Raw genomic sequence first — 54,369 nt, 5'->3', positions numbered from 1 at the left:
CTCTTGTCGACCGGGTATGGGCAAACCCTTCTGATCAAGCTGGTGCTTGTCGGCGCGATCCTGATTCTGGCAGCCGCAAACAAACTTCGTTTTGTTCCCGCCATGCAGGCCGGAGACAGCAAAGCCGCGCAGCATCTGGCGCGCTCCATCAAAATTGAAACAGCGGTCATCCTGGTCGTGCTTGCGGCCACCGCAACACTCACCAGCGTTCTGACCCTTCCAAACTGAGGCCTTCCATGAACAGACGAGAATTTTTGATCACGACAAGCGTGGCGGCACTGGTTCCGCGTATCTCGATTGCGTCAACCCCTGCGGAGTTGATTGCGCAGCCGGTCAGCGCGCAAATCCTGCCCGACGGAGAACCGGCTACGCCAATGTTGGGTTTCAACGGCAGCACGCCCGGACCAGTGCTGCGGACACGTCAGGGCGAAGTCTTTGACATCTGGTTCCGGAACCAGATCGGCGAGGGATCGACGGTGCATTGGCATGGGCTGCGTATCGACAATGCAATGGATGGCGTTCCGGGCCTGACGCAAGACGTCGTCGAAGCGGATGCCGAGTTCGCCTATCGTTTCCGTGCGCCGGATGCAGGCACCTTCTGGTACCATTCGCACAACCGATCTTGGGAACAGGTTGCAAAGGGGCTCTATGGCCCGTTGATCGTGGACGAGTTGACGCCACCGGACGTGGATCACGATTTGATCGTGTTGATAGATGATTGGCGCATGACCGAAGCGGGCACGCTGGCCGATGGTTTCGAAAATATGCACGATCAGGCGCATCAGGGGCGGCTCGGCAACTATGCCCGTGCTCTTGTCGAACCGAGCACGCCCGTCCGTCGTGGTGATCGTGTGCGACTTCGTCTGATCAATGTCGCGACCGACAGGATTTTCCCGGTTGAGATTGAAGGTGTCGACGGCAAGATCGTTGCAAATGACGGAATGCCCCTTGTCAGTCCACAGGAGTTATCCAGTCTCATTCTCGCCCCGGCCCAACGCGCGGACATCATCGCGGATGTCACTTCCCCGGACCAAATCGCCTTCATGTTTCCCACGCAGGACGGCCCCTACTTGCTGGGTGAAATCCCCGTTGAGGACGCGAACACGGAGCGGCAACCATCGGAGATTTCTGCGTTGCCACCAAACGAGGTTACGCAGCCCGACTTAGACAATGCGGTTTCCCTGACGCTTACCATGGAAGGTGGGGCCATGAGCCGTCGCATGATGCAAGGTATGATGGGTGGCGATATCTGGGCGTTCAACGGGCAGTCCGGTCTGACGGATACCCCGTTTCATCTGTTCGAACGCGGGCAGACAGCGCGTATTCGTCTGGTGAACGACACCCGTTTCCCGCATGGCATCCATCTGCACGGGCATCATTTCTTTGAGGTCGGGGCTGACGACGGACTGGGCGCTATCCGGGACACAACACTTGTGGACGCGGGGGAGACCCGCGACATCGTCTGCGTGTTCGACAACCCCGGAAAATGGCTGTTGCATTGTCACATGCTGGGGCATCAGGCGGCGGGTATGAAAACATGGGTGGAAGTCGCATGAAACGCATTCTGATCATCGCTGCTTGTAGCGTCGCGACTGGCGCAATCGCCGGTCACGAACTGGATGACCGGGACTTGGCCAATGGGCGGGTCCTCTACGTCGAACAATGCGCGTCCTGCCATGGCGCAAATCTCGAAGGGCAGCCCGACTGGCGCACGCCCGACGAAAACGGCGTTCTGCCTGCACCACCCCATGATGAGACCGGGCACACATGGCACCACGATAACCAGCTTCTCTTCGAATACACTCGGCTTGGTGGAGAGGAAGCATTGGCTGCGCGCGGTGTCACCGGCTTCGCAAGCGGTATGCCGGGTTTTGGCGATGCTCTCACCGATGACGATATTTGGGACATCCTGACCTATATCAGATCAACCTGGCCGGACCGCGTTCAGCAAATTCAAGCCGGTCGCAACCCACCGCACAACTAAGGAAGGCGGTCTTCGCTACGTGGCGTGGGAGCATAGCGCCCGCGCCCGGTTTTTGTCAGCAATCCCCGATCAGACAGATCTCTGAGGGCCCGATAGCAGGCTTCTTTGGTCAACCCGATCTGGTTGGCGAATTGTGTGACCGAACCGGTCAGCTTGCCCAATTCTACCGCCAGCAATACGCGGTCGTTCGCTGATTTCAAAGCGTGCAGCGTCAATAGCTGGCGGTAATCCTGCACCTGCACCGCCAATCGCTTGGTGATCCCTTCCGAAAAAGCGGTGTCTTCGCGTAGTTGCTTCTGGATGGCTTGCTTCGAAATCCGAACAACTTCGGATGGAGCAGTACAAATCGCATCGCAGTGGTAGTGATCCGAATAAATGGATGCTTCGGCAAACATGTCGCCAGTCTGAGCGTTGTAGATCGTTACGGAGTTTCCAGATTCCGTCACGCGAGTTAGGCAGATGCCACCTGACGCCACAAAGAATATGCCCTTTGTGGTGTCGCCCTGCCGGAACACGTGGTCTCCAATGGAATAACGCATTTGAGACAGAGATTTTTCATCCAATGCGCCGAACGGGGTGGGTAACATGTGATTTCAATCATATTCGGATCTGCGTCTGGGGTGTAGCAAGCCACCAACCCCAAATGCAAGAACGGACATCCCATGATCAGATCGACACTTTGCGCCCTCGTTGCGCTCATAGCCCTTCCAGCCGCCGCCCAACATGCCCATCAGGGCTCGGACGGCCCTTTGGAAACAGGGCAGTCCGCCTTCGCCGCAATTTCGGAAATCGTACAAATCCTGTCAGACGACCCCGGTACCGACTGGACCAAGGTCAATATTCAGGCGCTGCGCGATCATCTGGTGGATATGGATTTGGTCACGACCCAAGCGACCGTGAACACTCAGACCGAAGGCAGGATAGTCGAGTTTCGCGTCACCGGCGAGCGGATTGTGGCCGATGCCGTCGCGCGCATGGCGACGGCACATTCACCGATGTTGGAATTGGCAACTGGATGGACGGTGACTGCTGAACCGTCCACGGACGGAGCGACCATGCGCATCGAGGTCCAGACCGAACAGGAGCTTGCCCGCGTCCTTGGCCTCGGGTTCTTCGGCGTTATGGCAATCGGGGCGCACCATCAGGCGCACCACATACAGATGGCTTCCGGTGAAGATCCGCATCACTGATGCGATCCAGCCAAGACGCAGTGATTGGAGCTTGCACAGCCAACGGGTATTTTGCCCGAGACTGTCACCATAAGATTGAGCAACTTTGGACGGCAGGTTGACGTAAAATAGCGAAGGTCGGTTTTGTCGCTCATTCAACTTTCAGAAAAACCGTCTGACCCGTTTAGCATAATCCTCAAACGCAGTGCCGTACTGATCCTTTAGCCAACGCTCTTCAGCAAATGGGGTGACCACCAATATCGCAATTACCGGAGCGCCAACCGCGAACACCCAGGGCGCAGCTGACAAGATCATCCACCCGCCGACGATAGCAATATCGGCCACATATTGCGGATTTCGAGAATACCGATACATGCCTTCGGTGCGCAGCGTGCCCTTGGCACCACCCGTCTGGGGCACTCCGAAGTGCGAGACCTCCAGCCAGACAATGACATTGCCGATCACTATTAGTGGAAGTCCGACCCCGAAGCGCAGCCAACCTTGAATGGCGGCGTTGCCCCAACCCAGTATCCCCAAGACGATGAGGATGCCGAACAGCGTGAAAGTCGGCACCCAGACGAACACTGGCGTAAGGGCGGTATACTGTTTCGGCGGCCATATGCGGCGCTTGGGAAAAACAATCGACCATAGGATTGCTGTGAGCGTCGCTGCTGCAACCCCGAAGCCGAGATAGATGATAGCTGTCTGCATCATGTTTCTACATGCCCGTGCTCGATCATCTGGCGGCGCTCCGCGAGAGCCTGGCGCACGATCTGATAGGCCGAGGACAGAAACAGTCCCGCCATGACGGTTGCGACGATCAAGTCCGGCCAGCCACTTGCCGTGCCCCAGACGCCTAACGCAGCAAACATGACCGCGACATTTCCAATAGCGTCGTTGCGCGAGCACAGCCAAACTGACCGAACGTTGGCGTCGCCGTCTTTGTATCTGACAAGCAAGAGAACACTCGCCAGATTGGTGAGCAGGGCAAGAAAGCCCACTGCACCCATGATCTCGGCGGTTGGGACACCAACGTAGAAGACGCGGTAGACGGTAGAGCCGAAGACCCACAACCCCATCAACAGAAGGCTGACCCCCTTGAACAAGGCGGCGTTCGTGCGCGCTCTGATTGAAGCCCCGATGACCGCCAGCGAAATGCCGTAGGTCAGGGCGTCGCCTGCGAAGTCGAGGGCATCCGCTTGCAGGGCTTGCGAGTTGGCCAGATGGCCCGCAGCCATCTCGACCACGAACATCGTTGCGTTCAGGGCAATGACGATCCAAAGCCGCCGTTTATAGTCGTCCGAGACGCCTTCGAATTTGGCATCGTGTCCACAGCATCCAGGCATTAGGTTGCCTCCTGCGTTTCAGGGATTGATTGATCTGGAACAAGGGCTGCTTCGCCGCCGGGAATATCCGGCACGTGGCCTTTGCGCATCCTCCTGACGCGGTGGTTCATCCAATGGCGAATGATGACACGATAGAGAAGCCCCTTCACGCCGGTCAGCTGACGGTGGGTTGCATAAAAGGCATCGGGGTCATCGAAGGTGCCGAAGTCGTGATTGATTCCGGTCTTTTGTATGTAGGTGCTGACCCCGCGCCATTCGACGTTTGGGTTCTGAAGGCAATCCGTGCCCGCACCATAGGCGCAGAGCGATTTACGCTCTGGAAAGGTATTTTGCAGGGCCGCCAGGACGGGTGCATCTAGGATGAAACCCTCCAAGTTCAGCCACGCCCCGCCGTGATAGATTTCGACCCATGAATGGATGATGTTGGCAGGCGCAAGCGGATAAACCAGCTCTGGCACGACCCCGCGCTGTAACCGCTTGTCGATGGTAAAGCCATGAAAGCGGCACGGCATTCCAAGGGCGCGCAGAAGCGCCATCAGCAAGGTGCCCTTCGTGTTGCACTGCCCATAGCCATCGGACAGCACCCTGGACGCCGGCAGCGCATCATCGGAGTTGTAACCGAACAGGATTTCGTTGCGGACAAAGTCATAGGCGGCACCGATACGGTCGGCGTTTGAAAGGTTCATCCAGCCACGATCAGCAACAAGGCGCTGAATAGGGCCAGCCTCGAAATCCAGAAGGGATGTTGGGGACAGGAATTGATCGGTCATCGTAGCCTCTTGAGTCTGTGTCCCACCCTATTTACAATCTCTAGTGACTAGAGGTTCAAGAGGTTTCTTCATGTTTTCTATCGGCGAGCTTTCAAGACGCACCAAGGTCAAGGTTCCAACCATCCGCTACTATGAGGAGATGGGCCTGTTGGTGGAGGCCGAGCGCACAAGCGGCAACCAAAGACGCTATGACAAAGCGGGATTGGAACGGCTCAGTTTCATCCGCCATGCACGCGATCTGGGCTTTTCGATTGAGGCAATCTTGTCCCTGATCGAGTTACAGGAACACCCGGATCGGTCATGCCAAGCCGCTACGAAAATTGCGGTGGCACAACTCGCGGATGTTCGCGAGAAGGTCAAAAAGCTGAAGGCGCTCGAAAGGGAGTTGGTTCGCATGGCCAAGGGATGCGACGGACATGGTGTGTCCGAGGACTGCTACGTTCTGGCTTCACTTGCTGACCATGAGCATTGCGAAAACGAGCACTGATCACCCGCAGCACGAGCCTCCCTCTTGGATTGGAGGACATTTGACCGTGCCGTAGGAGCAGTACACGCAGCAGTCCCCTTCTAGCGGTTTTAGAACAGTGTGGCAGGACTTACATTCATAGAACCACTGACATGCATCCGTCGGCATCGTCTCTTCGGTAGCGTGTCCGCATTCGGGGCAGGTAATCGTAGATTGAAAGTTCACTTCGCTCGTTTGCGTCGCCATAGCGCGTATCCTGTAAGTAGTAGAAATCCAGCAAGGATTGGCAGCAGCACGTCGTCTCTATAGACGTAACCGAGTGCTCCGCTGATCCCAAGAAGCGAAAACAGCCATGGTAGAAAAGGCGTCAGGCAGCAGACCGCGGCCAATCCCGAACCGCCCAGGCTCAGTGGAAGCAACCAGCCCCTCATCGATACTGCCTAAACAAGGCAAACATCGTCCTCGCCGCGTCTTCTTCCCAGAGAGGTGAACTGGCAGCGAGAGCGAAAGCCAGCGTCGTGAAGCCAAGCATAACGACAGTTGAGCGCCTGCGTTTTGCGCATACCCAACGCCGCCAAAGGCGGAACCATCCCCAAGCAAGTACAAGTCCCACGACAACCAATATCTCGGTGCGATACTCGACAAATGGCCCAAGCAAAACCAGCCACGTGCCACCCAGTCCTATGATTGAAAGGCCAATCGGCAACACGCAGCAGGATGCGCTTAGCAAAGCCAACAGACCAGCGCCGCCGATCAGCAGTCGGTTTGGCCCGTTGGTTTCATCTTGAAGAGTTTCAGGATTCGACATCATGGCTGATCTTATGCATCCTGTAGTAACTACAGAAGCAAGCGGAGTTTGATCACATGATTGCGATTGGTGAGGCATCCCGCCTTAGTGGCGTTTCAATAGAGACGATCCGCTACTATGAGCGTGAGGGGATAATATCAAAAGCAGTCCGCACTGCTTCTGGGCGACGAGCTTATTCGGACACAGAGATTTCGGAGCTTCGCTTCATCAAACGGTGCCGTAATCTTGGGTTCTCCATCCAAGACGCAGTTGCGCTTCGCAATCTCGCCGATGCACCGTCCGATGCATGTGAGACGGTCGAGCGACTTGGAAGCAAGCATCTCTCGGACGTTCAGGCGAAACTGGCGGAGCTTCGGAAACTTGAGAAGGCTCTGGTCGAGCTGGTCGCGAATTGCGCAAAGGGACAAAGCGACTGTCCGATGTTGGATGCTTTAAAAGCCCGCTAGTTGGAAAGTCGACGTTGGTTCAGTCGCAGCGCAATTTCACTTCGTCAGCGCGTTGGCGACCTTCGCCGCCGCTTTGTTGAAAGGCATCTTTCTCTACGTGAGGACAGGTGTCATTTCCTCACGTCGTCCAGAAGCTCTAAAGCGCGCGCGTAGTCTTCGCTGGCGACGCGCGCTTGCTCGAAGATCTCACGACGCTCCAGGTCCTGGCAACGGAAGTACCGCTCAACTTCGGTAAAATACGTCTCCGCATCACGCCTCAACAGGTCCGCATAGGCCCATACGTCATCGGCATTGGTCGGCATCCAGGGCGGAGCAGGCGGCAGACAACTGCCCGCGATCACCGCAGAACTCCAGCTCAGAACGATCATAATCGCCCATGTTTGTTTCAAAAGCGCCATATTATCTTGGCTCAGCCACTCCGTTGCAGTAAATTCGTTTCAACGCATGAAAGGCGCAATAACTCAAATTGCACCTATTGATTGCAAAGTTATAATATTGTATCGGTTGGGTAGTCCATGAGGGACTGCCGGGCCAATGCATAATTCTGCAAGGCTCGATCCTATGAATTTGATGCAAGACGCCCCCAATGTTGTCAGTGAAGACGGGCTGCGCACGCTGCTTGCCGAGGGTCATTCGGCGGATGTTGTGTGCCGGGTTACGCCCAAACGTACAGGTGCTCAGTGGTCCGGGATTTGGACCGTGCATTGCGTCTCGCCAGATGGTGAGACGCGTCGCCTGCTCGTTACCGCGCGCAACAATATGGCCGCCCGAGAATTCAAGACTATCAATGGCTTATCCAGCTTCCTTGCAGGACTTGGAGTTTCGGTCGTCTCGATCCCGATGCTCGAAGGCAAGATCGCTTCTCACAATTTGGACGACGCGGGCTAAGCCACTTGCTCTCCTTGCGGCATTCCTTGCAGCACCCGCCCATTCTGAAGGCTTCGTGCTTTCCATGCGGGCCGATGGCCAGCTCGAGACCAAAGCACCGCAATCAGGTTTCGCGCAGAGCTACGTCGACGGGATTAGAGCAAACCCACCAGAGCTGATCGTGTTCGCAGCGCCTCAGCCTGAAGATCCGCCTCCTGCACCCACCCGCGCGGTTCCCCGCCCCGAGATCCTCACAGCCCTTGAAAGCACCGCGCATCGCTATGGCGGACACCCCGCACTACGCCGCGCTGGCCTGTCCGTGACGGAGTGGCAGGTGCTCTTCCAAGCCAATATTGAGATTGAAAGCGCCTATCGCCCAAATGCGCGCAGCTCCGCAGGTGCTATCGGCCTCGGACAGCTGATGCCAGCTACGGCCGCGCAGCTTGGTGTGGATCCGCATGACTGGCAGGCCAATCTGGATGGCTCCGCCCGTTACCTTCTGATGATGATTGCACAATTCGGCACGCCCGAACTCGCGCTTGCCGCCTACAACGCGGGGCCTGACGCGGTCGCGCGCTATGGCGGCATCCCTCCCTACCGAGAAACCCAAAATCACGTGCGCCGCGTCATGGCCGTGCGTGATCGACTTACTGGAGCCTCCTGATGCACATTCAATTCCGCACGATCCTGTCACTGGCTCTGGCCAGTTTGATGATTGCCAACCCGGCCTTTGCGCAGAGCATTGACCTTTCGCCGGTGCAGAACCTTTTGCAGGGCATCGTCGATACGATCACCGGTCCTCTGGGTATAGTCATCGGCACCTTGGCCCTGATCGGTGTGTTCCTTTCCTGGCTCTTTGGCATTCTGGATTTCCGCCAAGCCCTCTGGGTGCTGGTTGCCATTGCGGGGATCGCTGCTGCACCAACCATCGTGACCGCGATCTGGGGCGCGTAAATTCGGCATGGCAACGCAAACCCGCCTCTTCCTCGGCCTGATCCGGCCGCCAAAGCTCATCGGCTTGCCGATCATGTATGCCATGGTTTGGCTCTTCGGGTTTGTGTTGCTGTTTCTCTGGGTTCAGAGCTGGCTGGTGATCATCATCGCCGCTCTGGCCTATCCTGCGCTGTGGAAAGCCGCTGACTGGGACCCGGCCTTTCTTGAAGTGATGGTCACTGCGCTGCAGGAAACGCCGCCGACGCCAAACCGCAAGATCCATTTGGGGGACAGCTATGCTCCGTGACCCGTCGGATGATCTTGCCATGCTGCCGGACTGGGCGCGCAAAGAGCGCCCGATGGCCAGCATGCTGCCCTATGTTAGCCTCGTGAATGACGTGACGATCCGCACGCGCGGCAATGCACTATTCCAGTGCATCCGCCTTGATGGCGTCAACAGCATGACCAGCGATGACGTGCATTTGGAAAAGATCCGAGCGCTCTTTGCGGCGATAATCGCGCAGATCGGGCCAGAGTACAGTTTTTACGTCCACAAGGTTTCAAAGGCGATTGATACCGCTTTGCCACCGGTTCGCGAGGAAGGGTTTGCGCAAGCGCTGGATACGCGTTGGCAAGCGGCCATGACGCGGTCGGGCCTTCGAGATAAAACACTCACGCTCACGGTGTTGAAACGTCCTCCCCTCGGCGCACGGCTGCGCCTGAAGCGTTCAGACTCGATCGCACAAATGAACGACCAGACAGCCAAGCCGTTGCGCAAGCTCGAGGAAGTCATCGGATTTCTGCTGTCGTCTTTTGCGGAAATGAACCCGCGCCTTCTTGGGGCCAAAAGCGGCGAGCTGCTGGGTTTCCTCGGGGCGCTCAATATTGGCCAGGAACGGTCGCTCTTCGCAAAATCCCGCTTTGGAATTATCGCTGAGGATGTGGCCAACACCCGCGTCAAGTTTCAGGGGCGCGGTTTTACGCTGGACGACGGGACGGCGGGCAAGCGGTTTGGCACCAGCTTTGCCATCAAGACCTATCCGGCCAAAACCAACTGCACCATGTTTGATGAGCTGAACCTGCCTGTCGACATGGTGGTCACGCATTCTTTCACGCCGATCAACAGCAATATCATGGCCAGCCGGATCAAGCGCCAACAGCGCCTGATGAAGGCCAGCGATGACGGCGCAATTTCTCTCGCCGAAGAACTGGTAGACGCGCTGGACGATCTGGAATCCAAGCGCCTCAGCTTCGGCGATCATCACATGACGGTGACGGTTTTCGCCAAGAGCGAGGAAAAGCTGGAGACCATCGCAGCCGAGGTGCGCAACATCGCGGCCAGTGAAGGTGTTAATCTGGTGAACGAGAGCTTTGCGGCGCGAACCCATTATTTCGCGCAGCATCCGGGCAATGGACAGATGCGCAGCCGCAAGGCCGCCATCACCAACACAAACTTTGCCGATCTCGCGGCGCTGCATCGCGGTCAACTGGGCAAACCTGGCCACCAAGTGCCTTGGGGCAAACCAATCTCCCTGTTCCCGACCCCTGAACGCTCGGGCTTCCTGTTCAACTACCACGAGGCGGGTCAGCCGGACAAAGAGCCGACAGGCGGGCACACCTTGATCCTCGGTCGCCCTGGCTCCGGCAAGTCGGTGTTGTCAGCATTCCTCATGACCCAAGCCCGGCGTTGCGACGCGCGCGTGTTCGTCTTCGACTATCGCGCGGGCATGGAAATGGCGGTGCGGGCCAATGGCGGACGCTACAGCGCGATCAAGGCAGGCGAAGCAACCGGTCTGAACCCGCTCCGCACAGAAATCGATGGGCGCGGACAAGCCTGGCTCTCCGATTGGCTAGCCACGCTTCTGCATCGAACCGACAAGCCCCTGAGCCCGGTTCAAATCAACAGCATCCAAGAAGTCGTGCGCCAGAACGCGGGAGCCAGTGATGCCGCCCTTCGCAATTGGCAAGATTTAGCCTCCCTCTTTGTGGCTGGGGCCGATGAAGGAGATCTGTTCGAGCGGATCCAGGAATGGACGGCTGATGGGCGTTATGGCTGGATTTTCGGGCAAAGCCTCGAGGACAGCTTTTCGTTTGAGGGCGATTTAGTGGGCTTTGACCTAACCGGCATTCTCGACAGCGAAAGCGAGAAAGAGCGCATGGCCGTGCTGTCCTATCTGTTTCGGCGGGTGGAGCGCGTGATCGAAGATCGAAAACCGACGCTGATCATCATTGATGAGGCCTGGAAGGCACTCGACAACCCGTATTTCGCAGACCGGCTCAGCAACTGGCTGGTTACGGCACGCAAACAGAACGCCGTCGTCGTGATGATGACCCAATACGCAAGCCAGCTTGAGAAGACCCGCACCGGCAAAACGATTGTCGAGGCCGTGCCGACGCAGCTCTTGCTTCCCAACATCCGTGCCTCGGCCAGCGATTACACCATGCTGGGCCTTACTGAAAAAGAGCTCAGCGTCCTGCTCGGCACAGGCAGCAATTCCCGATTGGCGTTGGTGCGTGACGATCAAGGCTCGGTTGTGATCGATGCTGATCTGAGCGCGCTCGGCCCCTATCTCACGATCCTTGGCGGAATGGAAAAAGGTGAAGCGCTGGTCGGCGAGGATTATCGCCAGAACCCCAACTTTTGGAGACAGATTGATGCGTAGATTGCTCGCCCTGACCCTCACCCTTTTGACCCTGACAGCCTGCGCGGAATACCGGCCGTCAGAAGCTGAATGCTTCAATTCGTTTGCCGAGGTCAGCCGCAGCAACTGCAATTTCGAGCTGCTTGGCCCGATTGGCGGTCTCAGTGAGTAAGCACCGCCTGCATATCTTTGCGGGCTTGGTCTGTTTCAACGCGCCATTGGCCTATGCCCAAGGCGTGCCGACCTTCGATGCAGGCATGTTCTTGCAGCGCGAGCGCGTGCTGCAGCAGGGCGACCAGGATCTGGCGCTGCAGCAGGATCGGCTGACCAATGAAGAAGAGCTTGAGGAGCTCGAGCAAGAGCAGCTTCAAGCGCTGGAAGACATCCTCGATGCCACGACGTTGGCCAGCGGAAATTCCGGCGCGCTGGTCGCGAGTTTGGAAGCTGGGTTATCGCCTGAGAGTGCGGCTGAAACACTCTATGGTTCAGTCGACCCAAACCCAGGCGCGGGCCAGATGTTCGGCGATGCGTCCGGCTCAATCGAACAGCTGATCATTCGCGCCGCGCAAGAAACACACCATATGTCTGGCGTGCGGGCAGCGGGCCTGTCTCCTAAGCAATGGCGCTGCCTGTTGCAGGCGCTGATCTGGCAAGAAAGCCGTTTCACCATCGGTGCGCGCTCCCCCGTGGGCGCGTTTGGCCTTACCCAGATCATGCCAGGCACAGCACAAGATCTCGGGATCTATCCCGCCTATTATGAAAACCCCTACATCCAGGTTAACGGCGGCGCGCGCTATCTAGCACAGATGCTGGCCATGTTTGACGGCAACATCATTCATGGGCTGGCCGCCTACAACGCGGGCCCCGGCAATGTCCAACGTTACGGCGGCGTGCCACCGTTTGCAGAGACCCAGCATTACATTCAGGTCATCCCTGAGCGCTACAATCTCTACCTTGCGCGCGTTGGCGGCGTCGATGCGCTTGGCACCATCGATCCCGTTTTGCTCGCCAATTCTACCATGAGCCTGACCTCTTTCGGTGCAGGCGTCTATGGCGATTACTCCTTGGTCTCCGTGCAAGCAGCCGCGCTTCGGGTGCAGGACATCATATCCCGCATTGGCGAGACAGATGACATTCACGCGGCCATGTCGCTCAACACCTATGCGCGGGCGGAACTCGCCCGCTTGATCGCCATCCGCACGCGCCTCAAGGCCGCCCATACCCGCCCGCTTAGCGCGGCCGAGCTGGCTATGGCGGCCGCACAGGCGCGCGAACAAGACTTCATGCAATTTGATCTGGAGGCACTCCGATGATCCGCTTTCTTTCTACCGTTGCCACTTGCGCGCTGTTGGTTGCGTCACCCGTATCTGCCCAAGGCGTGCCGACAGTCGACACGCGCAATATCGCGCAGGAAATTCGCCAGCTGCAGCAGATGCTGGAGGATTTTGGGATCCAGACCGATCAGCTCGACACACTTCTCGAACAACTCGACCTGGTGCAACAGCAGTTAGACACACTCAACGAGACCTACGCGGCCCTGACCGGGGCGACGGAAATCATCGAGATGGCCATGGGCGGTGATCTTGATGGGCTTCTCGATCAGGAATTCGGCGATCTTCTTGGCACCATACGGCAAATCCAAAGCGGTGACTTCAGCGGCCTCATCGGCAATGCAGCCCCTCAGATGGAAGGCCGCATGACGCAAGCCCTGGAGGACGCAGGCTTTGACCAAGACAGCCTGTCCGACATGGCCAACAACGGCAATCCTGGTGCGGAACGCATTGCCAGCCAGGCGGGCACCGGGGCGATGATGTCAGCGGCGGCGGAGAACAGCTATGAAGAGGCCGCGCAATCCCTCGAACGGGTCGAGCAACTGGTCTCGCTGATCCCGGATATGGAAACGCTCAAGGAAGCCGTCGATCACAACACCCGCGTCACAGCCGAGCTGGCCATTGCCATGACGCGCATGTGGGAACTAGAGGCCATTCAAACCGTCGGCGCGGGCCAGTCAGGCGTGGTCGATGCCGCCACGCTGGCCGAAGAGCGCCGCTACATGGACTTCACCCTGCCAGACCTGCGCGCGGACTGATCCCATGAACAGCGAGGCAGAAATCATCGAAGAGGAGCTCGTCTACGGCGCACGAAGACGCGAGCTCATGTGGCAGAAACTGGGGCTGACAGGCATGGCGTTTGGCATGGCAGGTTGCCTGGCCGCTGCCCTCGTTGCCTTGTTCGACGTGGACCCGCCGCCCATGATCGTGCCCTTTGATAGCGAAACCGGCATGGCCCTCCCCAATGCCGTGGTTGAAGCGGTCTCACTCACGGAACGCCCCGCTATCATCGAGGCACAGGTCTACCGCTATGTCATTGATCGAGAGACATACAATCAGCTCGACAATGATGTGCGGGTGCGGCGGGTCCTGGACCAGTCGGACGGTGCCGCCGCCGCTGGCCTGCGCGCGCTTTGGACCAGCGGCCATGAGGCCTTTCCGCCGGACAGCTACGGTGCAGATGCCCGGCTTGAGGTCGAGGTTCTGTCGATCACCCATATCAGCGCCAATCGCGCTCAAGTGCGCCTACGCAAACACCTCAACTCGCCGCGCGGCAGTCAAAACGGGCTTTTCACCGCAACGCTGATGTTTGAATTTCGGCCCGAGAATAGCCGGTCGATCGACGATGTCTGGCAGAACCCTTTCGGCTTCACCGTCACCGAATACGCGATCCGCTCGGATCGTCTGGAGTAACCCATGCGCCGCCTGTTCCTAATCCTCACTTTCTTCGTTCCGCTTGCGGGCATCGCCTATGCCGAGACGCAGCCGCGCCAAGGCCCCTATGACGCCCGCGTCCGGCTGGCCACCTATCAGGATGGGCAGGTCTATCGCATCAGCACCAGCCTGACCCATGTCACCAGCATCGAATTTGGCCAGGGCGAAACCATCCGCTCGATCATTGCGGGCGACACCGAAGGCTTCCTTTTGGACGGCGTGCCCGGTGGTCAGGCTTTTGCAATCAAGCCGGTCTCGCGCGGTGCGCATACCAACATCACCGTCTACACCAACCGGCGCAGCTATTATTTCAACGTCACTGAGGCGAGCTCGCCGACTTTCTATGTCATCCGCTTCACCTATCCCGATTCTGCCCCACGACAGTCTCGAGTTGCCGCAAGCGAGCCCGCAAACCATGCTTACGGGGTCAGCGCGCGATCCGAGATCACTCCACGAGAAATCTGGGACGACGGCACCTTCACCTATTTCCGCTTTGCCGCAAACGCGCCGCTGCCCGCGATCTTTCGCTGGTCGGCTGGCAATGAGCGCAGCGTGAATGCGCTCGCGCGGCCAGACGGTGTGATCCGTGTGTCAGGTGTCAGCGATCGATGGGTTCTCAGGCTCGGCGAGGACGAGATTTGCGTCCAAGAGATGAGCGAGGCAAACCACGATGAGTGAAACCGCCGAGCTTAAGAAGCGCCTAGAAGCACTTGAAGAAAAACCACAAAACCAAAAAGCGCGACCGTCATTTGTCGCCCTCGCCCTGGGCATTGGGGCAATCGCGGCTCTTGGCGGTTTTTTGCTATTGCTTTCTGGTGGATCTGAACCCGATAGCCTGGAAACCGCGTCCCCTGATGAGTTCCAAGCGGCGGGACCGGGCTTTGGTGCGCTTGAGCCCACGCCTGCACCGATAGAAACAACCCCGCCGCCGGAGCTGCAAGCAGACAGCGAAACAGAAGAGCTGCGCGCGCAAATGGACGCCATGCGGTCCGAACTCGAAGCCCTGCGCAACGCACCTGCACCTGAAGCCCCAGCCATCGACCTCGAGGCATTGGATACCTTGGGCGCAGAGATCGATGCCCTGCGAAGCGAGGCGGCAGCAACGCAAGCCGCTTTGCGCGAAGAGTTGGAAGAACGTGCCAGGCAAATCCAGCGACTGCAGAACGATCTAGAGCTTGCACGCCTGGAAACGCTGCGCACGCCCGCCCCAACCGGCCCCACGGCCGAAGAACTGCGCCTTCAGGAGCTGGAACGGCGGCGGCAAGCTGAGCTTGAAGAGCTGCAAGCCCGTATCGCCAGCCCAATCATCGCCTTTGGCGGCACCGGAGGCGGCAACAATGAAACTGCAGCGCAGCAGCGGCGACTTGATGGGGATACAGACTTTGTCCGCAGCGGCGCAGAACCCGCTGAGGTGACGCAGGCCCAGGTGATCGTGAACCCGTCAAACACGGTTGTTCAGGGCACGATGATCCAGGCCGTGCTGGAGACCGCGATAGACAGCTCGCTTGCCGGTCAGGTCCGGGCAATGGTGTCTGAAGATGTCCACGCCTATGACGGCTCTCGGATCCTGATCCCGCGCGGTGCGCGCCTTATCGGACGCTATCAGTCTGGCCTCGATATCGCACAGCAACGCGTGACGATCGCCTGGGACAGGATAATTCTCCCTAGCAACCAAACCGTTGAAATCAGCGCCTTTGGTGGCGACGAACAGGGTCGCTCCGGCACGACCGGTTTCGTCGACAGCCGCTTTGGCACGAGGTTCGGGTCAGCCGCATTGATATCGCTGATCGGAGCCTTGCCCGCTGTAGCAGCCCAGAACACCGAAGATGCGATCGCCTCTGATGTTCTCGAAGGCATTGGCGAAGACTTCCAAGACAGCGCGCAAAGCGTGATCGGCGAATATCTCTCGGTCTCGCCTGTGATCTACGTCGACCAAGGTGCCCGCGTCACAGTGATGGTCGACCGTGATCTGGAGATTTTCTGAGCATGGCGGCCAGCTATTTGCAAAGCTCGATGGACAAGATCCCCGAGGCGCGTGATCCAAAGCTGATCGAGCTTTGCATCAACCCTGACGGCACGCTGTGGGCCGAGTTTCAGGGTGATCACTTCATGCGGTCCGTCAATCGACGGCTCTCGCCCAATGAAATCAAAGACCTTGGCAATCAGATTGCTTCGGCCGCAAACACCACGCTTAGCCGGACCAAACCAATTGTGTCGGTCAGCATCACCTACCGTGACCGCCCAATCCGGGCGCAGGTCATCCAACCGCCCGCCGTTGATGGCGGCTATGCGATCTCCTTGAGGTTCTTCGCTGACCTGCCATTGGAGCAGATCAAGCTGTCCTACTTGTTCGGCAAAGAACGCAGCAACGAGGGCGCAAGACGCAAGCGCAATGCCGAGCTACGCGATGTTGTGGCGACCGGCGACATCGACGCCGCGATCAAGTTCTGTGTCACGCACAAGCTCAACATGATCGTGTCCGGTGGTACCTCAACCGGCAAGACTGTCACTGCACGCAAGATCCTTTCCTTCGTTCCCACAGGCGAGCGCATCATCACGATCGAAGAGGCCGCCGAGCTGCGGCCAACGCAGCCCAATGTCGTCACGCTGATGTCTGACCGCGATGAGGCCACGCGCAGCGCTGATGTCCTGCTGACCTCCACCCTTCGCATGCGGCCGGACCGCATCGTCCTGGGCGAAGTGCGCGGTAAAGAAGCCATGACCTTCCTTGAGGCCATCAACACTGGCCATGGTGGCTCGCTCACCACGCTGCACGCTGAAACCCCTCAGCTAGCGGTCCAACGCCTGGCCATTGCCGCCCTGAAAACCGATGTGCCCATGACCTACCAGGACATGAACGACTACATCACTCGCTCGATCGATGTGATCATCCAAGCCGGTCGCCGTGAAGGCGCGCGCGGTATCACTGAATTCTACCTGCCGGTTGATCCGGCCCATTCAAAGGAAACAGCCCATGTTTGAATACAAGATTGAACAGATCAACACCGCCAAGACAAAGCCACCGAAGATCGAAGCGCAGCTGACGGCCCTTGGTCAGGATGGTTGGGAGTTAGTCTCCGTCGTGCCGGATTTTGACGGCGAGCACATCCTGAAGGCCTTCCTGAAACGTCGCACCGGCGCGAGCGCCTAAACCTAACCGAGGGGGATCCCATGGGCGTCGTCACCTGGATGGTCGAGACAACCGACAACTTTCTGGACGACGTGGCCCAAACCACTTTTGGCAACGTCGCGGGTCAACTAGGCGGCATCATCGCCGTGGCCTCGACGCTCGCTGTCATAGGCGTCTTTCTCAACATGGTGTTTCAGTACAAATTCATGGATGGACGAACTGCCTTCTGGTTCGCCCTCAAGCTTATGCTCATCACCCTCTTTGCGATGAACTGGGTCCAATTCAACGCCGTGGCCAGCGCGCTCATTGATGGGCTTGACCAACTCGCGGGCGGGATGGTGGCGGGGCTTGGCGGTGGCGGCGCAGGCGCATCCTACTTTGCCGAGGCCTTTGACGATCTAATCGAAGAATTTGGCGATTACCTGAACGCAGCCGGAGACAACATGCATTGGATGGCCGGAGCCCTGATCGGCGCGATCGGCGCGTTCCTACTGGGCGTCATCGGCGCGCTCTGCGGGCTTATTCTGATCTTCGCAAAAATCATGCTAGCCTTCATGATCGGCATCGCCCCCATCATGATCGCGCTTTCGCTGTTCGAAGTCAGCAAGGACTATTTCCACCGTTGGCTGTCTAGCACTGTGTCCTACGCGCTCTACCCCCTCGTGATCGCGGGCGTGTTTTCTACGGTCGTCGGCATGTCCCGTTCCCTCATGACCGAACTCGGCGATCCCTCGGGCGCAAGCAACATCGGTGCGCTGGTACCGTTCTTCATGATGATGTTCCTCGCAGGCGGCATGATCATCGCTACGCCGCTGATCGTGCGCTCAATCTCGGGCAATTTCATGATGGCCGGACCGCCAAGCATTCCGGGTCCTGGCGGCTTCGCAAAGGGCTTGATGGGCACCAAGGGGTCACGGGCACGGGCAAGGTTTGGGACGAGGTCAAATGCGGAGATCGCCGGGGCTGGGATACGTCAGGCGGGCGCTGCGACTATTTCAGTGGTTCAGCGGATGGCAGAACGGGCGAAAAGGTTGGAATGAAACCGGCCCAATGCTGCCTTTGACCGAAGGGCTTCGCCGCTGCGGTGCGGCCCGTCAAACCGGACTTTGGCCGCAACTGCAAGCAGAGGTCATTGTTCAACCAATCGATGCTGACATTTGAGATGTCTACAGCGATTGCACCCGAGCTCTGCTGGTTAGTTTTAGCCGTTCCTCGCGAAAGGGTATCCGCGGAAAACTGGCGGATTTGGCTTAAAAAGTCATCTAAATAGCGATGAATCGTAATGACAGGCCCCAAGATGTTGTTACACTGGTCCGAACTCTGGTACCCGACCGATCATGCAAAAGTCCGATTTCAACGCTGCGTTTGAACATGCCTATGCGAACAGCAACCAAGACGAGTTCGAAGCCTGGTTTCGCGCTATGATGGAGTGCGTGCATAAAGGCGATTTTGAAATCATCAAGGCGGGTGGCCGACACGGAGACAAGAAAAGCGATGGTCGAATTATCTCCCAGGAGACGGTTTTTCAGTGCTATGCACCCGAGTCTCCTGCGACCTTCGCAAAGAAGGCACCAGGCAAAATCGAGGACTCGTTCCCTGAGATATTTCACTATTGGCCTGACCTGAAGGCCTGGGTCCTCGTCCATAACAACGCCGGAGGCATCGGCACCAAGGCAAGCGATGTCCTGGAGGAACTCCGCAAGCGCCATCATCCCGTCAAACTACAAGAAGGAAGCCGGAGGCTCTTGAAGGATTTGCATGATCAACTCAACATGCAGCAACTCATTGACATTTATCCTGGTGTCAGGCTGGACTTTGGCAACGTCGAAATGGAGGCTATTCGCCCCCTTCTTCGAAGGGTGGAAGCCGAACATGAAGCCCCGCTAGATCCTTTGGACTTTGGTGAGGACCCTGATCCTCAAAAGCTGCAATTCAATGCACTGAGCTCTGAAGCTCGGTTCAACATCCAGCGCGCGCGAAAAGGCGTCGCCATAGTCGATCGCTACATCAAAGGTCTGAGCATGCCGACCTCAGCGAGCAAAATCCAAGAATCCCTCATTTCTCAGTACGCATCCCTCAAAGACCTCGGCCACACTCCGGATGAAATCCTCTCGAAGCTGCTCAAGTTTGTCGGCGACGACGGTACCCCTATGATCACCGCAGCCGCCTATGTAATCATCACATATTACTTTGACTCATGTGATATCTTTGAAAATGTACCGAAGAGCAGTGTAGAATGCTGATGCCCACAAAACATATCAAGACCGAGAACTCGTTAGTCGGCGTCGGTGGTGATGTGTTGGCTGAGCTCGATACACCGAAGACAGTCTCGCGTCTTTTCTATGATCTACAGAAACTGAGAGAGCAGAGCGAACTCCCAACCCTTCAGTTCGATTGGTTTCTGCTGGCGCTCGACTTTCTCTATACCGTAGGTGCGATCAAACTAGATGCTGGTCTCATCAGGAAGCTCATCCAATGATCCTGGGACTCAGCAGCTCGCTTCCAAGTTTCAAAACACTCGAATTCAACACGGGTCTTAACATCCTCGTCGCGGAGCGGGCTGAGGTCTCCGGGGCGCGCGACACGCGCAATGGCACCGGTAAGACCAGTATGATCGAACTGATCCACTACCTGCTCGCCGAGAAACGAAACAAAGACGACGATTTTCACAAAGCCGAACTCGCAGATCACTCCTTTACCGGAACCTTCAAAGTGGACGGTGCAGAGATGTCGATCACCAAGAAAACAGGACTTGCCAGAGACTCTCTAGCACTGGACGGCGAAGACATCTCTGCAATCGATCTTCGAAAAAAGCTGGGGCTATCATGGTTTCAGTTAACGGACAGCATAACATCCCAAACCTATAGCCCTACGTTCGGGGCGCTTTTCGCGTACTCGGTTCGCAAGGAAAGGAATGGTGGCTTCGCCTCACCAACACTAAACAGTGCCAAGCAGCTCGGATGGGATATGCAGGTAAATCTAGCCTACTTGTTAGGTTTAGACTGGAGCCTTCCACAAAAGCTGCAGAGAACAAAAGACGAGAAAAAACAAGCGGATACCCTCGCAAAGATGCTCAAGAGTGGCTACCTCAGCAATGGCCAACTTGACCTGGGTAAGATGCAGACCCGCGTCGATTTACTTGATGGAGAGATCGAAGCGAAGCGCTCCGAAGTCTTGTCCGCGACAGTTGTCGATGGATATCGCTCCCATGAGGCTGAAGCCAACAGGCTCGCTCAGGCTATAAAGGAGCTCAATGAAGCTAACTTGCGGGACCTCGATCTTGTCGACGAGATCGATCGGGCTTTAAACGAAGTTGAAGAAGCTGACCTGACGGATATCGGACATCTCTATAAGGAGGTTGGTGTATTTTTTGATAAACAGGTGCAGAAGCGCTTCGAACAAGTGAAGTCGTTTCACGCTAAAGTCGCCGCAAACCGAAAAGCGCACCTATCCAACGAGCGCGAGCAGGCAAGGCAAAGGCTGGGAGATCGAAAGTCAGATATCATTCGTCTCCAAGCGGACCTCTCTGACCAGACAGAAGTGCTCAGGTCCGGCATAGCGATAGAAAGGCTGTCATTGTTGCAGTCTGAACTAACGCGTCTGGAAGCGGAGCGGGCCAATCTCAAAGAGCAGATTCCCAAACTCCGAGATGTCGCTGAAAACCAAAAGAAACTGAAGCGCGACATCGAAAGCCTACTTGATCTCATTGAAGCGGATATTCTGGCACGGGACAAACCGCGGAAGCTCGCCGTAAGCACCTTTGGAGAGATCTCTCAGTTTCTCTACAACGAACCAGGCCAGCTGGTCATGAACCGTTCAGCAAAAGAAGCGGGGCTCGTTATCGAGACCGACATAGCTGGTAAAAAGAGTGGCGGAAAGAACCACATGCAGGTGTTCTGCTTTGACTGGACCATCGCCGAAGTCGCGCAAAGTTACGGTCGATCACCGGGTTTCATTGTACACGATAGCCACATTTTTGACGGCGTGGATGGTCGGCAAATCGGATTGGCACTGAAACAGGCCCAGATGAAGTGCGACGAGCTTGGCTTCCAATACATTGTTGCCATGAATTCGGACGATCTTCAAAAGATCAAAGCCGAAGAGGAGATCGAAGGTGCCGAGATCTTCGACCCGGAGCCGTACATTCTGCCAACAAGACTATCCGACAGAGAAGATGGCGGACTATTTGGGTTGAGGTTTTGACCGACCACGACCTCATTCGCGATAGCTGGCCCCATTCACTGTATTCCAACTCGACGTAGTTCGATTAAGACTTGGCGGGAAGGCGCGACCCCGAAACGGTCAAGCCAATCAACGACGAATGTCTGACTCCGCGCGAAGACGCATGCCGTTTGGCAAACGCAGCGAAGGTCAGCTTTCCGCGTTTCATCCCCGAGCTGCCTCCTCCATAAATCTCTCCACCCGTTCAGCTCCTGCTTGATACTCGCCCAAACCAGGCTTTTCGCCTGACGCCGCACCCCGCTCTTCATTGGCCAAAGCATCGATCTCTTCACGTCGCTTCCCGTCAATTTCAGTGCCATCACCTGAAACCGCTCTTGGCACTTCCAACGCCCCGATCTTCGCCTCTAGTGCCTTGATCTGCCCTTGCAGCCCGCGCATCTGGTCCCCCGCTGAGGGATATGGCAATTCGCCGGTCTGTTTGTCGAATATCTGCTTAAAGAAGCGATCTTCATAGTATTTGATCCGCCTGGCGCGCACGGGCATTTGGGCGTCGACCACCAGAACGATGTCATCAAGATCCATACGCCGCGCCTCATCCTCGGGTAGGAGCGCGGTTTCTTCGGTCCGTTCAGACATGCTGCGTCCGGCGAAGGGATTGCGGCCGACAGAACGCGAGCGGGTCACAACGCGCTTAGTTGTTTTGCCGACGGCTTTGCTGAGCTCTTCGATGGTCTTTTCATCTGACGGGGTCAGATAGAGCTTGATACCCGCGTTGCCCTGTAGGGCACGCCGGGCATTTTCGCCGTAGATTTCATCTAGCGCCGGGATCGTCTGAGTGACGATCGCGAGGTTGGCGCGGTAGGAGCGCAGGGTCTCGATGCTGTCGAGCACGATCGGCATTTTGCCAAGGCGGTTAAACTCATCGAGCATGATCATCACCGGCCAAGGCTCGTCTTTGCTAGGTTCATGGTCCTGCAGCGATGCCAGCAAGTCCGAGAAAAACAAACGGATCAGTGGCGCGAGGGGTTTTACCATTAGCGGTTCGACCACGAGATAGACCGAAAACGGCGCCTTTCGGATGTCGCGGAAATCGAAGTCTGACGTTGCGGTCGCACGGTCGATCGCTGGGTTTGACCACTGCTTGAGGCCAGATGTCATCAAGAGCGATAAGTAGGAAGTTAGCGTGTCGTTGTTGGTCGAGGCCATGCGCATGAAAATCAGCTTGGCGGCTGGATTGACCACTTCGTCGGCGCGGCGGCGATATTCCTTCTGCTTGTCCCCGCCAGATGCAGTGATGCGGTAAATCTCACCCAGGGTCGGCCGCTTTCGCTCAAACGCCAAAAGCCCTGCCGCAACGAACAGATCGATACCGCCATCGAGGAGCCCTTGGACGCGGTCGTTATCTGCTTGCAGGAACAGCGAAGCCAGAAGTTGCAGCTCCATCTGCTGGCGGTCGACGTTTTCCAGCGCCGATATGCGCAGCAAAGGATTGTACCGGTGCGAGCGACCATCCTTCCAATCTGTTGGCGCGAACCGGAACACCTGGTCGCCCTGCGCGGCCCTGTGGCGCGCCGTAGCATCGAAGTTTTCGCCCTTCACGTCGAGCACGACGGCACTGCCCTGATAAGTCAGAAGGTTCGGAATGACGAAACCCGTAGTCTTCCCGCGTCCGGTCGGGGCCACGATCAAAGCATGGGGAAAAACCTTGGACATGACAAAGGGTTTGCGGCTCTTGGGCTTTCCCATTTTGCCGAGGACAAAGCCGTGGCCAGGCTTGCCGAAGAAACCGTTTCGCTTCATCTCGGACACTAGCTGCCAATGGGTTTCCCCAAATTTGGTCAGCGCATCGTTCATCAAGACCGCACTGAGCAAAACACCGGCACCAGTGCTGATCCCCACGACCAAGTGAACAATCTGCATGTCGGCCTGATGCGTCGTTCGGAGAACCCCATAGCTGCGTGCCAGCATCAAGAAATCGATATCCGTCCCGACCCCGAACCAGCGGAACGTCAGAAAGGCCGACGCCAGAACATACCCCAGCACTGCGCCGAGAAGAGCAAAGCTCATGACGCCGAGTGCGATCCGCGCCTTACCCATGCGTCACGCCCTTTTCGCCATCGCTATCGACATGCCGCTCGCGTTGAACATCAATTTCTTCATTGGTGATCTCGTCGAGGACATGCTCCATCGCCACACTGTTCGCCAGCGCGGCGTCGCTTTGCAGATAAGCCTTGGCCGCATAGAGCCGGTCCAGTCGATCTTCGATATGTTCCTCCAGAGTGGCCTCATCGCCAATCGCCAAGTCCGGGGTGCTTTCTTCACCGACCATTTCCTCCAACTCGGCGCGCAAGGTCTCGCGCTCCAGATCGCTCCGGAATGGATCTGCGGTTGGGTCGTCCCTCATTCGGCTCAGGATATCGGCCGTGGTCGGCGGCAAGCTGTCGACCACGCTTTCCTGCCGGTCGGCTTCCACCGCCCCACTGTCTTTGAGAACCTCAGCATCGGCCAACACACGGCCCAGATCACTGTGCATCTGGTCGAGGCGGTCAATCGCTTTTTCGAGCTCATCGGCGCGCGACAGATCAAAGCCTTCCTTTTCGGCAATCGCCTTCAAATCCTGTCCGAGCCATTGCCGCTCCAGCGCGGCATTGCCCGCGCCGATTTCGACGCGGCGCGTCACCTCTTGCGCGTCAATGCCGGTGCCTTTCAAAGCCTGCTCAAGACGTTCAGTAAGAGCTGTATCCCGCAATGCACCTTGGGCGTCAGCCTGAATGTTCGCGGCCGAATAGATCCCACTCTTGGACGCATCTTCGAGCAAGGTGTGGGACTGCGTTCCCATTGGGCTCAGATGCGACAGTGAACGATAAATGTCATTCAGCTCATGCTCGAGCGCCGCGCGCCGCTCCACCGGGGCGTCTGCAACAATGCGTTCGGCTTGGTTGATCTTGTCGTGAAAGGCATCCACGACCTCATCAAACGAATGCTGTTCTTCGGCCATGCCATATACCTTTCCATCTGCTTCAATCGGTTTGCCCTGCGCCAAAAGCGTCGCGGCTTTGTCCAAGGCAGCTGCAATGTCATGCTGGTTCTCGCGCGAGGCCTCGGCGGCCAGGCCGCGATAAAGCCGCGCGTTCTGGGCGACTTCAGCCAGGGCACGGTCAAGCTCTGGTCCCACGCGTTCGCGTTCGGTCAGTTTTTGGCCAGAGGTTTCCGCGCGGCGCTGGTCTACACCGCCTGGGCTCTTCGTCGTGATCCCACGCTCGAGTTTTCGTGTCGCCTCAAGGCGCAGACCATAGCGGTCCGACACCTCCACCATCGCCTCCCGAAAACTGTCGTAGTTGAAGTGGTGGCCTTCTTTCAGAAAGAAGAATTCACCATCCTTACTGCGCCGGTTCAGGACGATATGGGCGTGCGGGTGATCCCGGTCCTCGTGCACGGCCGCAATGTAGTCAAAGTGGCTGCCTTCGCCCTGAAAGAACCGCTCGCAAATCTCGCGCGTGATCTCGGCAACATCCTCGCCGCGCGTGGCAATCGGGAAGGCCATCAAGAGATGCGAGGTATGCCCCAGCTTGGGATGAAACCCCTCATTCCACTGCGCTGAAAACCGGCGCGTGACCTGCTCGATCTCTTTGGCTGACAGAACGCTTTGGCCGTCATAGGTGCCCCGGCTGTCGATGATAATGCTCGACTTGGTGGTCAGGTATTCCAACTGGTTGCGCAGCTGAGTTTTGTTGTGCGTGCCACCGTCGCGAATGGCTTTGAAGATCGCGGGTGAATGCCCCATGGCGGCGCGCGCCATTTGCTTTGCACGGGCGCGTGGAACGCTGCCGCGAATGCGGCTCCAGTCACGATCGAAGAAGGCCTCCTGCGCGGCGGCAACGGCGCTATTCCGGGCCATCGGCAAATCCCCCCAGTACGCGGGCAACCTCGCCGGACAATGCGCTGCGGCGACGCTGCGCCATGTCCTGAACCTGGTCTGCAATGTCGAAGATCAGCCCGGCCAAAGCGCGGACTTGGGCATGGGCAGAATTACCATAAGGCGGCGTCTTGCCCTGGCGCTTTGCCTCATTCAGGCGCTGCGCAATCTGGTTGATATTGTTGCCAGTACGATTGAGCGAGGCCGATAGCCCCTGCATCTGGTTCGCCAGTTCATCGTCGGGAACGAAAAGATCGTTTGAGGCATGGATCAGCCTCCGCAGCCCCTCGGCCCGGCTGGTGATATCATGCCGCGTCAGCACCGCATCGAAGCCCGCAAGCTCCCTTGGCGTGAGCCGGACATTCACCAGTTCAGAGCGCACGCGCGCATCGAGCTTGCGGCTTTGATCGGCCTTCAACGTGTAGAAGATGCTGCGGGTCGTCACGCCGAATTCGCGCGCCAGATCCTCGATCGGCACCCCCTCGGCACGCTTGCGCACGATGGCAAAACGCTGGTTTTGCGTCAGTCGCTTGTGCCGTGGTGCGCGCGGTCGGCCCATGTGAAGTAATCACCCCTATTTCTTGCCAGCATCATACAGGCAGCCCTGTTATGGCACTTCGCCATAATTGATTCAATATTATAATATTGCATCAACTGCCTGTATTCCGTTTGGAGCAGCCATCGGCTGCGACCGCCGGGCAAAGCCCGGCCCCATGCGCAAGGCATGGCACCACTAATCGTGGTTCCACGCCTCAGCATCGCCAAGCAATTGCAAAGCTATTGCGCGGGCCGCACCTTCGGCGCTGGAATAGGTTTGATGGTCGGGCAGCTCGTGCAGATCAAAAGGCTGTTGCGGGTCGTCCGGGGTCTCGACCCGGACATAGATCGCCCAGCCATCAATCAGTGCTGGATCATCACAATACTCCAGCCCGCCATCGGGCAGATTGCAGAACCCATGAAGATGCACGCTGGCGCGGCCCTCTCGGGCCGCCTGTTTGATATCAGAATACTTCATGGCGAACCTCTGCACTTTCACTGATGAAAAATTCGTCAGGGTTGCCGTTCAGGCGGGTGCCATCCCGACTGGTCAAGCCGATAGCTGACCCATTCCGTGTGAAGGTGATGAGGTATTGCCCGAGGTCATCACGCGTCACCACATACCCGCTGTTGATCCAGTGAACGCGGTCGCCCGCGTCCACTGCCGTTTTGATCTCTTCCAAGGTCATCGCAACGCCTCCTCAAGGATTGCGAGAGCCCCAAGACAATCGTCGATATAGGGCTGCTCCTCGCCGTCCAGATCGTTCAGCTCCAGCCGGTTCAACACCGCGTAAAGCGTGGCGCGGGCCTCACGGGCAGCGCTACGCAAGCTGACGGTATCTTCCAGACGTGCCGTCGCAAAATCATCGCTGTGATAGTCAGGGATCATGCTGCCACCTCCTTGCTCTGACTTGCTGCTTGCAAAACAAAGTCGGCAGCTTTCTGCGCCTCAGACGCCGCGCGAAAAATCGCCCGTTTATCTTCTTTGAGCGCTTTCAACCACCCTTCGACATATGCGGCGCTTTGGTCGAATTCCGGCGTGGCCCCAATCTGGGCACCGAGAAAACAAGCACCGATTTCTGCCACCAACTCTTCAAAGGCATAGGCCTCACGGTTCGCAAATTTCTTGATCCGCTCAAGTCGCTTTTCGCTGCCGGTCCAGTGGATCACCTCATGGGCCAACGTCCCATAATAGCCTGCCGCATCGTGAAACGTGGCAATCGGCGGCATGTGGATGTGATCTTTTGCGGGGCTGTAATAGGCGCGCGGGTTGTCGCTGGTGAGGATCTCCGCCCCTGTCCGGCTGAAAAACGCCTCAAGCTCCGGATCTTCTGCCGTACCAAGATCGCGCGGGGCCTCGGGACGGATGTAGTAGTCCTCCGGCAAACCTTCGATCTGATCAGCATTGAACACGCGGTATGCGCGCGCATAGGGCAACTCCTCCTCGATGCCCAATTCGTTCTCTCGAGTGAACGTCCCGTATTTGACCACGGTCGAGGACGTTTCGCCTTTGCGGACCTGACTTCCAAGCTCCTGCGCCTGCTTGTAGGTCATCCAGCGGCTGGACACATAGCCATGCTTCGCCGCCATAACCCAAAGCATCAGGATGTTAATCCCGCGATACTCCTCGCCATTGTGCCGTGTCGGCAGGGCAATGCCCGACGCGCTCCCTGTCCAAGGTTTGCGCCATGGCGGCGTGCCCGCCTCGATCTCTGCAATAATGGTGTCGGTGACATGGGCATAAACATCAAACTTCGGTGCCATTTGTGGCCTCCTCGATCAAAGTGACGCGGGTGAGGCTTCGCGCCCCCTTCCGCCGATGGGCTGCGCCTCGGCCACCTGATCTGACCGAATACGCATGTATTCGGCGGAACAGAGTGGGAGAGGGCAAAGCCCGACCCACGGCCCTGAACGGGGCTGTCAATCGGCCACATTTGCGAAGAAAATGTCTGCGCCAAAATCAGACGCCAATTTGCCCCGCGAGGAATGGCTCGCCCGCGAGACAGGGGAAATTGGTGGCTGATTTTGGGGATGGACTAAGGTTGACCGCAACGGTCAGGGATGTTGGGCGGACCAAACAAAAAAGAATGATGCCTGGATCGGGGTGAGCGGGCCAACGGCCCGTTGAGCCTCGGTGCAGTCGATTGGAATTAGTCGCCCGCGCAACAAAGCGCGGGCTCGTTTCCATATTCGGGAAGATAATTTTTCAGACCGTCGGTAAGAATGAAACGGCAGGTTGGAACCTTTCATGCGGAACCACCTGAAGCCGACATTGAAACTTCTTCGATATCGAATATTTCGTTGCGCTGCCGCATGTCCGCTCAGAGCCCATTGCAGAAGTGTCAAAATTTCGCTGCATGCGCGCGCAGCAGAGATTTTTCCGAAGCGGCGAAAGATTTTATGCTGCCTGGCGGCGGAAACAGCAGCCGTTCATGCAACGCGCAGCAAATCTGAAACCATGAATTCGAAAATTGCGGAACAATCCCGCCTTTTGCTTTTGCCTCTTTCGCTGACGCAAAAAACCTTGGTAAATTCGGCGCAGAGCGCGCGGTGTTCTTGCAAATTTCCCCAAAACCGCCGTTCATGAGCTGAACGTCCACAGGATTTCAAGCCCGCCTCTCGCTGCGATCATTTTCAGCCCGCAACCAGTTCAAAAATGCCTCCGCACCCTGAGACATCGGCCGATCCGTGAAAATGACAAAGTAGCCCGCGTTTTCAACTCTGATGTCGGACAATCTGACAAGTGTTTCGTCGTCGAACTCAGGCGCGACCAGATCATCCCAGAGGGCGATCCCCTGACCATCCACCACCGCCTGCACGCGGCTGTTGGAGTCCGGGATCGTCAAGCTGGATCGGCTGGGGGCGTAAGGTAGCCCTGCTGCTGCGTGCCAGGCCCTCCACCCCGCATCACCGGAGCTGTCACCCAAAAGCGGAAGCTGCTTGACCGCTTCGGCCAATCCAAGTTGCGTTACCTGATCTGCGACTGCGCGGTTGGCGGTTGGCACGGCAGGCAGAGATAAAAGAAGCTCGCATTTATGACCCTCCCAGCCGCCAATTCCCCAGAGGACGGCCATGTCCACGTGTACGCTCTTCAGCATGCTTACGGAATTGATCGGTTCGATCCGCAGGCTGATACCGGGATTGGCCTCGAAGAAGCGGGTAAGCCTTGGAGATAGCCAGCGTGAAGAGAAGTAGGTCAGTGCGCCAACGGTCACGGCACCTGAGACAGTGCCACGCAGGTCTTCGATTTCACGGTCGATCTGGCTCAGGGCCGTTTGGGACACATGCCACAATCTGCGCCCTTCTTCTGTCATTTCCAGTTTTGCGTGCGCGCGCTCGAATAGTCGAAACCCAAGCTCGGCTTCGAGCTTGTTGATTTGGTAACTGATCGAGCCTTTCGATTGATGCACCTCGTCCGCCGCCTTGGTCATCGACAGAGTACGGGCAACGGCATCAAAGATCTTGAGGGCATCATAAGAACGAAAGCGCATGAATATTGTCTAATTTTTTCGAACGACTTGTGCAAATCATTAGATTTGCGCTGAGCGCAGTTGGTCCAATATCACCAACTCAATGCGTGGCACCCATCTGTCCTTGTCGAAGATCACCCGCAGGCGTCTAACAACTCTGAACGGTGAACAATATGACAACTGACCTTTCCCACTTCCGCTTCGTCGCCAAAGCTCTCCGCAATCAGGGCGCGCGCCCTCGCGAATTGGCCCGCACCATGCCGGCCCATCCGCTGAGCTACATGGAACTGCCCTATGATCCCGAATACACGCTCTACAACTCGCGCCTGACGCCGGAAAAGCTGGACACAGCCACGGATGACGAGATGTATTGGGCCGTGCGCACCAATGTCATTTTCCGACACACCGGCGAATTGCCAATCGAGATTAGCGGGCCGGATTCTGAGGCCCTGCTGAACAAGGTTTTCACCCGGAGTGTCAGCAAGGTGAAGCCGGGGCGCTGCTCCTATCAGTTTGCCTGTTACCACGATGGCGGCATGATCACCGATGGTGTACTGCTGCGGCTGTCACAGGACAGGTTCTGGATGGCGCAGGCCGACGGCGACCTCTTCAGCTGGTACAAGGCGCATGCCGAGGGTCTGGACGTGAAAATCCACGACCCGAATGTCTGGGTCAGCCAGATTCAAGGCCCACGGTCACTGGACTTGCTGGCTGCCGTGCTGGACGGCCCCATGCCCGATTCTTTCCGCTATTTCGACTGCGCCGAGGTTTCCATCGCGGGGCAGACCTGCTGGATCAGCCGCTCGGGCTTCACCAATGAATTAGGCTGGGAAGTTTACATGCTGCCCGACACTGACATCCCCGCCATCGGTGACAAGATCATGGAGGCAGGTGCTGCCTTCGGCATTCTGCTGACCGGAACGCCAGTGTTCCGGGCACGGCGGATCGAGGCCGGGTTGCTCAATGCCGGGTCGGATTTCGGGGCGGACACGACGCCGTTCGAGGCGGGTCTTGGCGGGTTTGTCGAATTTGATGATCGCGGTTTTGTTGGCCGCAAAGCGCTGGAGTCCGTAGAAAAATCCTGCCGCACCTGGGGCATGCGGGTTACCGGCGGCGTCGCTCAGCTTGGGCGCGTCATGACCATTGATGGCAAAGACGCAGGCCTGGTCTGCTCCTCGGGCTATTCGCCGTATCAGGGCTGCGGTGTCTGCATCGTGCGCATGGACGACCCTGCGCGGGGTCCCGGCACGCAGGTCGATGTGCTCTGTGCTGATGGGTCCACCCAGAGCGGTGAGCTCTGCACCCTGCCGATGTATGACGCCGACCGCCTGATCCCACGCGGCAAGCTGGTGGACATCCCGACCAAACCCATTGCTGCAGAATGACTTGGCAACTAGGCTGCGTTCGCAAGGAACCCTGCGAGTGCAGCCGCGGCCACTGACGCGCGTTCAACATGAAGGAAATGTCCGCATTCATGGAAGATTTGAAGCTGAGCCTTTGGAATAGCTTGCGCCATGGCATTGATTTCAGCGGTTTTCACCAAGCGATCTTCCTGCGATGCAAGGATCAATGTCGGGACTTGAAGCGCGGGCAACTTTGCGCTCAGGTCCAGTTTTGAACATGCAGTGAAATCGTTCAGCAGACCGTTTCCTCCGGCAGACATCATCCTTTGCTGTGTGGTCTTCACGAAGTGTTCTGGCGTTGATTTGTGCCAGCAAGAGCGGGCGATGGCGGCGACGGTATCTTCGGTTTGGTTCTGCAACCCCTTCAGCAATTCGGGTGTGACTGGCATGCGCGCCGCCCCGGCGATCAGGCAGAGTGAGGAAATCCGCGCGCACGATTGCAACGCGGCTGACAAGACAACGCCGACACCCATTGAGTGCCCCACTAGGCAGACGTTTTCTAAACCAAGCGCTTCAATGAACCTGATCACAACTGCACCGTAGCTGTCGATTTCACTCAGGCTTTGACCACCCGAGCCACCATGGCCCGGAAGATCAATCGCAATCACGGGATGCGCGTGCAGCGCTTGCCCCCCTTGACCGGGCAGAACAGCCGTCATTGAGGGAAGGCCAAAAGGGGCAGTCGCCTCGGCCACACTCCGCCAAGATTGCGGCCAGTCGAGTTTGGACCCTCCGGCACCGTGCACCAGAACAAGTGTGGGCCGCTCCGGCGTCACTGCAATTCCGTTGGTGCTAAAGCAGATTTTTTGCCCGCCGATGCTGACTTTTTGGTTGGCGTATGTCTCAAAGCGAAGGTGAGGCGTCATAACGATCACACCAGCTTGTGCATGGCTTCCAGATCTGTGGACCCGATCTCGTCTACAATTTTGCTGCGCAGTTTTCGCATCGCGCCCAGCCATTTGTCGTAGTTGGCAGACTTGAATTGGATGAATTGCGCGACATCCGCGTGCGGCAAAATCAGGAAGCTTTCCTGCGCAACACCCTCAACCACGGTTTGAGCAAGTGCTTCTGGCGTGATCACACCCGGCAGATCGCTTGATGCGCCTTTATCGGCATACCCCAGCATCGGGGTTGCCACATATTGCGGACAAATGACCGAAACCTTGATCCCGTCACCGCCATGGGTGATCGCGACGGATTCAGCGAACCCAATGGCCGCATGTTTGGTTGCAGAATAGGCCGCATCACCGATTTGGCTCAGCAACCCGGCAGCCGAAGACATCTGCAGCAGATAGCCGCTCCCGCGTTCTATCATGCCCGGCAGAACCGCGCGGGCGGCATAGACATGCGCCATCACATGAACGTCCCAGCAAAGGCCCCAGGTGTCATTGCTGGCCGAGGCTGAATGTGATGGCTCACCTAAACACACACCCGCGTTTGAGCAGAACATATCCACCGGGCCAAAGTGCTGCTCTGCCTGCTGAACCAACGCCTGCACATCGGCCTCCTTGGTGACGTCGCATGCCACAGCCAAACCATCAATCACGGCCGCGGTTGCACGAGCCGCACCTTCGTCCAGATCGGCGACAACAACCTTTGCACCCTCCTTGGCGAACCGAGTGGCTAAGGCCGCACCAATGCCGCGTGCACCGCCGGTGATAATGATCGTCTTATTCTTAAGATCCATGGGACTTTCCTATCGCAAATTTTTACAGAAGAGATGGCAGCCACAGCGCCATCGAGGGAAATGCAATCACAAGGCCAATCATCACGAACATGGCGAAAACGAACGGGATCGCCCCTTTGATTACGTCTTTGATTGGTCCGCTTTGGCGGATGGATTGCACAACATAGAGGTTCAGCCCAATGGGCGGTGTGATCAAAGCGGTTTCCAGCAGCAACATCAGCACCACACCGAACCAGATCGGATCGTACCCAAGGGCGACGATCACCGGCACGACAATGGGGGTCGTTGTGATCAACATGGACAGGCTCTCCATGAAACACCCCATCACCAGATAGATGGCGATAATGATCAACAACACCTGAAACGGGGACAGGCCCAGGCCTTCGATAAAGCTTTGGAATGCGGCCGCGAGGCCGATGACGGCAAGCACGAAGTTCAAGAAGGCCGCTGCCAGAATGATCAGCATGATCATCGCTGTTGTCCGCATGGTGCCTTCGAATGATTTCAGAAGCATATCCCGTGTCAGCTTGCCGTTTTTCCACGACAGCAAGAGTGCCGCAAGAACGCCCAGAGAGGCACTTTCCGTCGGCGTTGCCCAACCCGCATAAATGGAGCCGATGACCACAATGAAAATGAACAAAGGTTGCAACAGATTTGGCAGGCTCGCGAAACGCTCAGACCACGAGATATGGATCTTTTCGCCGCCCCAGCCTTTGTTGGCGAGGCAGAGAAGGACGATGGTAAGACTGTAGAGCCCCGCCAAGACCAGCCCCGGTAGGATACCCGCAAGGTAAAGCTTGGGCACGGATGTATTGGTCAAAAGCCCGTAGATGATCAGGCCAACGGAAGGCGGTATCAGAATGCCAAGTGTCCCACCGGCGGCAAGCGAGCCAAGAAACAGCGGCGTGTGATAGCCGCGCTTGTCGATCTGCGGCACCGCAACCGTCCCGACGGTGGCCGCCGTGGCAACGGAAGACCCAGAGGTCGCCGCAAAGATAGCGCTGGAACCGATATTGGAATGCATGAGCCCGCCCGGCAGCCATGACAGCCATTTTGCCATCGCATCATACATCTTTTCAGCGATGTCCGAGCGCAGCATGATCTCGCCCAGCATGACAAACATGGGCACCGCAACGAGCAGAAATTCGATCGAGTTTTCCCACATCATGTCACCAATGGCGCGACGCAAAGGCATGATGGAAAAGCTCTCGTCCAGCACCACGCCCAACAGGCCAAGTGCGGCCGCAACCGGAATTGCAAGAAAGATGAACAGAAGTAGAAGTGAGAAAGTGACGATAAGGATCATGATTTGCCCTCCGTCTCGACCAGCTCCGCTTTGATTTCGGCCTCAACGCCTTCGGAACCGATAAGCTCAGAGACTGCATCCCAGTTGCGGCGCAGGACATTGCCTGTAACACGAAGCGCAACCAAAACCCACATCGCCAATGCAAGTCCGATCCCGCTGATCCAGACAATCTGAGGAATAGATAGCGGTGTGCGTAGGGGCGTGACCGAGATACGGCCGGTTTCAACCGTCCCTTTGACCAATTCAAACCCGTACCAGCCAATAAGGGCGAACAGCGCGCCAAGTGCGAGAAAGCTGAGAATGTCCAATGCAATACGCAAAGGGCGCGGCATCAAATTATAGACAACGTCGATCCGCACATTTCCTTTCTTTCTGATCACGGCGGCGTAGGACCAGGCCGTTGCTGCCGCGAAGACATAGCCTGAAATTTCATCCGCGCCCCCAAGCGACGCGTTAAAAAGCTTACGCATGATGACTTCCAACCCCACCATGAAAGCTGTCATCAAAAGGGCCGCCCCTGCGACCCAAACGGCAATTTCTGAGACACGGTCAAGCGCGCCTTGTGTTCGGATCAACATGGTAAACCCCCTGCAAAGTTGGATGGCGGCACCAGCATGCCAGTGCCGCCAAGCGCGTTACTGAATCGATAGACCGTTGGCAGCACCAATCGTGGCGTTCCACGGGCCTGCGCAGTCCGCGTCGCCGCAGCGGTCTAGCCAGCCTGGGAAGACATGGCTTTGCAGGATGCTATTCGCCTGCGCGCTATCGGCCTCTGTCATCGGGATAAGGCTCATGCCGACGGCATCACCTTTGGAACAACCCGCGTCATCACCCGTCAGACAGGCCAACCCCTCGTTTTCTTCGGTGACATAGTTCGTCCAGGTCGTGTCTTCCCAATTGCTGATCTGCTCGGCCAGTGCGGCGCGAGATGCGTCATCAATGCTCTGCCATTTGGAAAGGTTCGCGTAGAGCCCCGCCATGCCCATGTTAATCGGCAGTTCGCCAACATAGTTGATCACCTCGTGCCAGCTAGCGTCATAGGCTGGGATCGCACCAGTGACCGCGCAATCGACGACGCCGTTCTGAATGGCAGGAACAACTTCACCGAATGCAATCGTCACGTTCGTCGCCCCTGCGCCGGACAAGAAGTCTGCGTGGGTGGCGCTTGAAGTTCTGATCTTACGGCCTTCAAGTCCGGCCAAGCCATCGAACTCGTCCTTGCAGAACACGAACTGGCGACCAAAGGGGTAATGCGCCAGCATGATCAGGTTCTGCTCCGCCAGACGTGCATTGATCACTTCGCGGTATGCATCGGCGTTCGCGCGTGCGCTGGCCATATCGGTTGCGACTCCAGCAAGATCGATGCCTTCCATCTCGGGCGTCGATCCGGTGACATAGGCAACAACCATGTTGCCCATATCGAACACACCGTTTTGTAGCAAGTTGAGCGTCTCGTACCCTTTCAAGCCCATGACAGAGATGGAGACGATTTCACCGCTCATCTGCCCATCGGTATTTGCCGACAATGTTTCGGTCCAGAACGGTGCTTCGTAGTTTCTATATTGGCTCAGGCTGCTCCATGTGCCAATCACCTTGAACTGGTGCGGCTGGATTTCGTCTGCCGCCGCCGTTCCAGCGGCGACAGCAAGACTTAGCCCTGCGATGGTGGCGAGTGATTTCAACATAAGTTTCCTCCCTTGGATGTGTTGAATATGTGCCGCTCAGATCATTCGGAGCGATCATTTATTGGAGTGTTCGTGGTCCAATCAAAACTGCCTGTGTCGCGCTCTGTGACCGCCTGTTTCCAGCCAACGGTTTCGACGCGCGTCTTGAAATTCATGCCCTCAGGCGAATGGCGGGTGATCCCGTCAAAGACGGTGGCCAATCTTTGGGTCTGGTTGATCTTTTCTTCCACAGCCGCGTTGATCACCATCTTCTGCATCGCCAGCTGGTTGATCGGAACGCTCGCCATTCGTTGCGCCAGCGCCTCGACCTCGGCATCCAATTGCGCATCTGGCACGGATTTCAGCACCAGCCCCATCTCGGCTGCCTCAATCCCGGTGATCTTGTCGCCCGTAAACATCATGCGCTTGGCTTTTTCCGGCCCCAACCGATGCACCCACATCGCCGTCGTCGGGCAGCCCCAAACACGGGTGGGCATGTAGCCGATCTGCGCTGTGTCGCCCATGATCGTCAGGTCCGCGCAAAGGGCTATGTCCGACCCACCTGCCACAGCGAACCCGTGCACCTTGCAGATCACTGGCTTCATAGCGCGAAAGAGCGACATGAAACTTTGCGTATTGGCCCACATAAACTGGAAATCCTGCATCGGATCCCAAGGCATCTCCTGCACAACCTGATTTGTGCCCTTGCCTTCGGCGTAATGCGCCAGGTCATAGCCCGAACAGAAAGCCTTGCCCGCACCCGACAAGACCATCACATGCACGTCCCTGTCGGCATCCGCTTGCGCGACCGCCGCAGCCAACGCGCAGGGCAAGTCATCGTCGATGGCATTCATCACCTCGGGACGGTTCAGGGTGATCCGACCAATGCGGCCGTCTTTCTCGTAAAGAACTTTTGGCAAGGTGCGTTGCTCCAGTTGTGACTCTCGGTTCGCTGACCGGTTATGGGAGCATGGTTGGCAAACCTGATATTTTCCATTATTAGTTTTCTATGTTTTGATAACTTTGGAATATCAATAATGCTACCAACACTTCGCCAACTCCTCGTCTTCAAAACCGTAGTTGAGCAAGGCAGTTTTCGAAAAAGCGCTGACGTCCTGAACACATCCCAGCCAGCGCTGTCGAACTCTGTTAAGGCGCTGGAGGATGTTCTGGGAACGTCGGTGTTCTTCCGAACAACACGATCTGTGGAACTGACTGCGGCTGGCACCGCGCTTTATGCGCGCATCGATCAGATTTTTGAGATGGTTGAGACTGCCACATTGGAAGCCCGCGATGCGGCAGACGGCAAAGGCGGCAGGCTACGACTAAATTACGTGGATTTTGCGATCCTGGGTGGATTGCCCGATGTGCTGGAAAATTTTCGGTCGAAAAACCCGAAGATACAGATTGACATAGGTTTCGCCCGCACGCTTGAACAGATTGAAAAAATGCAGAAAGACCAGATAGATATCGGGTTTATTTTTGACATGGACACGCCTATTCCGCCGGATTTCCGGCGATTGGTTTTCAGTGTTGAAGGACTTGCCGCTGTTGTGCCCAGAGCGCATCGGTTGGCCAAGAGGGCCACGCTGGAGCTGGAAGAGCTCAAAGGCGAACCCATCATTGCGGGCGACGCCAGATGGGAGCGGTATACGGATATGGTCAACGAGCATTGTATTGCCCGTGGCTTCTCGCTCGAGATTTCTCAGCGGGCTTACTTGCGCGACGAGATGCTGTCCCTCGTTCTGGGCGGCATGGGGGTTCTAATCTATCCCAATTGCATCATGAACGCCGCGCGCTTTGGTTTGCGGGCTATTCCGATCAGCGATGTTGGCGATGTTATCACGACCTCACTGATTTGGCGCAGCGACAGCGCGAACCCAATTGTAGCCCCGTTTGTCGACGCTGTGCGCAAGTCGTTAGCCAACGCCGTTGATACAAAGTAATTATCAATACATAGATTTTTGATATTTGAGAATTCGCGGCACGTTGCCTCTGATATTTTATGAGAACAATGAATAATCAGAGCCACAAATGTACAACTTACACCTCGAAAAAGCGTATTTCCCAGCTCAGTCAGACATGGATGCAATCGATGTGCCTATTGGCGAAGGCCTAAGGGAGGTCACAGCAAGCAACATCTACAGGCCGGCACTGACTGAGATCCGTCAAGATGGGTCTCGGGGACGCTCCTGGACATACGGCGCGCTTTGGGATGATTGCGAACGACTAGCGCTTGCTTTGAGTTCGCGTTTTACCAAGGGCGAAAAGATTGTGGTCTGGTCTCCAAACAGCCCTGAATGGGTTTTGATGGAATATGCCTGTGCGCTTGCCGGTCTGGTGCTTGTAACGGCCAATCCATCGCTGCAAGCCAAAGAACTTCGGTATGTACTCGAGCAGTCTGGCGCTGTTGGCCTGTTCCATGTTCAGGAATTCAGGGGCAACCCTATGGCACAGATCGCCAAGCTTGCCAGCGACGGCAATACGACCCTGCGGGAAGTAACTGATCTTGATGATCACGACGTTTTGTTCGCACGAGGCTCAAACGAGGCACGTCTTCCTGAGGTTTCGACCTCAGATCCGGCACAAATTCAATACACGTCAGGAACGACCGGGTTTCCAAAAGCAGCACTTTTGTCCCATGGGGGGCTTTTGAACAACGCGCGCTTTTATGCAGATCGCTGCGGCGTCACGGAACACAGCATCTGGATCAACATCATGCAGATGTTTCACACATCCGGCTGTGGGATGGTTACACTGGGAGCGATGCAGGCAGGGGCGCATGTGGTGCTTGTCAGCTTGTTTGACGCGCCGCGCATCGTCGATCTGCTTGAAAGCGAAAAGGCCGATGTCGTCTTAGGCGTTCCGACAATGGTGGTCGCCCTACTTGAGGAACAGGAAGCCAACCCGCGTGATACAACTGCGTTGCGCGTGATCAGCTGTGGCGGCGCAAATGTTGCCGCGGATTTGGTTCGACGGGTGAAAAAAGCGTTTGGATGCGGATTTTCGACCCTCTATGGCCAAACGGAACACTGCCCAGTCATCACCCAGCACCACTTGGACGACAGCATTGAAGATATCTGCAAGACGATTGGCCAGCCGATCCCGCGAACAGACGTGTCCATCCGACGTTTGAGCGACAATTCCTGCGCTGAGCTGAACGAGCCAGGTGAAATCTGCGCTCGCGGTCCGTGCACTATGCTTGAATATCACGAGAACCCGAAAGCCACGCAGGCGACGATTGACGCAGATGGTTGGCTTCATACTGGTGATTTGGGCACAATGGACGATCGAGGCTATCTCAAGATCACCGGTCGGGTCAAAGAGATGATTATTCGTGGCGGAGAGAACCACTTCCCTGCGGAAATCGAGAATGCGATGCTAACGCATCCAGAGATTCAAGAAGTCGCTGTGGTCGGTATCGCCGACGAGAAGTGGGGCGAGTTAATTGCGTGTTTCCTCCGGCCATCGGGCGATGCAACTTTGAGCGCGGCGGAACTGAAATCTCATTGCCGATCCGAATTGTCTCCACAAAAAACGCCAAATCTTTGGATTGAGGTCAAAAGCTTTCCGATGACCGGGTCCGGCAAGATCCAGAAATTCGCCTTGCGCGATTTGTTCGAACGCGGTGAACTCACACCTTTAACGGCATAGGTGATCCAATGACGAAATCCGAACGGGATCTGCTCACAAGCACGCATTGGGGCACCTACCGGGTGGATGTTGAGAATGGTCGTGTCACCAACCTTCGTGGGTTTGAGCATGACCCAGATCCCTCGCCAATTGGGCCGGGGATAGTGGATGTGCTTGACGGCCCAACACGGATCACGGCCCCGATGGTGCGCAAGAGCTGGCTGGAAGGTGGCCCGGGCACGGCGGGTGACAAACGCGGGTCGGACGCATTCGTGGAGGTTACCTGGGAGGAAGCCAACCGGCTGGTCGCTGCAGAGCTTACCCGCGTGCGCACCACCCATGGAAACCGCGCGATTTATGCCGGGTCTTACGGCTGGGCAAGTGCTGGGCGGTTTCACCATGCGCAAAGCCAGCTCAAGCGGTTTCTGAACTGTATCGGTGGATATACCGGTTCCAAAAACACGTATTCCTTTGCTGCGGCAGAGGTGCTCGTACCTCATGTCCTCGGCACCTTCCGCGGGCATTTGGATACAACCACAAGCTGGGAAAGCATTGCATCAGATTGTGACCTGTTCGTCGCCTTCGGCGGTGTGCCTTTGAAGAATGGGCAAATCAGTCAGGGGGGCACTGGCGCGCACGTACAGAAAGGCGGATTGCTCGCCGCACAAGAGGCAGGCGTCAAGTTCGTCAATATCTCTCCTCTAGGGGCGGACCTGCTGGATCAGGTCAACGCAGATTGGCTGGCGATACGTCCCAATACGGACGTGGCGCTGATGCTGTCGCTGGCCCATGTGTTGCTGGGCGAAGACCTGCACGATCAAGCGTTCCTTGACCGCTACACCGTCGGTTTTGCGCGTTTTGCTGACTATCTGTTGGGCAAAACGGATGGCATTCCCAAATCACCTGAATGGGCCGCAGATATCTGCGAACTACCTGCCGACACCATCCGTGATTTGGCCCGTCGCATGGCGCGCAGCCGGTCAATGATCTCAACCGCTTGGGCTTTGACACGTCAGGATCACGGCGAACAACCGTTTTGGGCGGCCATCGCACTTGCGGCGATGCTGGGGCAGATCGGCCTGCCGGGGACGGGCCTTGGGTTCGGCTATTCGGCGATGAACAACACCGGATTGAACCGCACGCCAATCAACTATGCGTCCTTTCCGCAAGGCCATAATCCTGTGCCGGATTTCATCCCCGTGGCGCGCGTGACAGACATGCTGGAGACCCCGGGCGGGAAATTCGACTATGACGGCGCGTCTTACGAGTATCCCGACATCCGGCTCGTCTGGTGGGCCGGTGGCAACCCGTTCCATCACCATCAGGATCTGAACCGCATGCGGCGGGCCTGGGCCAAGCCCGAGACCATCATCGCCAATGAATGGTGCTGGAACGCACTGGCCCAACATGCCGATATAGTGCTGCCCTGCACCACGCCGCTGGAGCGCAGCGACATCGCACTGACGCCCAAAGACCCCTATCAAGTGGTGATGGACCGCGCCATCGAACCCGTGGGACAGGCGCGTGATGATCACGAAATCCTACGTGGCATTGCCGCTGAAATGGGGGTAGAAGAAGCGTTTACCGAAGGGCGCAGCCCGCAGGATTGGCAACGCTGGATCTGGGAGGTTTCGCGCCAACAGGCCGCAGGACAAAGTGTTGAGTTGCCCGATTGGGAGAGCTTGCAGCGCGACGGCTGGGTCAAGGTACCGGTGCCGGACAAGCCCACTGTCATGCTGCACGCTTTTCGCACCGACCCAGAGGCCAACCCGCTCGCCACACCGTCGGGCAGGATCGAAATCTTTTCGCAGACCATCGCAGACTTCGGCTATGACGATTGTCCCGGCCACCCCGCGTGGATGGAACCGACCGAATGGCTAGGCGCTGCTGCCCCGGATGACCTGCACATGATATCCAACCAGCCCCGCAACAAGCTGCACAGCCAGTTAGATCACGGCGCGGTCAGCCAGGCTGACCGGCCAAAGGGCGTTGAACCGATGACGATGCACCCGAGAGACGCTGCGGTGCGCGGGCTGATCGAAGGTCAGATTGTCAAAATTCACAACACCCGCGGCGCATGCCTTGCTGAACTGCGGATCAGCGACATGATCCGACCCGGCGTTATCCAGATTGCGACCGGCGCATGGCTCTATTCTGACGGCGGCCTCTGCCGCCGTGGCAACCCGAACGTGCTGACCCGTGACAAAGGCACATCAAGACTGGCCCAGGGTCCCGTGGCGCATTCTTGCCTTGTCAAAGTAGAGACTATTGCAGGCAAAGTGCCTCAACAAAAAAGGTGAACTGAACGCTGAACAGCAAAACAAGACTTCAAAATTCGCGTGGGATGACCATAGTACTTGTCCGGCTGGGCGGACCTATTTGCATTGGCTGACGCGCGCCACAAGCAAAAAAGCTTTCCAAGTCCACTCGGACACGCGTCTCTCTTGTCCGGACATCATGCGACGAAGTGCAGTTTGAATGGTGACGCCGAGACCGGCTGGGGACGACCGCTTCGACGATTTGAATTGCGACGCGGCATGAACGCCGCTGCATGTGTTGGCTAATGCTGCGTGGGCAACCGCTGCACCAGCAAAGGCAACTTTTGTCCCGCTTAGCACCAGTTCCCCCAACTGCCGGTTCTGCACTTGCAGCGAAAGTCCGGTCCGAGGAGTTGCACTGAAGCGACATCGGATGCTTGTGGAAGTCCAATTGGCAGCGATCCACACCTAACTTCGGGGTTACCCGGGGCGGACTACCCGCCCCGGCACCGCAGTCATTCCGTGACTGGATCGTCATCGCGGCGCGGGAAGGCGACCATTTCGACATCGGGGAACATGCTGTGTTTGACGTTGATCGACGTGATGTTGCCGCTGTCGTCAGTGTTGACGAAGAGCACGCCGCAGCGATCCCAGAAGTTCTTGCCGTCTTTTTCGCCGGATTTGACGTTCAGTTTCAGAGTTTGAGTAGCCATTTTTTGATCCTCACTTTGAGTGTTTCGATGAACATGGCCAAAGCTGGCACCAAGGGGCTGTCAGCGAGAAACTTGCCTCGCGAGGAATGCGCTGGCGCAGGGGAATTTTCTTGTTGAAGCGGGGCTTGCACCGCGTCTGCTACGGCTGCCCGCTTATGTTCAGCAATCAGAAACACGGCGTTGAGGGTCTGAGTTTGGCCATCAATCTGTGGGCTGGTCCGTCAAAGCTGGCCCGGAACGCTGCAACTCCTGTACTGGGCCTGCAGATTGCGCGCAGTAAATATGATCTACCGATCATAAAGCGGAAATATGATCTGCGGATCATACGGGACGAAAGGCAGCTGCGCGACGTCGCGCGCCAGCAACAATGGCTTCGGCCAATGGCTGCGGGAACCCATCCGGCAAGTCTGTAAGTGTCTTGTCCATGGCGGGTTCAAGCTCTGCCGCGATGTCCGACAAGACCTGTTCCGCCAGCGCCATACCAAAACCTGCCGCCTTCGCAGCCTGCAGGAAATGGCGCGGCACCACCTCATTGATGCGGTAGTGCCCGTCGACTGCCATCGCGAGGCGCATCCGGTTCTGGCGGATTTGACCGTCATCCACAGCTTTTTGTGCGCTCAGCACGTCATAAAGCGGGGTCATAAGGAAACCACCAGGGCGCAATGCGATGCTGAAATTCTTCGCATGCCCATCCGTCGCTCCCAGGAGCCAAAACAGCACCTGCGCGCGGAAGAAGGCGCGCTGATCGGCCTCGGGATCATCACTACCGGTCAGCAACCCGATCCCTTCGGTAATCCCTGGCCCACCATCCATTTGGTATTTCTGACTGGGCGGGACTGTGAGCGCTTGGCAAAAGTCTTCCTGCGGGAGGCGGATCAAGCGGCCATCTTTGGTCCAGCGCCGGTCAAACCGCGTCACAACAAGGCTCCGCACATCTTCAAAATCGGCAATCTCGACCTCCGCCACATCCATGCCCATGGCACGGCAAAAGCTCATGCAGAAAAATTCGTTCTCGACGCTGTCGGACAAGTCGATCCCTGCGGGCAGGACGCCAAGCTGCGTCTTGAGAATATGTGTCGTGGGGGTGAGACCCGATGGACGGATCCACGCGCCTTCGTGGCGCAGCAGCGCTGTTTTCTCCTGCGCCCCGGCGATTGAAATGCGAAAGTCGTCTTCCTCGTCCAAGCCTAGCGGAGCGCTCGCGAGGTTGCGCAGCATATCGGCAATCTGCGCCTCAGACACGGGCTCTCCCTCGAGTGTGCCATCCTCTGGGACCTCACCAGAGACGAACTGCAAGGCCCCCACGCAATCGCGCCCGATTTTCTCCAGCATGTGCCAGGCGTCCGTACCGCCTGCACGCACCCGTGCAGCGACGCGCTCACGTATCGCCTGATTGTCCGGCAGCAGATTTTCCAGGTAGGCAATGACAGGACCACCTTGGTGCGCCTCTTCACGCAAAGGCAGCGAAAGCGAGATGGGCATGGCGTGTTGCCACGACAGCCAGTCCGGATCATAGGTGAAGTTGATTGCGCCCGAGCCTGCGAGACGCAAAGCCCCCACCAGCCTTCCATTCAGAAGGACCTGCATCGTGCCGCTACGCCCGCGTTTGGCCATCAGAAGATATCCTCAATCTCAAGCGAACCACCGCGCTCCACCAATCGGAACTCAAGCCCGAGTGCTGCCATGACAGCGAGCACCGTGGCGAGCTTGGTTCCCGCGTCGCCATTCTCCAGCGACGAGATTGTCGCGACACGCAAATTTGTGCGCGCACTGATATCGCTTTGGGTCCAGCCGCGCGCTTTGCGCGTCCGGCGGAGTGCCTCGCCGATCTGCTCGGCCGTTCGTGCTGTGAGGTCCATGATGCGGCTCCTTTTACGGCAGAGCGTAAATCAAAACAAATTACGCTGCAACGTAAATATTCAATTTTTACGCCATAGCGTAACAATCGAGCCGCACTCATGCCTGCAGCCCCGCAGCTCGAACCTGCTCAGGCGTCACCAGCTTCGATGCAATTAAGTCCTCGACCTGCCGGTTGGTGATGTGACGACACAGGGGATGGCGCTCGTGGATCCACTCGGTGAGGCTGGCACGACCTTTGGCTTCGGCCTCTCGTGCCTTCTCGCGGTCCGCCTGTATCTGGGCAAGGCCCTTCTCCCATCGGCGCATCTTGAACCAGTTGTCTGAGAAACAAACCTTGCTGCGCGTGTAGCCGTCACTTTCCTTCGCATAGGCCTTGACCGACTGCAGCAGACCATCGGGCTTTACCCCGGCTTTCACGGCGGCTGCGATCAAGCGCAGACTGGTTCGCCGGTCTCGGACCCTGTCCTCGGGATAGGCCGCCAGGATCTTCTCAGATTCAAGATCTTCAACCTCCTCCGCCGCCTCGCGCCTGCGCGTAGGTGGTTTATGGATGGTTTTAGGATGGTTTGGGGTCCACCGTGAACCCCGTACCCCGTTCACCGTGGACCCCGTACCGGGTTCAGACTGGACGGGGTTCACGGTGACCCCCGTCTCAATGTCGGGCTCAGCCGTGGGTTCGAGCGCGGCCACGCGCTCCAGAACGATGCGGTAGATGACGGTGTAGCCGTTCTTGCATTGCCGCCGCCCTGTCTCAATCAGAATGCCTTCGCGCAGGAAGTCGATGATGGTGCGCTTCACCGTGCTCTCGCTGAGCTCTGTGTGGCGCTGGATCGTCCCCTTGGAACACCAGATGCCCGAGCCGTCATCGCTCGCCTTATCCGCCAGGAACATGATGATCTGCTTGCGCGCGGCGCTGCCAAAGCGGCGCTCGGCGCATTCGTTTGCGATACGCCAGCTCATTGGACCACCTCATCAGTCAGAGGCCGCGAAAAAGCCGCCTGAGCGTTTGCGGTGCGGCACTGGCTCATGCTAATGTGCTGCGAAAGCTGACAGGCTTTTTCAATTTGGCCCCGGTTCACAGTTGCCGCTGTGACGGGGCCTTTTTCGTTTTGAACCGGCGAATTGGGCTTTGAAACTTTCGCTTTTTGTTCACTTTTTGTCAGGGGGTGTTTTGCACCCCTAAGCCGTTGTTTTCGCTTGCGCTCTTTCTGGATTGCAAATCCGTGTACACCGGTTCGATTCCTGTACTCGCCTCCAACTATAGTTAAATTACAACAACTTATTGAGTAAAGCGCGATCAGGACCCCCTATGGGAATCTGAACGCAAATCGTTTTCAGCGGTAATTTTCCGATGAAATTGTGGTGAAAGCCTAGCAACATGGGCGGAAAGCAGACCTTCGCTACAGTTGGAAATTTCTGTGTGAAATACGTAAGAGCGGAAATTGCGCCTCCAATTCGGCAACAGTCCAGGCGCGCTGGCGTTTTTAAGAGGTAAGTCATGTCGAGTTGCCTGAGGATCTTTCACCTAGTCCGATAATAGAACCTAGGCTGAAGGCAGCACAAAAGAGCAGATCAAATTGCACCGCTCAGCGGTCAACGAGCGGGCATTCAAATCGGTGTTGATCCAAGACACGTTCACTCTTCGGCAAAGTTGGTTGCCAATTTTGATCGAGAGCGAGCACAAGTGTAGCTTTTGCGCCTCCAGAGGGACGGTTAGATAGGTCTAGCCACCCACCTGATTGTGATGCAAATTCGGCGACCATCGCAAGGCCAAGGCCTGTCCCCTTACCCGGTTCTTTGGTTGTAAAGAAGGGAGTAGCGATCTTTCCAATAATATTTTCCGGAATTCCATGCCCGGTATCGAGCACTTTGAAAATGACATAGTACTGATCACCGTTCAGCCCGGAAAATGAGCCCTTCGAAACGTCTTTTTTCTGGGAGATGTTGACACATATGGTCAATTTTCCTGACTGGGTCATTGCATCACCAGCGTTGACAGCGAGATTGAGCAGTGCCGACATCAAAGCGTTCTTCTCAACTTGGACTTCTGGTAGATTGTCGTCTATCAGCATCTCAATATCAATTGACGATGGGAGCAACCGAACAAGCATTTGGTTGAGTTCAGCCAATATTGGCTGAATTTTCTCTGCACGTAAGTTAGCGCTAGGAGTCCGTCCGAATGCAAGAAGGCTTTTTGTCAATTTTGCTCCTCTTGCAGTAGCCATTTTGGCTTCCTGGATCAGCTCAGCTGGCGGATAGGTATTCTGCGGATCGCTCAAAAGCTCCAAGTTCCCAGAAACAACGTTTAGTAAGTTATTGAAATCATGAGCTATCCCACCGCTCAGATTGCCGATGGCCTCCATCTTTTGCGCTTGGAATAGATAGCGCTGAGCCAGAAGCCTTTTTTGATTTGCGATGTAGGCTTCTCGCACAGCGACAAGCATGTAGAGAAAAATGCTGATCGCAATCACAGTCGAGATCAGTGAATTCCCAGTGCAGTGAATTTCCAAGACAAAACACAAAGCAATTGCAAAAATGGCAAGTGTATTTGGAATGAGGTAACACAGCATGACTTCCCATAATATGGAACGAACAAGCAGAGTGTTTAGCGTCGCTCCTACAATCATGGCCAACGCTGCGAACTGATAAATGTCTTCATTTTGGTACCATAGAAATATCGGTAAAGACGAAAACGCGCACCCAATGAGTAGGTTGAGCCCCAAGATTCCGAAATAGACAGCCCGAGAGTTGAAGCCTCGAGAGATATGAAGGGCATACTTCTCGAGAAAAACTAGAGTATAGTGCACGCAAAACCAGATAACGAGAATATCCATTCCGAGCTGGAACCACCCTGCGATGGTACAAGCCGCAACCAGAGTGAACTGCATCACAAACTCGATGCTCAACAATCGCTCTGATTGCCTCAAAATTTGGTGTTTATCTCGGTATTTACGTGCGGTCATTACAATCCACCTCACTACATTGTGATTGATATGACATTATATTGATGTCATGAGCAATCAATCACGCACTGAAAGAAAACCCATGAGAGAAACAGATGTGTTGTCCTTGGATGGCAAGACCCTCAGGCTTTTCTTGGCCGTTTTCGACCTAGAATCTGTGACAAGGGCTGCTGAACATTTGGGCATCAGTCAATCTGCGGTAAGCCACAGCTTAGACAAATTGCGACGTTGTTTGAACGATCCACTGTTCACCAAAAGCGGGCGCGGCATCATTCCTACTTACCTGGCAACCCAAATCGCACCTCGGGCGAGATCAGTTGTCGCCGGGCTCGAAGGGCTGGCCATTGAAAGCCAATATGACCCGCGGCTAGACCCTTCGCCTATCACCATTGCATCAAACTTAACTGAGTTACTTCCTGTTCTTAACCGTTTGAGGCAAGCAGTCTGGCGAACCTCACCGGATTCGAGGATTAGATTCATTGATCTTGGATCACGTGAACACATTTTGCCGTACCTCTCCCAAGGAACGGTTGATTTGATCTTCTCAGTGCGTGTAGAAAAAGTGCCGCCTGGAATTTGTGCGCAACCTTTTGCAGAAGATCGACACGTTTGCTTTTTCGACAAAACGTTGGGAACGGGGCCGAAAACGGTCGCACAGTACAACGAGGCAAAACATGCTACTTTAGATTTCGGCGGACAAGGCAAAAGCATCGTCGAGATGGCGGCGAATAGTATGGGTATTGCCCGCGACATCCGATTATCGGCGTCAAATTCCTTTGTGTTGGCACGGATGATGGCCGACACAAACTTAGTCGCGACGCTTCCGAAGAAGCTTGTTAATACAGCATTTTCTGAATTCAGTTACTTGGAACCTCCATTCACGATACCAATTATTCAGACGACAATGCTATGGCATCAAAGAAACACTGATTCTGGTAAGCGAAAATGGTTATCGGATTTGGCCGACAAGGTAGTTGAGGGAAGTTTTGAGCCGGGAGATTAAAGGCGGACGTGCTAGCAGCCATCATCAAGGTCACGAAAAACGCGGGTTTGTTGAAGGCCTTAATCTCCAAAAGCAATGTGCCGCGCAAGACCAAATGGGCCAGTGTAAATGCTGCCGCCGCGACCCCGCGCCAAAAGATGATCCCCCAAGCTTCGGTTGAAACGTCATTGTTAAAAACACTAGTGGAACTAAAGACAAACGCTGAGACCACAACGAGGATAATTCCGGCTTTTCTTTAGTTGGCATCGATCATTGTTACGTGATGCGCTTTTCATTGTTTGTGAATGGATGACGGATCTCTACTGACATCCGTGTGGCGGTAGTGTTTTGTGTTAGGGAAAAGAAGTGAGCGCACATGGGATCAAAACGACACGATTTTTCGAAATCCTTAAGTTGTTGCGCGGGGCTAAGAAACCACTTTTCGCGCGTGATCTGGCGGCGATACACGAAGTATCGATCAGAACGATCTATCGCGACACTGCCAGCTTGCAGGCCATGCAAACTTCAATATTGGGGGAACCCGGTGTCGGTTAGGGCCGAAGCTGATGTCGTCACCGCTGATGTCGTTAATTGAGGAACCAGATGCTTGGATGATAAACACATCTTCTCCGGTGACCTCGACGCGTTCAAGGCTGCCAGGGCTCGGAACCTCGTAGGATCGATACTCCCAACCGTCCAAAAGAGACCAAGGATCAGCGTCGCTTTGTCCGATTTCAAACGGGAAGAAACCGTACGGGATTTGCTTGCTGACCAGCACGAAATACCTAGTGCGATGCGAGTTCATGGTGATCTCCAGTTCCAGTTCACCTAACCGCTTCATGCGGGCAGATCTCTGGAACGCGGAGATTGAGCGTTCAATGAGCCGAAGAAGTCCGGTCACTTCAATTCCTTGCGGAAAGTTTGACCAGTTAGTCGCTTGTGATATTTCATAACAAAATCAGTGTTGTGTAAAGGATACCGATAGCACTTCGACATGTGACCTGTTTGTCAGGAGTTCCTGGTCGACCATAAGCTTAGAATCGAATCAGGTCAGATTTGGCCAACGTTATTACGGGCGTCACATTCAAAGACGGAATTGAAACCACTAAATCCGACCAGATCGCCGCCTGACCCAAAACCCTCAAACACCAGATTTGACAGTAACTCAGCGCGGTGTGGTCTTTGACAGTATACATCTTCTTTGTGTTCAGCAAACCTCAAACCAGCTTCGAAGAGTATGGGACAATTAAAACGGCAGCGTCCTCCACCACTTCGCCTGAAAGGATGCTCACGAGTTCGGCAGTTTCCCCACGACCAAACCTCAAGCCAATATCTAGGGTTTCCGAATTGCTCAACTTAACGATGAGTGTGTCCTTGAAGTAAACAGAAATTTGTTCATTCTCTTCAACAGTATTAAACTGTGATAGAAGAAAATCTTCTCCCTCCGAAAAAAGCACCGTATTTTCAAGTGTAACGGTCAACCGGTCTTCAACTGGATCAAAATCTGTAAGGACAGCACCGGCGCCAAACACGTTTACGACATCGGATCCTTGACCAGTCGAAACGACATCTCCGGACGAAGCATAGATTAAGTCATCGCCACGTCCTCCGTAAATCACATCGGTAGAACCGTCAGTAAGCTCATCATAGGTCGTATCGGAGCTACTCTCAAAGTACGTTGAGTAGGACCCAAAGATAGTATCATTTCCATCGCCGCCATCGAGCGTGGAAGACTCAATCCCAGATAACAGGAAATCGTGACCAGCTCCGGCGAAAATATCATCTCCTTGGCCACTCGAAAGAAAGATGCCGTCGCTGTCTCCTCCAATAACCTGTGCCCCTCCTGTGGACAGGGAAACAAATATGTCTTCGGCGCCACCTGTTTCCCCGCCAAAAACCGTATCTCCTTCTCCAGAGTAAACAATAACATTTGCATGATTCGACAAATTGATAAGTTCAGATGCACTGCCATCTGAAATATTCAATGGTTCGGTTGAGTCTGTTATCGAACTGATTTGGCTTACATCTAAGCTGGGAACTTCTTCAGAAACCCATTCAGCGGAATCAATAGAAAGTATCGCCACTTCAGGTGGAAGGTGTTCCGCATTTTCGCCGGATAGTGTTTCATCATCATTAGGGTGGATGAATTCTTCATCACTTTGAAAATCTTCCTGATCTTCAATTTCTGAATTATTTTCATCATCGCCATCTAAGGTAAAAGCAAAAATGCCACCTGCTACAATCAAGCCCAAAATTAGAGATAGTTCAAACATTGATAATATTCCCTGAAGAGTAAGGACCTTTCGTCGCCCGACACCTTGACCGCATCAAACGAGTGGTCTCTATAACGAGCATATCTGAATAAATTGATACTGAAGGCCGTTGCGAACAAACAAGAAGGCCTTTCGTTAAACTGTGATGTTAATGGAATGCAATTTTCAATCATGTTTCAATTAATTTGTGAAGAATTTGCAACAAATTTCAGGCCATATTTATTGCAAGTGTTCAGAATTCACTTTCTGAAAAATCAACCTAATGTTTACAACTTTGTGGAAACCTTATTTTCGGTGGGGCAATTAGTACCGAAATAGGGACAAATTGCCCGTGGGATGAATTTCGATTTGAATTGAGTGTCAAAAACTTGATGCGGAATTCTGTATTGGGTCGAATTTTACAGTTCGATAAGTGGGTGAAATATGTTCAATTTTCCTTCCATAGCGGGGGATGCGCGGTATTCTGAAGATCTCTTCGGCGGAAACCTGCTCGCACCGCGAGGGGAGCTTTTAGGAGAAGGTTCTTATGCAGAGGCTGTAGAGTACCTAGGTGTAACTGGATTGCGGTTTCCGGGCGGGTCGCTGACTGAGTACTCATTTGATTTGTCGAATCCTGACGCGGAAACGGCTTACGATGTGCGAAGTGGTCAGGAAGTTCCAATGATTGGACTGTCTGACTTCATGGCTTATGCGGAAGACGCCGGTCAACCAGTAACAATTGTGGTCCCAACTAGAACACAGCTTTCCGTAGAAACGGATGCGAACGGGGACCGAATTGCCAATATAAACGAGGACGAATTAAGAGAATTTATTCGAGACGTTGCTGCCGGTGAATACGGTTCGGCGGAAATCCAGGCAATTGAAATTGGGAATGAATACTGGGGTTCAGGTGAAATGAATGCCGTTGAATATGGCAGGCTAGCCTCTGAAATGGCGACCATAGTTAACGACGAACTAAGCTTGGCAAGTAATTTCACGACCGATATCGTTGTTCAAAAAGGTAACAATTTCTCACATTCTCGCCTCAGTGATGAGTATCAAGATGTATCCAGCGAAGATGTAATTTCAGATTTAAATGAAAAATATGGAACAGAATTTGGAGAGGACGCACTCTTCGCAAGTGGTTCTGTAAATTGGGGGTACGTCAATACCAAGTTGGTTCTATCAAGTTTTGATACAGAATTGGAAAAAGAAGCTGTCGACGGCGTCGTAACGCACATTTACTCGCGCGGCGAAGAGAACGAAAGCACCCGATATTTCGACCTAGATCAAATTAACGATACCTGGGTGGAAGATATACCTGGGATTGAGGTTTATATTACGGAGTGGAATCTTAAATCAACTCCCGGTTTGGATCGCGATGAGGATTACGGGTTGTATCAAGCTCAGGAAATGCTTCAGATTATGGAGGAATTTGGTCGAACCGGAGTCGACAAGGCGCACGTTTGGCCTTTGGTTCAAGATACGCGAAATGCTCTTGCAGAGGGAATGGAGTTTGAATCCGCCACTCCATCGGGCGAAATGTTTGCTTTAATGTCTGAAACGCTACCAGGTAAAGTTCTGTTGAACTTTCAAGCGGGGCACAGGGACACAGAGTCGGAATTTGGGGATGTATCTGTGCATATGTTCGCAGGAGAAGATGAGTTGGCTATTTATGTACTAAATGGTAGCAAAGATTCGGCTGCGACAGCGGACATTGATTTTTCGGGATTGATTTCTAGTTATGACGTGTCGGACATTTTGGTGCTGGGTGTTGAAGATGACGTTTCACCAGGCTCCAATAACTCTAGGCCAGTCGTTGAGGAAGTTGAACCTAGTGTAATGGAGGATGGAACCTTAGAAGCATCGCTCAATCCCGGAGAAATCATGCAGGTTACGTTATCGGATATTATTCCGACCGATGGTTTCAGCGAAACTTGGTTACTTGCGAATTCTGGAGATCCTTTCTCAAGTGATGTAGCGTCCGAAGATGATCATATGAATGACATTCCAGATGTACCGATTTTGGAAACAGATGACGAAGAACGAAGTGAGGATTTTGATTCCGCACTTGAAGACGACGACATGTTATCCGGATTGGGTTGGGCCGGTGGCCTTTTGCTTTTGCTGGCGACCGGTGCTGTTGGTTTTGGTTGATGAGCAAAATTTGAATTTCCAAGTGATCTGTCGGCTACTTGCCATGCATACGGTGAGCCAGATAGTTCAGTCGACGAGTCATGGTATGGTAATTGAATAGGGCCTTTGACTGGAGTTGGCTCTATCTCGCTTTGGTGCACCCCAACTGCTTGTTTAAAGTAAGCGTGCGTTCGAAAATGACCGGACACCTCCATCCTAAGGCTGAGTGGATGGCGACGATCGCGAATTGGTGTGCTACATCAGAAAAACTGGCGATCTTTCGGCTCGTGGAATAACGCCATCTTTCAGCGGGTCGGACCCTGGCCAAGCTGGGCATTCCCCGCACCACGTTCGATCGCTGGTATGATCGATATTTGCAGCGTGGTGAGGCTGGGTTGCAAGATCAATCTCTGAAGCCAAACACGCTTGAAACCCCGTTTTCAAAAAGTTGAGGCGCAAAGTTGTCGACTTCGCCTTGATAGTTTCAGAGTGACGCGTCGCGCGAGTTGGCGGTGACTTTCACGGATCAAGAACGGTACCTTGTCACAGAAACCATTATTGCGACGAGATACAGAAAGTCGCACCACATTGGCAGATACGTAATGTCCGCGCACCAGACTTGATTGGGTCGATCAGCCTGCAATCCTCTTAGCAAGGCCTTCCATTTTTTTCGACAACACCTGGGATCGCCATTCGAACTTGATGTGCCCGATTCGGGTTGGGTGACAGACATCATTTACATCAGGCATTGAAGCCTGCTACCCTTTGTAAAATGCGATGTTGGGATCAAGACGGACGACGTTGCCTTGCCTCTCGTGGCGAGAGTCTAACGTCGCCAACATAACGTCGTATCTGGCAGCCAGTACCGCTCTTTGCATATGATCTTCGAAGTTCTCTAACCCGTTTATCATTGCGTAGTCTGTGAGGTCTTGGCAGACCCCCAGGAGCCAGTCGTGTTTTTGCATTTTCTAATCCCCAGATTGGTATAAGGCATAACCATATTGGTATAAGGCATAACCAGAAGGTGTTATCGTTAAAGACTGGTTAAGCCGGTTCCAAAAAGGTCATTTGCCTCCTTATTTTCGACCGCAAGCGACGGTTGGCATCGAAGCAATGGGGCTACCAATTATCTTTTCATCGCTGTAAATCGCAGCGCGTAGAACATCCAAAAGGGCCAAGTAAGTTTGATCGAACCCTTCGCGACGAGCATGGTCAGCTGCGATCAATACACTCGTTTTGAATCGCTCTTCTGCAGACATTTTATTTACCTCCATAAACGGTAGGTAAATTCCGCCTTAAGTTCGTTAATGACGCCTTAACGCTATGGTAAACAAAAATCACGCAAGCGAGAGGCCGCCTACATGTTGCTGGAATCGGCGAATTTTAACCGCGTTCTGGGACGCCGACGCCGCCTGGATCGCCACGCCGGAAAATTATCTGGCGCAATGCTTGGTGGTCAATCAATGTCAGCTTTGGGAAATGCTGCACCGCAGCGGCTTTTCAACTCGCGAATGTCGGGTTTGGGCCGTTATTGCAGGGTAACTTTTGCCCGCTTCCCGACAGCCGACTTTGGCTGCAATGTAGAAAAACAGTAAAGTGGGCTCGTAGCTGCCGTTAGCCGCATCGCCACAATCCTGCTGAACGGTCTCGATTTAACCAACATGAACGGCCCAAAGCGGTCACTGCCATGACGTCAGAAAATTCACATACAGGGACTTTATACGCCTCACCATGAGTTCGCACTTAGGCTAACTAACCCCTTTTTGACCGAGGATGTTGAGATGGCCACGAGACTTAAGATATTTATTCAACGGGAAAAGTGTCGCCAAAGCCTCCTGCTTTTACCCGTTTTAGTATAAATACGAGATGTATCTACTACGATGTGGGTCGCAAATTTCGCAATGAAACCCTTTAAATTTCTAATTTGTTAACTAATTTATGGTAATCCCCCCTAAAATTAGTGGTGTTCAAAAGTAGAATTTTCTCGGCAAGATATCTGAGGAGATTTACGATGAAGAATGGACGATTTAGCGACGCACAGATCATGGCCGTGTTGAAGCAGGCTGAGGGCGGCACGCCTG

The 54,369-nt window shown here is 55.5% G+C and carries 62 protein-coding genes and 2 pseudogenes (1 of these 64 only partly in view); 32 read left to right on the top strand and 32 right to left on the bottom strand.

Going from position 1 to position 54,369, the window contains the following annotated elements:
* The 3 genes in view from ABJF76_RS10405 to ABJF76_RS10395 are tightly spaced (at most 8 nt apart) and all read left to right on the top strand, a layout consistent with a single transcriptional unit that may run on beyond the window.
* Nucleotides 1–228, top strand: partial view of a copper resistance D family protein gene (locus ABJF76_RS10405; RefSeq protein ID WP_348499325.1) — the 3' portion only. 639 nt of this gene lie to the left of the window's left edge; 228 of the gene's 867 nt are visible here — the last part of the coding sequence; its start codon lies beyond the left edge, outside the window; its stop codon occupies nucleotides 226–228.
* A gap of 8 nt (nucleotides 229–236) precedes the next feature.
* Nucleotides 237–1,556 carry a multicopper oxidase family protein gene (locus ABJF76_RS10400; protein ID WP_348499326.1) on the top strand — a complete coding sequence of 440 codons (1,320 nt, stop codon included), beginning with the start codon at nucleotides 237–239 and terminating at the stop codon, nucleotides 1,554–1,556.
* Nucleotides 1,553–1,984: a c-type cytochrome gene (locus ABJF76_RS10395; protein WP_282094145.1), complete on the top strand. Its 432-nt coding sequence runs from the start codon at nucleotides 1,553–1,555 to the stop codon at nucleotides 1,982–1,984. The genes ABJF76_RS10400 and ABJF76_RS10395 overlap by 4 nt, the downstream gene beginning before the upstream one ends.
* Here the strand turns inward: ABJF76_RS10395 and ABJF76_RS10390 are convergent.
* Nucleotides 1,981–2,571 carry a Crp/Fnr family transcriptional regulator gene (locus ABJF76_RS10390; RefSeq protein ID WP_164644535.1) on the bottom strand — a complete coding sequence of 197 codons (591 nt, stop codon included), beginning with the start codon at nucleotides 2,569–2,571 and terminating at the stop codon, nucleotides 1,981–1,983. The two genes, ABJF76_RS10395 and ABJF76_RS10390, sit on opposite strands and share 4 nt — an antisense overlap.
* Nucleotides 2,572–2,646: 75 nt before the next feature.
* Here ABJF76_RS10390 and ABJF76_RS10385 point away from each other — a divergent pair, with 75 nt between their 5' ends.
* Nucleotides 2,647–3,174: a hypothetical protein gene (locus ABJF76_RS10385; RefSeq protein WP_348499327.1), complete on the top strand. Its 528-nt coding sequence runs from the start codon at nucleotides 2,647–2,649 to the stop codon at nucleotides 3,172–3,174.
* Between the two features lie 141 nt (nucleotides 3,175–3,315).
* On the opposite strand, the gene ABJF76_RS10380 is transcribed toward ABJF76_RS10385, so the two are convergent.
* The 3 genes from ABJF76_RS10380 to ABJF76_RS10370 are packed head-to-tail and all read right to left on the bottom strand — an operon-like array spanning nucleotide 3,316 to nucleotide 5,269.
* Nucleotides 3,316–3,867 carry a methyltransferase family protein gene (locus tag ABJF76_RS10380; protein ID WP_074942177.1) on the bottom strand — a complete coding sequence of 184 codons (552 nt, stop codon included), beginning with the start codon at nucleotides 3,865–3,867 and terminating at the stop codon, nucleotides 3,316–3,318.
* Nucleotides 3,864–4,499 carry a cation transporter gene (locus ABJF76_RS10375; protein WP_058289269.1) on the bottom strand — a complete coding sequence of 212 codons (636 nt, stop codon included), beginning with the start codon at nucleotides 4,497–4,499 and terminating at the stop codon, nucleotides 3,864–3,866. The genes ABJF76_RS10380 and ABJF76_RS10375 overlap by 4 nt, the downstream gene beginning before the upstream one ends.
* Complete coding sequence (locus tag ABJF76_RS10370) at nucleotides 4,499–5,269, bottom strand: transglutaminase-like domain-containing protein (RefSeq protein ID WP_035262765.1); 771 nt, start codon at nucleotides 5,267–5,269, stop codon at nucleotides 4,499–4,501. Before ABJF76_RS10370 ends, ABJF76_RS10375 begins: the two co-directional genes overlap by 1 nt.
* A gap of 70 nt (nucleotides 5,270–5,339) precedes the next feature.
* On the opposite strand from ABJF76_RS10370, the gene ABJF76_RS10365 reads away from it, so the two are divergent.
* Nucleotides 5,340–5,756, top strand: a complete 417-nt coding sequence (locus ABJF76_RS10365; protein WP_348414736.1) for a helix-turn-helix domain-containing protein — start codon at nucleotides 5,340–5,342, stop codon at nucleotides 5,754–5,756.
* On the opposite strand, the gene ABJF76_RS10360 is transcribed toward ABJF76_RS10365, so the two are convergent.
* Genes ABJF76_RS10360 through ABJF76_RS10350 form a run of 3 tightly spaced genes read right to left on the bottom strand, consistent with a single transcriptional unit; the run spans nucleotide 5,757 to nucleotide 6,543 of the window.
* Nucleotides 5,757–5,981 (bottom strand): GDCCVxC domain-containing (seleno)protein, encoded by a 225-nt coding sequence (locus ABJF76_RS10360; RefSeq protein WP_074942176.1) that lies wholly within the window; start codon nucleotides 5,979–5,981, stop codon nucleotides 5,757–5,759.
* Entirely contained in the window at nucleotides 5,957–6,166 is a 210-nt protein-coding gene (merF, locus tag ABJF76_RS10355; protein ID WP_081805598.1) for a mercury resistance system transport protein MerF, read from the bottom strand. The genes ABJF76_RS10360 and merF overlap by 25 nt, the downstream gene beginning before the upstream one ends.
* The gene (locus tag ABJF76_RS10350; RefSeq protein WP_413822564.1) at nucleotides 6,163–6,543 is read right to left on the bottom strand and encodes a hypothetical protein; all 381 of its coding nucleotides are present in this window, start codon (nucleotides 6,541–6,543) and stop codon (nucleotides 6,163–6,165) included. Before ABJF76_RS10350 ends, merF begins: the two co-directional genes overlap by 4 nt.
* Nucleotides 6,544–6,599: 56 nt before the next feature.
* Between ABJF76_RS10350 and ABJF76_RS10345 the strand changes: the two genes are divergently transcribed.
* Nucleotides 6,600–6,989 carry a MerR family transcriptional regulator gene (locus tag ABJF76_RS10345; protein WP_282094152.1) on the top strand — a complete coding sequence of 130 codons (390 nt, stop codon included), beginning with the start codon at nucleotides 6,600–6,602 and terminating at the stop codon, nucleotides 6,987–6,989.
* 110 nt (nucleotides 6,990–7,099) lie between these two features.
* Here ABJF76_RS10345 and ABJF76_RS10340 read toward each other — a convergent pair whose 3' ends face one another.
* Nucleotides 7,100–7,387: a hypothetical protein gene (locus ABJF76_RS10340; protein WP_413821061.1), complete on the bottom strand. Its 288-nt coding sequence runs from the start codon at nucleotides 7,385–7,387 to the stop codon at nucleotides 7,100–7,102.
* A 163-nt stretch (nucleotides 7,388–7,550) separates the two neighbouring features.
* Between ABJF76_RS10340 and ABJF76_RS10335 the strand changes: the two genes are divergently transcribed.
* The 17 genes from ABJF76_RS10335 (at nucleotide 7,551) to ABJF76_RS10255 (ending at nucleotide 21,529) form a co-directional block, all read left to right on the top strand.
* Entirely contained in the window at nucleotides 7,551–7,877 is a 327-nt protein-coding gene (locus ABJF76_RS10335; RefSeq protein ID WP_051588446.1) for a hypothetical protein, read from the top strand.
* A gap of 64 nt (nucleotides 7,878–7,941) precedes the next feature.
* On the top strand, nucleotides 7,942–8,520 hold the full coding sequence (locus ABJF76_RS10330; protein WP_348499329.1) for a lytic transglycosylase domain-containing protein: 579 nt from the start codon (nucleotides 7,942–7,944) through the stop codon (nucleotides 8,518–8,520).
* Entirely contained in the window at nucleotides 8,520–8,810 is a 291-nt protein-coding gene (locus ABJF76_RS10325; protein ID WP_025060020.1) for a TrbC/VirB2 family protein, read from the top strand. The genes ABJF76_RS10330 and ABJF76_RS10325 overlap by 1 nt, the downstream gene beginning before the upstream one ends.
* 7 nt (nucleotides 8,811–8,817) lie before the next feature.
* On the top strand, nucleotides 8,818–9,096 hold the full coding sequence (locus tag ABJF76_RS10320) for a type IV secretion system protein VirB3 (RefSeq protein WP_035262782.1): 279 nt from the start codon (nucleotides 8,818–8,820) through the stop codon (nucleotides 9,094–9,096).
* Entirely contained in the window at nucleotides 9,086–11,452 is a 2,367-nt protein-coding gene (locus ABJF76_RS10315; protein WP_413822563.1) for a type IV secretion system protein B4, read from the top strand. The genes ABJF76_RS10320 and ABJF76_RS10315 overlap by 11 nt, the downstream gene beginning before the upstream one ends.
* On the top strand, nucleotides 11,445–11,603 hold the full coding sequence (locus ABJF76_RS10310) for a hypothetical protein (protein WP_348499331.1): 159 nt from the start codon (nucleotides 11,445–11,447) through the stop codon (nucleotides 11,601–11,603). The genes ABJF76_RS10315 and ABJF76_RS10310 overlap by 8 nt, the downstream gene beginning before the upstream one ends.
* Nucleotides 11,596–12,744, top strand: coding sequence for a lytic transglycosylase domain-containing protein (locus ABJF76_RS10305; protein WP_348499332.1), 1,149 nt, complete (start codon nucleotides 11,596–11,598; stop codon nucleotides 12,742–12,744). Before ABJF76_RS10310 ends, ABJF76_RS10305 begins: the two co-directional genes overlap by 8 nt.
* Entirely contained in the window at nucleotides 12,741–13,520 is a 780-nt protein-coding gene (locus tag ABJF76_RS10300; RefSeq protein WP_348499333.1) for a type IV secretion system protein, read from the top strand. Before ABJF76_RS10305 ends, ABJF76_RS10300 begins: the two co-directional genes overlap by 4 nt.
* A 4-nt stretch (nucleotides 13,521–13,524) precedes the next feature.
* Complete coding sequence (locus ABJF76_RS10295) at nucleotides 13,525–14,175, top strand: type IV secretion system protein (RefSeq protein WP_348499334.1); 651 nt, start codon at nucleotides 13,525–13,527, stop codon at nucleotides 14,173–14,175.
* A 3-nt stretch (nucleotides 14,176–14,178) separates the two neighbouring features.
* Entirely contained in the window at nucleotides 14,179–14,874 is a 696-nt protein-coding gene (locus ABJF76_RS10290) for a TrbG/VirB9 family P-type conjugative transfer protein (RefSeq protein ID WP_348499335.1), read from the top strand.
* Entirely contained in the window at nucleotides 14,867–16,180 is a 1,314-nt protein-coding gene (locus ABJF76_RS10285) for a TrbI/VirB10 family protein (RefSeq protein ID WP_348499336.1), read from the top strand. The genes ABJF76_RS10290 and ABJF76_RS10285 overlap by 8 nt, the downstream gene beginning before the upstream one ends.
* Nucleotides 16,181–16,182: 2 nt before the next feature.
* Nucleotides 16,183–17,178: an ATPase, T2SS/T4P/T4SS family gene (locus ABJF76_RS10280; protein WP_348499337.1), complete on the top strand. Its 996-nt coding sequence runs from the start codon at nucleotides 16,183–16,185 to the stop codon at nucleotides 17,176–17,178.
* Entirely contained in the window at nucleotides 17,171–17,347 is a 177-nt protein-coding gene (locus tag ABJF76_RS10275) for a DUF4177 domain-containing protein (protein ID WP_257600370.1), read from the top strand. Before ABJF76_RS10280 ends, ABJF76_RS10275 begins: the two co-directional genes overlap by 8 nt.
* Nucleotides 17,348–17,367: 20 nt before the next feature.
* Entirely contained in the window at nucleotides 17,368–18,366 is a 999-nt protein-coding gene (locus ABJF76_RS10270; RefSeq protein WP_348414620.1) for a type IV secretion system protein, read from the top strand.
* Nucleotides 18,367–18,663: 297 nt separating this feature from the next.
* Complete coding sequence (locus ABJF76_RS10265) at nucleotides 18,664–19,569, top strand: ABC-three component system protein (RefSeq protein ID WP_303965117.1); 906 nt, start codon at nucleotides 18,664–18,666, stop codon at nucleotides 19,567–19,569.
* Entirely contained in the window at nucleotides 19,563–19,805 is a 243-nt protein-coding gene (locus ABJF76_RS10260; RefSeq protein ID WP_303965119.1) for an ABC-three component system middle component 6, read from the top strand. Before ABJF76_RS10265 ends, ABJF76_RS10260 begins: the two co-directional genes overlap by 7 nt.
* Nucleotides 19,802–21,529, top strand: a complete 1,728-nt coding sequence (locus ABJF76_RS10255; protein WP_303965121.1) for a DUF2326 domain-containing protein — start codon at nucleotides 19,802–19,804, stop codon at nucleotides 21,527–21,529. Before ABJF76_RS10260 ends, ABJF76_RS10255 begins: the two co-directional genes overlap by 4 nt.
* Before the next feature lie 183 nt (nucleotides 21,530–21,712).
* On the opposite strand, the gene ABJF76_RS10250 is transcribed toward ABJF76_RS10255, so the two are convergent.
* The 9 genes from ABJF76_RS10250 to ABJF76_RS10210 form a co-directional block, all read right to left on the bottom strand.
* A complete protein-coding gene (locus ABJF76_RS10250) occupies nucleotides 21,713–23,605 on the bottom strand; it encodes a type IV secretory system conjugative DNA transfer family protein (protein ID WP_348414693.1) in 1,893 nt (630 codons plus the stop codon).
* A complete protein-coding gene (locus tag ABJF76_RS10245; protein ID WP_348414694.1) occupies nucleotides 23,598–25,406 on the bottom strand; it encodes a relaxase/mobilization nuclease domain-containing protein in 1,809 nt (602 codons plus the stop codon). The genes ABJF76_RS10250 and ABJF76_RS10245 overlap by 8 nt, the downstream gene beginning before the upstream one ends.
* Complete coding sequence (locus ABJF76_RS10240; protein WP_348414696.1) at nucleotides 25,393–25,983, bottom strand: hypothetical protein; 591 nt, start codon at nucleotides 25,981–25,983, stop codon at nucleotides 25,393–25,395. The genes ABJF76_RS10245 and ABJF76_RS10240 overlap by 14 nt, the downstream gene beginning before the upstream one ends.
* A 174-nt stretch (nucleotides 25,984–26,157) precedes the next feature.
* Entirely contained in the window at nucleotides 26,158–26,439 is a 282-nt protein-coding gene (locus ABJF76_RS10235; RefSeq protein ID WP_348414698.1) for a hypothetical protein, read from the bottom strand.
* On the bottom strand, nucleotides 26,426–26,650 hold the full coding sequence (locus ABJF76_RS10230) for a hypothetical protein (RefSeq protein ID WP_348414699.1): 225 nt from the start codon (nucleotides 26,648–26,650) through the stop codon (nucleotides 26,426–26,428). Before ABJF76_RS10230 ends, ABJF76_RS10235 begins: the two co-directional genes overlap by 14 nt.
* Entirely contained in the window at nucleotides 26,647–26,850 is a 204-nt protein-coding gene (locus tag ABJF76_RS10225) for a hypothetical protein (protein WP_025060004.1), read from the bottom strand. Before ABJF76_RS10225 ends, ABJF76_RS10230 begins: the two co-directional genes overlap by 4 nt.
* Nucleotides 26,847–27,725, bottom strand: coding sequence for an ArdC family protein (locus ABJF76_RS10220; RefSeq protein WP_348414700.1), 879 nt, complete (start codon nucleotides 27,723–27,725; stop codon nucleotides 26,847–26,849). The genes ABJF76_RS10225 and ABJF76_RS10220 overlap by 4 nt, the downstream gene beginning before the upstream one ends.
* 578 nt (nucleotides 27,726–28,303) lie before the next feature.
* Nucleotides 28,304–28,546 carry a hypothetical protein gene (locus ABJF76_RS10215; RefSeq protein WP_348414701.1) on the bottom strand — a complete coding sequence of 81 codons (243 nt, stop codon included), beginning with the start codon at nucleotides 28,544–28,546 and terminating at the stop codon, nucleotides 28,304–28,306.
* 21 nt (nucleotides 28,547–28,567) lie between these two features.
* Nucleotides 28,568–29,452, bottom strand: a complete 885-nt coding sequence (locus tag ABJF76_RS10210; RefSeq protein WP_348414702.1) for a LysR substrate-binding domain-containing protein — start codon at nucleotides 29,450–29,452, stop codon at nucleotides 28,568–28,570.
* Between the two features lie 152 nt (nucleotides 29,453–29,604).
* On the opposite strand from ABJF76_RS10210, the gene ABJF76_RS10205 reads away from it, so the two are divergent.
* Nucleotides 29,605–30,816 carry an aminomethyltransferase family protein gene (locus tag ABJF76_RS10205; protein ID WP_348414703.1) on the top strand — a complete coding sequence of 404 codons (1,212 nt, stop codon included), beginning with the start codon at nucleotides 29,605–29,607 and terminating at the stop codon, nucleotides 30,814–30,816.
* 8 nt (nucleotides 30,817–30,824) lie between these two features.
* Here ABJF76_RS10205 and ABJF76_RS10200 read toward each other — a convergent pair whose 3' ends face one another.
* From ABJF76_RS10200 to ABJF76_RS10175, 6 genes are read right to left on the bottom strand one after another with little or no spacing between them, the layout of a single operon-like run.
* Nucleotides 30,825–31,700 (bottom strand): alpha/beta fold hydrolase, encoded by an 876-nt coding sequence (locus ABJF76_RS10200; RefSeq protein WP_413821060.1) that lies wholly within the window; start codon nucleotides 31,698–31,700, stop codon nucleotides 30,825–30,827.
* A 5-nt stretch (nucleotides 31,701–31,705) separates the two neighbouring features.
* Nucleotides 31,706–32,521, bottom strand: coding sequence for an SDR family oxidoreductase (locus ABJF76_RS10195; protein ID WP_120502320.1), 816 nt, complete (start codon nucleotides 32,519–32,521; stop codon nucleotides 31,706–31,708).
* Nucleotides 32,522–32,543: 22 nt separating this feature from the next.
* Complete coding sequence (locus tag ABJF76_RS10190) at nucleotides 32,544–33,824, bottom strand: TRAP transporter large permease (protein WP_413821585.1); 1,281 nt, start codon at nucleotides 33,822–33,824, stop codon at nucleotides 32,544–32,546.
* Nucleotides 33,824–34,405 carry a TRAP transporter small permease gene (locus ABJF76_RS10185; protein WP_348288267.1) on the bottom strand — a complete coding sequence of 194 codons (582 nt, stop codon included), beginning with the start codon at nucleotides 34,403–34,405 and terminating at the stop codon, nucleotides 33,824–33,826. Before ABJF76_RS10185 ends, ABJF76_RS10190 begins: the two co-directional genes overlap by 1 nt.
* Nucleotides 34,406–34,462: 57 nt before the next feature.
* Nucleotides 34,463–35,512: a TRAP transporter substrate-binding protein gene (locus ABJF76_RS10180; RefSeq protein ID WP_413821059.1), complete on the bottom strand. Its 1,050-nt coding sequence runs from the start codon at nucleotides 35,510–35,512 to the stop codon at nucleotides 34,463–34,465.
* Nucleotides 35,513–35,553: 41 nt separating this feature from the next.
* Nucleotides 35,554–36,426, bottom strand: a complete 873-nt coding sequence (locus ABJF76_RS10175; RefSeq protein ID WP_413821584.1) for a crotonase/enoyl-CoA hydratase family protein — start codon at nucleotides 36,424–36,426, stop codon at nucleotides 35,554–35,556.
* 102 nt (nucleotides 36,427–36,528) lie between these two features.
* Between ABJF76_RS10175 and ABJF76_RS10170 the strand changes: the two genes are divergently transcribed.
* The 3 genes from ABJF76_RS10170 to ABJF76_RS10160 all read left to right on the top strand — a co-directional run bounded on the left by ABJF76_RS10170 (nucleotide 36,529) and on the right by ABJF76_RS10160 (nucleotide 41,424).
* Complete coding sequence (locus ABJF76_RS10170; protein WP_413821058.1) at nucleotides 36,529–37,437, top strand: LysR family transcriptional regulator; 909 nt, start codon at nucleotides 36,529–36,531, stop codon at nucleotides 37,435–37,437.
* 88 nt (nucleotides 37,438–37,525) lie between these two features.
* On the top strand, nucleotides 37,526–39,145 hold the full coding sequence (locus ABJF76_RS10165) for a class I adenylate-forming enzyme family protein (protein ID WP_413821057.1): 1,620 nt from the start codon (nucleotides 37,526–37,528) through the stop codon (nucleotides 39,143–39,145).
* A gap of 8 nt (nucleotides 39,146–39,153) precedes the next feature.
* A complete protein-coding gene (locus tag ABJF76_RS10160) occupies nucleotides 39,154–41,424 on the top strand; it encodes a molybdopterin guanine dinucleotide-containing S/N-oxide reductase (RefSeq protein WP_413821056.1) in 2,271 nt (756 codons plus the stop codon).
* A gap of 473 nt (nucleotides 41,425–41,897) precedes the next feature.
* Here ABJF76_RS10160 and ABJF76_RS10155 read toward each other — a convergent pair whose 3' ends face one another.
* The 5 genes from ABJF76_RS10155 to ABJF76_RS10135 all read right to left on the bottom strand — a co-directional run bounded on the left by ABJF76_RS10155 (nucleotide 41,898) and on the right by ABJF76_RS10135 (nucleotide 46,918).
* Entirely contained in the window at nucleotides 41,898–42,095 is a 198-nt protein-coding gene (locus tag ABJF76_RS10155) for a hypothetical protein (protein WP_303964642.1), read from the bottom strand.
* Nucleotides 42,096–42,416: 321 nt separating this feature from the next.
* Entirely contained in the window at nucleotides 42,417–43,709 is a 1,293-nt protein-coding gene (locus ABJF76_RS10150) for a type II toxin-antitoxin system HipA family toxin (RefSeq protein WP_348366957.1), read from the bottom strand.
* Entirely contained in the window at nucleotides 43,709–43,954 is a 246-nt protein-coding gene (locus tag ABJF76_RS10145; RefSeq protein WP_036560649.1) for a helix-turn-helix domain-containing protein, read from the bottom strand. Before ABJF76_RS10145 ends, ABJF76_RS10150 begins: the two co-directional genes overlap by 1 nt.
* Nucleotides 43,955–44,051: 97 nt before the next feature.
* Nucleotides 44,052–44,915: a hypothetical protein gene (locus tag ABJF76_RS10140; RefSeq protein ID WP_348366955.1), complete on the bottom strand. Its 864-nt coding sequence runs from the start codon at nucleotides 44,913–44,915 to the stop codon at nucleotides 44,052–44,054.
* A 626-nt stretch (nucleotides 44,916–45,541) separates the two neighbouring features.
* On the bottom strand, nucleotides 45,542–46,918 hold the full coding sequence (locus ABJF76_RS10135) for a sensor histidine kinase (protein ID WP_348366953.1): 1,377 nt from the start codon (nucleotides 46,916–46,918) through the stop codon (nucleotides 45,542–45,544).
* An 82-nt stretch (nucleotides 46,919–47,000) separates the two neighbouring features.
* Between ABJF76_RS10135 and ABJF76_RS10130 the strand changes: the two genes are divergently transcribed.
* Together ABJF76_RS10130 and ABJF76_RS10125 are read left to right on the top strand one after the other, a co-directional pair.
* The gene (locus tag ABJF76_RS10130) at nucleotides 47,001–47,921 is read left to right on the top strand and encodes a LysR family transcriptional regulator (protein ID WP_348504056.1); all 921 of its coding nucleotides are present in this window, start codon (nucleotides 47,001–47,003) and stop codon (nucleotides 47,919–47,921) included.
* A 345-nt stretch (nucleotides 47,922–48,266) separates the two neighbouring features.
* Nucleotides 48,267–48,455 carry an HTH domain-containing protein gene (locus ABJF76_RS10125; protein WP_413821055.1) on the top strand — a complete coding sequence of 63 codons (189 nt, stop codon included), beginning with the start codon at nucleotides 48,267–48,269 and terminating at the stop codon, nucleotides 48,453–48,455.
* Here ABJF76_RS10125 and ABJF76_RS10120 read toward each other — a convergent pair.
* Nucleotides 48,379–48,801 carry a hypothetical protein gene (locus ABJF76_RS10120; RefSeq protein WP_348366949.1) on the bottom strand — a complete coding sequence of 141 codons (423 nt, stop codon included), beginning with the start codon at nucleotides 48,799–48,801 and terminating at the stop codon, nucleotides 48,379–48,381. The two genes, ABJF76_RS10125 and ABJF76_RS10120, sit on opposite strands and share 77 nt — an antisense overlap.
* Before the next feature lie 316 nt (nucleotides 48,802–49,117).
* Complete coding sequence (locus ABJF76_RS10115) at nucleotides 49,118–50,173, bottom strand: calcium-binding protein (RefSeq protein ID WP_348366948.1); 1,056 nt, start codon at nucleotides 50,171–50,173, stop codon at nucleotides 49,118–49,120.
* Between the two features lie 423 nt (nucleotides 50,174–50,596).
* Here ABJF76_RS10115 and ABJF76_RS10110 point away from each other — a divergent pair, with 423 nt between their 5' ends.
* Both ABJF76_RS10110 and ABJF76_RS10105 read left to right on the top strand, forming a co-directional pair.
* The gene (locus ABJF76_RS10110; protein WP_348366946.1) at nucleotides 50,597–52,309 is read left to right on the top strand and encodes a type I secretion protein; all 1,713 of its coding nucleotides are present in this window, start codon (nucleotides 50,597–50,599) and stop codon (nucleotides 52,307–52,309) included.
* A 293-nt stretch (nucleotides 52,310–52,602) separates the two neighbouring features.
* Nucleotides 52,603–52,740: pseudogene (locus ABJF76_RS10105) on the top strand (helix-turn-helix domain-containing protein); the annotation flags it as partial.
* A gap of 86 nt (nucleotides 52,741–52,826) precedes the next feature.
* Here ABJF76_RS10105 and ABJF76_RS10100 read toward each other — a convergent pair.
* Together ABJF76_RS10100 and ABJF76_RS10095 are read right to left on the bottom strand one after the other, a co-directional pair.
* A pseudogene (locus tag ABJF76_RS10100) lies at nucleotides 52,827–52,958 on the bottom strand (IS3 family transposase); the annotation flags it as partial.
* Between the two features lie 406 nt (nucleotides 52,959–53,364).
* On the bottom strand, nucleotides 53,365–53,547 hold the full coding sequence (locus tag ABJF76_RS10095; RefSeq protein ID WP_348366945.1) for a hypothetical protein: 183 nt from the start codon (nucleotides 53,545–53,547) through the stop codon (nucleotides 53,365–53,367).
* A 102-nt stretch (nucleotides 53,548–53,649) separates the two neighbouring features.
* Here ABJF76_RS10095 and ABJF76_RS10090 point away from each other — a divergent pair, with 102 nt between their 5' ends.
* Nucleotides 53,650–53,883, top strand: coding sequence for a hypothetical protein (locus tag ABJF76_RS10090; RefSeq protein ID WP_348366944.1), 234 nt, complete (start codon nucleotides 53,650–53,652; stop codon nucleotides 53,881–53,883).
* The last annotated feature ends 486 nt before the right edge of the window (nucleotides 53,884–54,369 follow it).

Origin of the sequence: Tateyamaria sp., assembly GCF_039940735.1 — a bacterium.
Lineage (GTDB): Bacteria > Pseudomonadota > Alphaproteobacteria > Rhodobacterales > Rhodobacteraceae > Tateyamaria.
Note: the sequence above shows the minus strand (reverse complement) of the source record. Positions and strands in the feature narration are given on the sequence as shown.

Coding starts and splice junctions, on each gene's coding strand:
- ABJF76_RS10155 (WP_303964642.1), bottom strand. CDS start 42,095: ATGGCTACTCAAACTCTGAAACTGAACGTCAAATCCGGCGAAAAAGAC.
- ABJF76_RS10280 (WP_348499337.1), top strand. CDS start 16,183: ATGGCGGCCAGCTATTTGCAAAGCTCGATGGACAAGATCCCCGAGGCG.
- ABJF76_RS10325 (WP_025060020.1), top strand. CDS start 8,520: ATGCACATTCAATTCCGCACGATCCTGTCACTGGCTCTGGCCAGTTTG.
- ABJF76_RS10225 (WP_025060004.1), bottom strand. CDS start 26,850: ATGATCCCTGACTATCACAGCGATGATTTTGCGACGGCACGTCTGGAA.
- ABJF76_RS10310 (WP_348499331.1), top strand. CDS start 11,445: ATGCGTAGATTGCTCGCCCTGACCCTCACCCTTTTGACCCTGACAGCC.
- merF (WP_081805598.1), bottom strand. CDS start 6,166: ATGAGGGGCTGGTTGCTTCCACTGAGCCTGGGCGGTTCGGGATTGGCC.
- ABJF76_RS10385 (WP_348499327.1), top strand. CDS start 2,647: ATGATCAGATCGACACTTTGCGCCCTCGTTGCGCTCATAGCCCTTCCA.
- ABJF76_RS10095 (WP_348366945.1), bottom strand. CDS start 53,547: ATGTCTGCAGAAGAGCGATTCAAAACGAGTGTATTGATCGCAGCTGAC.
- ABJF76_RS10235 (WP_348414698.1), bottom strand. CDS start 26,439: ATGAAGTATTCTGATATCAAACAGGCGGCCCGAGAGGGCCGCGCCAGC.
- ABJF76_RS10210 (WP_348414702.1), bottom strand. CDS start 29,452: ATGCGCTTTCGTTCTTATGATGCCCTCAAGATCTTTGATGCCGTTGCC.
- ABJF76_RS10285 (WP_348499336.1), top strand. CDS start 14,867: ATGAGTGAAACCGCCGAGCTTAAGAAGCGCCTAGAAGCACTTGAAGAA.
- ABJF76_RS10140 (WP_348366955.1), bottom strand. CDS start 44,915: ATGAGCTGGCGTATCGCAAACGAATGCGCCGAGCGCCGCTTTGGCAGC.
- ABJF76_RS10260 (WP_303965119.1), top strand. CDS start 19,563: ATGCTGATGCCCACAAAACATATCAAGACCGAGAACTCGTTAGTCGGC.
- ABJF76_RS10135 (WP_348366953.1), bottom strand. CDS start 46,918: ATGACCGCACGTAAATACCGAGATAAACACCAAATTTTGAGGCAATCA.
- ABJF76_RS10115 (WP_348366948.1), bottom strand. CDS start 50,173: ATGTTTGAACTATCTCTAATTTTGGGCTTGATTGTAGCAGGTGGCATT.
- ABJF76_RS10130 (WP_348504056.1), top strand. CDS start 47,001: ATGAGAGAAACAGATGTGTTGTCCTTGGATGGCAAGACCCTCAGGCTT.
- ABJF76_RS10270 (WP_348414620.1), top strand. CDS start 17,368: ATGGGCGTCGTCACCTGGATGGTCGAGACAACCGACAACTTTCTGGAC.
- ABJF76_RS10340 (WP_413821061.1), bottom strand. CDS start 7,387: ATGGCGCTTTTGAAACAAACATGGGCGATTATGATCGTTCTGAGCTGG.
- ABJF76_RS10145 (WP_036560649.1), bottom strand. CDS start 43,954: ATGGACCTCACAGCACGAACGGCCGAGCAGATCGGCGAGGCACTCCGC.
- ABJF76_RS10365 (WP_348414736.1), top strand. CDS start 5,340: ATGTTTTCTATCGGCGAGCTTTCAAGACGCACCAAGGTCAAGGTTCCA.
- ABJF76_RS10220 (WP_348414700.1), bottom strand. CDS start 27,725: ATGGCACCGAAGTTTGATGTTTATGCCCATGTCACCGACACCATTATT.
- ABJF76_RS10290 (WP_348499335.1), top strand. CDS start 14,179: ATGCGCCGCCTGTTCCTAATCCTCACTTTCTTCGTTCCGCTTGCGGGC.
- ABJF76_RS10360 (WP_074942176.1), bottom strand. CDS start 5,981: ATGGCGACGCAAACGAGCGAAGTGAACTTTCAATCTACGATTACCTGC.
- ABJF76_RS10295 (WP_348499334.1), top strand. CDS start 13,525: ATGAACAGCGAGGCAGAAATCATCGAAGAGGAGCTCGTCTACGGCGCA.
- ABJF76_RS10245 (WP_348414694.1), bottom strand. CDS start 25,406: ATGGCCCGGAATAGCGCCGTTGCCGCCGCGCAGGAGGCCTTCTTCGAT.
- ABJF76_RS10265 (WP_303965117.1), top strand. CDS start 18,664: ATGCAAAAGTCCGATTTCAACGCTGCGTTTGAACATGCCTATGCGAAC.
- ABJF76_RS10170 (WP_413821058.1), top strand. CDS start 36,529: ATGCTACCAACACTTCGCCAACTCCTCGTCTTCAAAACCGTAGTTGAG.
- ABJF76_RS10375 (WP_058289269.1), bottom strand. CDS start 4,499: ATGCCTGGATGCTGTGGACACGATGCCAAATTCGAAGGCGTCTCGGAC.
- ABJF76_RS10110 (WP_348366946.1), top strand. CDS start 50,597: ATGTTCAATTTTCCTTCCATAGCGGGGGATGCGCGGTATTCTGAAGAT.
- ABJF76_RS10195 (WP_120502320.1), bottom strand. CDS start 32,521: ATGGATCTTAAGAATAAGACGATCATTATCACCGGCGGTGCACGCGGC.
- ABJF76_RS10090 (WP_348366944.1), top strand. CDS start 53,650: ATGTTGCTGGAATCGGCGAATTTTAACCGCGTTCTGGGACGCCGACGC.
- ABJF76_RS10395 (WP_282094145.1), top strand. CDS start 1,553: ATGAAACGCATTCTGATCATCGCTGCTTGTAGCGTCGCGACTGGCGCA.
- ABJF76_RS10370 (WP_035262765.1), bottom strand. CDS start 5,269: ATGACCGATCAATTCCTGTCCCCAACATCCCTTCTGGATTTCGAGGCT.
- ABJF76_RS10200 (WP_413821060.1), bottom strand. CDS start 31,700: ATGACGCCTCACCTTCGCTTTGAGACATACGCCAACCAAAAAGTCAGC.
- ABJF76_RS10150 (WP_348366957.1), bottom strand. CDS start 43,709: ATGGCCAAACGCGGGCGTAGCGGCACGATGCAGGTCCTTCTGAATGGA.
- ABJF76_RS10315 (WP_413822563.1), top strand. CDS start 9,086: ATGCTCCGTGACCCGTCGGATGATCTTGCCATGCTGCCGGACTGGGCG.
- ABJF76_RS10215 (WP_348414701.1), bottom strand. CDS start 28,546: ATGAACGGCGGTTTTGGGGAAATTTGCAAGAACACCGCGCGCTCTGCG.
- ABJF76_RS10160 (WP_413821056.1), top strand. CDS start 39,154: ATGACGAAATCCGAACGGGATCTGCTCACAAGCACGCATTGGGGCACC.
- ABJF76_RS10350 (WP_413822564.1), bottom strand. CDS start 6,543: ATGTCGAATCCTGAAACTCTTCAAGATGAAACCAACGGGCCAAACCGA.
- ABJF76_RS10180 (WP_413821059.1), bottom strand. CDS start 35,512: ATGTTGAAATCACTCGCCACCATCGCAGGGCTAAGTCTTGCTGTCGCC.
- ABJF76_RS10250 (WP_348414693.1), bottom strand. CDS start 23,605: ATGGGTAAGGCGCGGATCGCACTCGGCGTCATGAGCTTTGCTCTTCTC.
- ABJF76_RS10275 (WP_257600370.1), top strand. CDS start 17,171: ATGTTTGAATACAAGATTGAACAGATCAACACCGCCAAGACAAAGCCA.
- ABJF76_RS10205 (WP_348414703.1), top strand. CDS start 29,605: ATGACAACTGACCTTTCCCACTTCCGCTTCGTCGCCAAAGCTCTCCGC.
- ABJF76_RS10390 (WP_164644535.1), bottom strand. CDS start 2,571: ATGTTACCCACCCCGTTCGGCGCATTGGATGAAAAATCTCTGTCTCAA.
- ABJF76_RS10400 (WP_348499326.1), top strand. CDS start 237: ATGAACAGACGAGAATTTTTGATCACGACAAGCGTGGCGGCACTGGTT.
- ABJF76_RS10345 (WP_282094152.1), top strand. CDS start 6,600: ATGATTGCGATTGGTGAGGCATCCCGCCTTAGTGGCGTTTCAATAGAG.
- ABJF76_RS10165 (WP_413821057.1), top strand. CDS start 37,526: ATGTACAACTTACACCTCGAAAAAGCGTATTTCCCAGCTCAGTCAGAC.
- ABJF76_RS10335 (WP_051588446.1), top strand. CDS start 7,551: ATGAATTTGATGCAAGACGCCCCCAATGTTGTCAGTGAAGACGGGCTG.
- ABJF76_RS10330 (WP_348499329.1), top strand. CDS start 7,942: ATGCGGGCCGATGGCCAGCTCGAGACCAAAGCACCGCAATCAGGTTTC.
- ABJF76_RS10185 (WP_348288267.1), bottom strand. CDS start 34,405: ATGTTGATCCGAACACAAGGCGCGCTTGACCGTGTCTCAGAAATTGCC.
- ABJF76_RS10255 (WP_303965121.1), top strand. CDS start 19,802: ATGATCCTGGGACTCAGCAGCTCGCTTCCAAGTTTCAAAACACTCGAA.
- ABJF76_RS10230 (WP_348414699.1), bottom strand. CDS start 26,650: ATGACCTTGGAAGAGATCAAAACGGCAGTGGACGCGGGCGACCGCGTT.
- ABJF76_RS10300 (WP_348499333.1), top strand. CDS start 12,741: ATGATCCGCTTTCTTTCTACCGTTGCCACTTGCGCGCTGTTGGTTGCG.
- ABJF76_RS10320 (WP_035262782.1), top strand. CDS start 8,818: ATGGCAACGCAAACCCGCCTCTTCCTCGGCCTGATCCGGCCGCCAAAG.
- ABJF76_RS10240 (WP_348414696.1), bottom strand. CDS start 25,983: ATGGGCCGACCGCGCGCACCACGGCACAAGCGACTGACGCAAAACCAG.
- ABJF76_RS10380 (WP_074942177.1), bottom strand. CDS start 3,867: ATGATGCAGACAGCTATCATCTATCTCGGCTTCGGGGTTGCAGCAGCG.